At 67.2% G+C, this 54,976-nt stretch carries 62 protein-coding genes, 1 tRNA gene and 1 pseudogene (2 of these 64 running past the window's edge); 48 read left to right on the top strand and 16 right to left on the bottom strand.

The genetic code is table 11. The features are described from left to right. Positions 1-768 carry the 5' portion of a 3-hydroxyacyl-CoA dehydrogenase family protein gene (locus tag C461_RS11455; RefSeq protein WP_008001387.1) on the bottom strand. 90 nt of this gene lie to the left of the window's left edge, so 768 of the gene's 858 nt are visible here — the first part of the coding sequence; its start codon is at positions 766-768; the stop codon falls past the left edge of the window. Between the two features lie 319 nt (positions 769-1,087). Between C461_RS11455 and C461_RS11450 the strand changes: the two genes are divergently transcribed. The 3 genes from C461_RS11450 (at position 1,088) to C461_RS11440 (ending at position 4,726) form a co-directional block, all read left to right on the top strand. Then, positions 1,088-1,891, top strand: coding sequence for a class I fructose-bisphosphate aldolase (locus C461_RS11450; protein ID WP_008001385.1), 804 nt, complete (start codon positions 1,088-1,090; stop codon positions 1,889-1,891). Continuing rightward, complete coding sequence (locus tag C461_RS11445) at positions 1,891-2,790, top strand: class 1 fructose-bisphosphatase (RefSeq protein ID WP_008001383.1); 900 nt, start codon at positions 1,891-1,893, stop codon at positions 2,788-2,790. Before C461_RS11450 ends, C461_RS11445 begins: the two co-directional genes overlap by 1 nt. 121 nt (positions 2,791-2,911) lie before the next feature. Beyond that, positions 2,912-4,726: an acyl-CoA carboxylase subunit beta gene (locus C461_RS11440; protein WP_008001381.1), complete on the top strand. Its 1,815-nt coding sequence runs from the start codon at positions 2,912-2,914 to the stop codon at positions 4,724-4,726. A gap of 30 nt (positions 4,727-4,756) precedes the next feature. Here C461_RS11440 and C461_RS11435 read toward each other — a convergent pair whose 3' ends face one another. Beyond that, positions 4,757-5,305, bottom strand: coding sequence for a DedA family protein (locus C461_RS11435; RefSeq protein WP_008001379.1), 549 nt, complete (start codon positions 5,303-5,305; stop codon positions 4,757-4,759). Between the two features lie 160 nt (positions 5,306-5,465). Between C461_RS11435 and C461_RS11430 the strand changes: the two genes are divergently transcribed. Then, on the top strand, positions 5,466-5,993 hold the full coding sequence (locus C461_RS11430) for a redoxin domain-containing protein (protein WP_008001377.1): 528 nt from the start codon (positions 5,466-5,468) through the stop codon (positions 5,991-5,993). A 380-nt stretch (positions 5,994-6,373) separates the two neighbouring features. Here C461_RS11430 and C461_RS11425 read toward each other — a convergent pair. Further along, positions 6,374-6,444, bottom strand: a tRNA-Gly gene (locus tag C461_RS11425). 158 nt (positions 6,445-6,602) lie between these two features. On the opposite strand from C461_RS11425, the gene C461_RS11420 reads away from it, so the two are divergent. The 28 genes from C461_RS11420 to C461_RS11285 all read left to right on the top strand — a co-directional run bounded on the left by C461_RS11420 (position 6,603) and on the right by C461_RS11285 (position 24,393). After that, on the top strand, positions 6,603-7,898 hold the full coding sequence (locus C461_RS11420; protein ID WP_049906561.1) for a PQQ-dependent sugar dehydrogenase: 1,296 nt from the start codon (positions 6,603-6,605) through the stop codon (positions 7,896-7,898). A gap of 152 nt (positions 7,899-8,050) precedes the next feature. Beyond that, positions 8,051-8,917, top strand: a complete 867-nt coding sequence (locus C461_RS11415) for a putative RNA uridine N3 methyltransferase (RefSeq protein ID WP_008001374.1) — start codon at positions 8,051-8,053, stop codon at positions 8,915-8,917. Between the two features lie 4 nt (positions 8,918-8,921). After that, positions 8,922-9,938 (top strand): 50S ribosomal protein L3, encoded by a 1,017-nt coding sequence (locus C461_RS11410; RefSeq protein WP_008001372.1) that lies wholly within the window; start codon positions 8,922-8,924, stop codon positions 9,936-9,938. Positions 9,939-9,941: 3 nt separating this feature from the next. Further along, a complete protein-coding gene (gene rpl4p, locus C461_RS11405) occupies positions 9,942-10,688 on the top strand; it encodes a 50S ribosomal protein L4 (RefSeq protein ID WP_008001370.1) in 747 nt (248 codons plus the stop codon). After that, the gene (locus C461_RS11400) at positions 10,685-10,939 is read left to right on the top strand and encodes a 50S ribosomal protein L23 (protein ID WP_008001369.1); all 255 of its coding nucleotides are present in this window, start codon (positions 10,685-10,687) and stop codon (positions 10,937-10,939) included. The genes rpl4p and C461_RS11400 overlap by 4 nt, the downstream gene beginning before the upstream one ends. A 1-nt stretch (position 10,940) precedes the next feature. After that, positions 10,941-11,663, top strand: coding sequence for a 50S ribosomal protein L2 (locus C461_RS11395; RefSeq protein ID WP_008001367.1), 723 nt, complete (start codon positions 10,941-10,943; stop codon positions 11,661-11,663). After that, the gene (locus C461_RS11390) at positions 11,660-12,085 is read left to right on the top strand and encodes a 30S ribosomal protein S19 (protein WP_008001365.1); all 426 of its coding nucleotides are present in this window, start codon (positions 11,660-11,662) and stop codon (positions 12,083-12,085) included. Before C461_RS11395 ends, C461_RS11390 begins: the two co-directional genes overlap by 4 nt. 3 nt (positions 12,086-12,088) lie before the next feature. After that, on the top strand, positions 12,089-12,553 hold the full coding sequence (locus C461_RS11385; RefSeq protein ID WP_008001364.1) for a 50S ribosomal protein L22: 465 nt from the start codon (positions 12,089-12,091) through the stop codon (positions 12,551-12,553). Continuing rightward, positions 12,553-13,494 carry a 30S ribosomal protein S3 gene (locus tag C461_RS11380; RefSeq protein ID WP_008001363.1) on the top strand — a complete coding sequence of 314 codons (942 nt, stop codon included), beginning with the start codon at positions 12,553-12,555 and terminating at the stop codon, positions 13,492-13,494. The genes C461_RS11385 and C461_RS11380 overlap by 1 nt, the downstream gene beginning before the upstream one ends. A 2-nt stretch (positions 13,495-13,496) precedes the next feature. Beyond that, positions 13,497-13,709 carry a 50S ribosomal protein L29 gene (rpmC, locus tag C461_RS11375; protein WP_004047223.1) on the top strand — a complete coding sequence of 71 codons (213 nt, stop codon included), beginning with the start codon at positions 13,497-13,499 and terminating at the stop codon, positions 13,707-13,709. A gap of 2 nt (positions 13,710-13,711) precedes the next feature. After that, entirely contained in the window at positions 13,712-14,170 is a 459-nt protein-coding gene (locus C461_RS11370; RefSeq protein ID WP_008001362.1) for a ribonuclease P protein component 1, read from the top strand. Next, positions 14,161-14,505, top strand: a complete 345-nt coding sequence (locus C461_RS11365; protein ID WP_008001361.1) for a 30S ribosomal protein S17 — start codon at positions 14,161-14,163, stop codon at positions 14,503-14,505. Before C461_RS11370 ends, C461_RS11365 begins: the two co-directional genes overlap by 10 nt. Further along, positions 14,505-14,903, top strand: coding sequence for a 50S ribosomal protein L14 (locus C461_RS11360; protein WP_008001358.1), 399 nt, complete (start codon positions 14,505-14,507; stop codon positions 14,901-14,903). The genes C461_RS11365 and C461_RS11360 overlap by 1 nt, the downstream gene beginning before the upstream one ends. A 2-nt stretch (positions 14,904-14,905) precedes the next feature. After that, positions 14,906-15,262: a 50S ribosomal protein L24 gene (gene rplX, locus C461_RS11355; RefSeq protein WP_008001356.1), complete on the top strand. Its 357-nt coding sequence runs from the start codon at positions 14,906-14,908 to the stop codon at positions 15,260-15,262. Then, a complete protein-coding gene (locus C461_RS11350; protein WP_008001354.1) occupies positions 15,259-15,984 on the top strand; it encodes a 30S ribosomal protein S4e in 726 nt (241 codons plus the stop codon). Before rplX ends, C461_RS11350 begins: the two co-directional genes overlap by 4 nt. After that, positions 15,977-16,501, top strand: coding sequence for a 50S ribosomal protein L5 (locus tag C461_RS11345; protein WP_008001352.1), 525 nt, complete (start codon positions 15,977-15,979; stop codon positions 16,499-16,501). Before C461_RS11350 ends, C461_RS11345 begins: the two co-directional genes overlap by 8 nt. Then, positions 16,498-16,671: a 30S ribosomal protein S14 gene (locus C461_RS11340; RefSeq protein ID WP_004597423.1), complete on the top strand. Its 174-nt coding sequence runs from the start codon at positions 16,498-16,500 to the stop codon at positions 16,669-16,671. Before C461_RS11345 ends, C461_RS11340 begins: the two co-directional genes overlap by 4 nt. Before the next feature lie 2 nt (positions 16,672-16,673). Beyond that, positions 16,674-17,066, top strand: a complete 393-nt coding sequence (locus tag C461_RS11335; protein ID WP_008001348.1) for a 30S ribosomal protein S8 — start codon at positions 16,674-16,676, stop codon at positions 17,064-17,066. 2 nt (positions 17,067-17,068) lie between these two features. Beyond that, entirely contained in the window at positions 17,069-17,602 is a 534-nt protein-coding gene (locus tag C461_RS11330; RefSeq protein ID WP_008001346.1) for a 50S ribosomal protein L6, read from the top strand. 3 nt (positions 17,603-17,605) lie between these two features. Continuing rightward, the gene (locus C461_RS11325) at positions 17,606-18,319 is read left to right on the top strand and encodes a 50S ribosomal protein L32e (protein ID WP_008001345.1); all 714 of its coding nucleotides are present in this window, start codon (positions 17,606-17,608) and stop codon (positions 18,317-18,319) included. Further along, positions 18,312-18,773, top strand: a complete 462-nt coding sequence (locus tag C461_RS11320) for a 50S ribosomal protein L19e (RefSeq protein WP_008001343.1) — start codon at positions 18,312-18,314, stop codon at positions 18,771-18,773. Before C461_RS11325 ends, C461_RS11320 begins: the two co-directional genes overlap by 8 nt. Further along, positions 18,773-19,330 (top strand): 50S ribosomal protein L18, encoded by a 558-nt coding sequence (locus C461_RS11315; RefSeq protein WP_049906559.1) that lies wholly within the window; start codon positions 18,773-18,775, stop codon positions 19,328-19,330. Before C461_RS11320 ends, C461_RS11315 begins: the two co-directional genes overlap by 1 nt. After that, the gene (locus C461_RS11310) at positions 19,323-19,970 is read left to right on the top strand and encodes a 30S ribosomal protein S5 (protein ID WP_008001338.1); all 648 of its coding nucleotides are present in this window, start codon (positions 19,323-19,325) and stop codon (positions 19,968-19,970) included. The genes C461_RS11315 and C461_RS11310 overlap by 8 nt, the downstream gene beginning before the upstream one ends. Continuing rightward, positions 19,970-20,434: a 50S ribosomal protein L30 gene (locus C461_RS11305; protein ID WP_008001336.1), complete on the top strand. Its 465-nt coding sequence runs from the start codon at positions 19,970-19,972 to the stop codon at positions 20,432-20,434. The genes C461_RS11310 and C461_RS11305 overlap by 1 nt, the downstream gene beginning before the upstream one ends. Beyond that, the gene (locus tag C461_RS11300; RefSeq protein ID WP_008001333.1) at positions 20,431-20,928 is read left to right on the top strand and encodes an uL15m family ribosomal protein; all 498 of its coding nucleotides are present in this window, start codon (positions 20,431-20,433) and stop codon (positions 20,926-20,928) included. The genes C461_RS11305 and C461_RS11300 overlap by 4 nt, the downstream gene beginning before the upstream one ends. Before the next feature lie 2 nt (positions 20,929-20,930). Next, on the top strand, positions 20,931-22,406 hold the full coding sequence (gene secY / locus C461_RS11295; RefSeq protein ID WP_008001332.1) for a preprotein translocase subunit SecY: 1,476 nt from the start codon (positions 20,931-20,933) through the stop codon (positions 22,404-22,406). 474 nt (positions 22,407-22,880) lie between these two features. Continuing rightward, entirely contained in the window at positions 22,881-23,648 is a 768-nt protein-coding gene (locus tag C461_RS16210) for an Lrp/AsnC family transcriptional regulator (RefSeq protein WP_008001331.1), read from the top strand. A gap of 37 nt (positions 23,649-23,685) precedes the next feature. Then, on the top strand, positions 23,686-24,393 hold the full coding sequence (locus C461_RS11285; RefSeq protein WP_008001330.1) for a universal stress protein: 708 nt from the start codon (positions 23,686-23,688) through the stop codon (positions 24,391-24,393). A gap of 95 nt (positions 24,394-24,488) precedes the next feature. On the opposite strand, the gene C461_RS11280 is transcribed toward C461_RS11285, so the two are convergent. Beyond that, positions 24,489-25,871, bottom strand: a complete 1,383-nt coding sequence (locus C461_RS11280) for an APC family permease (protein WP_049906557.1) — start codon at positions 25,869-25,871, stop codon at positions 24,489-24,491. Between the two features lie 115 nt (positions 25,872-25,986). Between C461_RS11280 and C461_RS11275 the strand changes: the two genes are divergently transcribed. Next, positions 25,987-26,751, top strand: coding sequence for a hypothetical protein (locus C461_RS11275; RefSeq protein WP_008001328.1), 765 nt, complete (start codon positions 25,987-25,989; stop codon positions 26,749-26,751). A gap of 96 nt (positions 26,752-26,847) precedes the next feature. Here C461_RS11275 and C461_RS11270 read toward each other — a convergent pair whose 3' ends face one another. Then, complete coding sequence (locus C461_RS11270) at positions 26,848-27,690, bottom strand: hypothetical protein (RefSeq protein ID WP_080506282.1); 843 nt, start codon at positions 27,688-27,690, stop codon at positions 26,848-26,850. Positions 27,691-27,957: 267 nt separating this feature from the next. On the opposite strand from C461_RS11270, the gene C461_RS11265 reads away from it, so the two are divergent. The 3 genes from C461_RS11265 (at position 27,958) to C461_RS11255 (ending at position 31,630) form a co-directional block, all read left to right on the top strand. Next, positions 27,958-29,085, top strand: a complete 1,128-nt coding sequence (locus tag C461_RS11265) for a tRNA (guanine(26)-N(2))-dimethyltransferase (protein WP_008001325.1) — start codon at positions 27,958-27,960, stop codon at positions 29,083-29,085. Positions 29,086-29,143: 58 nt separating this feature from the next. Beyond that, positions 29,144-30,493 (top strand): YihY/virulence factor BrkB family protein, encoded by a 1,350-nt coding sequence (locus C461_RS11260; RefSeq protein WP_008001323.1) that lies wholly within the window; start codon positions 29,144-29,146, stop codon positions 30,491-30,493. 114 nt (positions 30,494-30,607) lie between these two features. Further along, complete coding sequence (locus tag C461_RS11255; protein WP_008001321.1) at positions 30,608-31,630, top strand: phosphatase PAP2 family protein; 1,023 nt, start codon at positions 30,608-30,610, stop codon at positions 31,628-31,630. 201 nt (positions 31,631-31,831) lie between these two features. On the opposite strand, the gene glnA is transcribed toward C461_RS11255, so the two are convergent. Then, positions 31,832-33,202 carry a type I glutamate--ammonia ligase gene (glnA, locus tag C461_RS11250; protein ID WP_008001319.1) on the bottom strand — a complete coding sequence of 457 codons (1,371 nt, stop codon included), beginning with the start codon at positions 33,200-33,202 and terminating at the stop codon, positions 31,832-31,834. Between the two features lie 126 nt (positions 33,203-33,328). On the opposite strand from glnA, the gene lrp reads away from it, so the two are divergent. Beyond that, on the top strand, positions 33,329-33,790 hold the full coding sequence (gene lrp / locus C461_RS11245) for an HTH-type transcriptional regulator Lrp (protein WP_008001317.1): 462 nt from the start codon (positions 33,329-33,331) through the stop codon (positions 33,788-33,790). 82 nt (positions 33,791-33,872) lie between these two features. On the opposite strand, the gene C461_RS11240 is transcribed toward lrp, so the two are convergent. Together C461_RS11240 and gap are read right to left on the bottom strand one after the other, a co-directional pair. Beyond that, entirely contained in the window at positions 33,873-35,096 is a 1,224-nt protein-coding gene (locus C461_RS11240) for a phosphoglycerate kinase (RefSeq protein WP_008001314.1), read from the bottom strand. 136 nt (positions 35,097-35,232) lie between these two features. Continuing rightward, a complete protein-coding gene (gene gap, locus C461_RS11235; protein WP_008001312.1) occupies positions 35,233-36,285 on the bottom strand; it encodes a type I glyceraldehyde-3-phosphate dehydrogenase in 1,053 nt (350 codons plus the stop codon). A 279-nt stretch (positions 36,286-36,564) separates the two neighbouring features. Here gap and C461_RS11230 point away from each other — a divergent pair, with 279 nt between their 5' ends. Next, complete coding sequence (locus C461_RS11230; RefSeq protein WP_008001311.1) at positions 36,565-36,942, top strand: Hsp20/alpha crystallin family protein; 378 nt, start codon at positions 36,565-36,567, stop codon at positions 36,940-36,942. A gap of 26 nt (positions 36,943-36,968) precedes the next feature. Here the strand turns inward: C461_RS11230 and C461_RS11225 are convergent, their stop codons facing one another. Together C461_RS11225 and eif1A are read right to left on the bottom strand one after the other, a co-directional pair. Continuing rightward, positions 36,969-37,994: an ATP-grasp domain-containing protein gene (locus C461_RS11225; RefSeq protein WP_008001310.1), complete on the bottom strand. Its 1,026-nt coding sequence runs from the start codon at positions 37,992-37,994 to the stop codon at positions 36,969-36,971. An 82-nt stretch (positions 37,995-38,076) separates the two neighbouring features. Next, positions 38,077-38,367: a translation initiation factor eIF-1A gene (gene eif1A, locus C461_RS11220; RefSeq protein WP_008001309.1), complete on the bottom strand. Its 291-nt coding sequence runs from the start codon at positions 38,365-38,367 to the stop codon at positions 38,077-38,079. Positions 38,368-38,509: 142 nt separating this feature from the next. On the opposite strand from eif1A, the gene C461_RS11215 reads away from it, so the two are divergent. Both C461_RS11215 and C461_RS11210 read left to right on the top strand, forming a co-directional pair. Next, positions 38,510-38,689: a DUF7470 family protein gene (locus tag C461_RS11215; RefSeq protein ID WP_008001308.1), complete on the top strand. Its 180-nt coding sequence runs from the start codon at positions 38,510-38,512 to the stop codon at positions 38,687-38,689. A 159-nt stretch (positions 38,690-38,848) separates the two neighbouring features. After that, positions 38,849-39,094 carry a hypothetical protein gene (locus tag C461_RS11210; protein WP_008001307.1) on the top strand — a complete coding sequence of 82 codons (246 nt, stop codon included), beginning with the start codon at positions 38,849-38,851 and terminating at the stop codon, positions 39,092-39,094. Positions 39,095-39,174: 80 nt separating this feature from the next. On the opposite strand, the gene C461_RS11205 is transcribed toward C461_RS11210, so the two are convergent. Next, positions 39,175-40,866 (bottom strand): cryptochrome/photolyase family protein, encoded by a 1,692-nt coding sequence (locus tag C461_RS11205; RefSeq protein WP_049906586.1) that lies wholly within the window; start codon positions 40,864-40,866, stop codon positions 39,175-39,177. Between the two features lie 82 nt (positions 40,867-40,948). On the opposite strand from C461_RS11205, the gene C461_RS11200 reads away from it, so the two are divergent. The 3 genes and pseudogenes from C461_RS11200 to C461_RS11190 all read left to right on the top strand — a co-directional run bounded on the left by C461_RS11200 (position 40,949) and on the right by C461_RS11190 (position 42,917). Next, positions 40,949-41,146 carry a hypothetical protein gene (locus C461_RS11200; protein ID WP_008001303.1) on the top strand — a complete coding sequence of 66 codons (198 nt, stop codon included), beginning with the start codon at positions 40,949-40,951 and terminating at the stop codon, positions 41,144-41,146. A gap of 139 nt (positions 41,147-41,285) precedes the next feature. Then, positions 41,286-42,333: pseudogene (locus tag C461_RS11195) on the top strand (aldo/keto reductase). Between the two features lie 119 nt (positions 42,334-42,452). Then, complete coding sequence (locus tag C461_RS11190) at positions 42,453-42,917, top strand: hypothetical protein (protein WP_008001299.1); 465 nt, start codon at positions 42,453-42,455, stop codon at positions 42,915-42,917. Between the two features lie 508 nt (positions 42,918-43,425). Here the strand turns inward: C461_RS11190 and C461_RS11185 are convergent. Then, positions 43,426-46,587 carry an adenosylcobalamin-dependent ribonucleoside-diphosphate reductase gene (locus C461_RS11185; protein ID WP_008001298.1) on the bottom strand — a complete coding sequence of 1,054 codons (3,162 nt, stop codon included), beginning with the start codon at positions 46,585-46,587 and terminating at the stop codon, positions 43,426-43,428. A gap of 439 nt (positions 46,588-47,026) precedes the next feature. Here C461_RS11185 and C461_RS11180 point away from each other — a divergent pair, with 439 nt between their 5' ends. Further along, a complete protein-coding gene (locus C461_RS11180; RefSeq protein WP_008001296.1) occupies positions 47,027-47,275 on the top strand; it encodes a hypothetical protein in 249 nt (82 codons plus the stop codon). Positions 47,276-47,331: 56 nt separating this feature from the next. Here the strand turns inward: C461_RS11180 and C461_RS11175 are convergent, their stop codons facing one another. After that, complete coding sequence (locus tag C461_RS11175) at positions 47,332-49,608, bottom strand: CDC48 family AAA ATPase (RefSeq protein WP_008001294.1); 2,277 nt, start codon at positions 49,606-49,608, stop codon at positions 47,332-47,334. Beyond that, a complete protein-coding gene (locus C461_RS11170) occupies positions 49,605-49,856 on the bottom strand; it encodes a DUF7127 family protein (RefSeq protein WP_008001292.1) in 252 nt (83 codons plus the stop codon). Before C461_RS11170 ends, C461_RS11175 begins: the two co-directional genes overlap by 4 nt. A gap of 159 nt (positions 49,857-50,015) precedes the next feature. Between C461_RS11170 and C461_RS11165 the strand changes: the two genes are divergently transcribed. The 4 genes from C461_RS11165 to C461_RS11150 all read left to right on the top strand — a co-directional run bounded on the left by C461_RS11165 (position 50,016) and on the right by C461_RS11150 (position 53,779). Further along, positions 50,016-50,792, top strand: coding sequence for an alpha/beta fold hydrolase (locus tag C461_RS11165; RefSeq protein ID WP_008001290.1), 777 nt, complete (start codon positions 50,016-50,018; stop codon positions 50,790-50,792). Positions 50,793-50,871: 79 nt separating this feature from the next. Further along, positions 50,872-51,603, top strand: a complete 732-nt coding sequence (locus C461_RS11160; RefSeq protein ID WP_008001288.1) for a DUF2391 family protein — start codon at positions 50,872-50,874, stop codon at positions 51,601-51,603. Positions 51,604-51,691: 88 nt separating this feature from the next. Further along, positions 51,692-52,102: an Hsp20/alpha crystallin family protein gene (locus tag C461_RS11155; protein ID WP_008001286.1), complete on the top strand. Its 411-nt coding sequence runs from the start codon at positions 51,692-51,694 to the stop codon at positions 52,100-52,102. Positions 52,103-52,105: 3 nt separating this feature from the next. Then, positions 52,106-53,779: an ABC1 kinase family protein gene (locus tag C461_RS11150; RefSeq protein WP_008001285.1), complete on the top strand. Its 1,674-nt coding sequence runs from the start codon at positions 52,106-52,108 to the stop codon at positions 53,777-53,779. Between the two features lie 74 nt (positions 53,780-53,853). Here C461_RS11150 and C461_RS11145 read toward each other — a convergent pair whose 3' ends face one another. Both C461_RS11145 and C461_RS11140 read right to left on the bottom strand, forming a co-directional pair. Then, positions 53,854-54,726 (bottom strand): FkbM family methyltransferase, encoded by an 873-nt coding sequence (locus C461_RS11145; RefSeq protein ID WP_239639118.1) that lies wholly within the window; start codon positions 54,724-54,726, stop codon positions 53,854-53,856. A gap of 37 nt (positions 54,727-54,763) precedes the next feature. After that, positions 54,764-54,976, bottom strand: the 3' end of a protein-coding gene (locus tag C461_RS11140; protein WP_008001283.1) for a site-2 protease family protein. It continues 939 nt past the right edge of the window; only the last 213 of its 1,152 coding nucleotides appear in the window; its start codon lies off the right edge, out of view; its stop codon occupies positions 54,764-54,766.

The following is a 54,976-nucleotide window of genomic DNA, read 5'->3' as shown; positions in this document are numbered from 1 at the left end:
ATCGCCGAGCTCGGCGTGCAGCGTCTCGCTGGCGTCCAACACCACGTCGAGCCCGATGTGGTCGGCGAGTTCGAGCGGGCCCATCGGGACGTTCGTCCCGAGCTTCATCCCGCGGTCGATGTCGGCTTTGTCGGCGACGCCCTCGTCGTACGCGCGGACGCCCTCGTTGATCCACGGCATCAGGATCCGGTTGGTGACGAACCCCGGCTTGTCGTCGGACTCCCACGTCTCTTTCCCCAGCTTCTCGGCGAAGTCGTGCGCGAAGTCGGCGACGGCGTCGGCGGTGTGCTCCCCGACGACGACCTCGACGCCCGCCATGATCGGCACCGGATTCATGAAGTGGAGCCCGATCACGTCGCTCGCGCGGTCGGTGGCGCTCGCGATGGTCGTAATCGACAGCGTCGAGGTGTTCGTCGCGAGCACCACGTCGTCGTCGGTCACCTCGTCGAGGTCGGCGAAGATGTCGCGTTTCACGTCCATGTTCTCCACCGCGGCCTCGACGACCACGTCAGCAGTCGCGAGGTCGTCGAGGTCGGTGGTCCCCTCGATCCGGTCGCGGATCGCCTCGGGCTCCTCGTCGAGCCGGTCCTTCGCCGCCAACCGATCGAGGCTCTCCGCGACGCTGTCGAGCCCCCGTTCGACGTACTCCGTCTCGATGTCCCGCATCACGACGTCGTAGCCCGCCGTCGCGGCGACCTGTGCGATCCCGTTGCCCATCGTTCCCGCCCCGACGACGCCGACGACGCTGATTTCGGATAGCTCGCGCATGTGAGTCGCTGCCGCGCCGCGCGTGGTAAGTATTGCGACTCCGACGGTGGAGCAGGCGGCGAAACGCGGCCGGACTGCGGTCGGACCGCGACCGAATCACAGCCGGACTGCGGTCGGACCGCCGTCGACTCGCAACCGAACCGCCTGCAACCCCGCGACGTTTCGGACCGCCAATAATTAACTATTTGAGTAGTAAGTATGTACGTCTGTAAATCGCTCGTAAACCCGGGACATACGCGCGGATCAGGTAGAATTCGTTTTGTTACGATCGGTTCACTGACCACAGCGTTTTTTATTGATGTAACGGGAGTATGAACTGATGATTCCTCATGCCGACGACTCGATCTCGCGGGACGGGAAAACGCTGATCCTCGCGTACGACCACGGGATCGAACACGGCCCGGTCGACTTCGAGCCGAATCCCGAGACGGCCGACCCGGAACGGCTGTTCGAGCTGGCGAGCCACGAGGCGGTCACCGCGCTGGCCGTCCAGAAGGGGATCGCCGAGGCGTACTACCCGGACTACGAGGACGAGGTCAACCTGCTGTTGAAGCTCAACGGGACCTCGAACCTCTGGATGGGCGAGCCGAACAGCGCGGTCAACTGCTCGGCCGAGTACGCGGCCGAACTGGGCGCTGACGCCATCGGATTCACCGTCTACGGCGGGTCGAACCACGAGGTCGAGATGGCCGAGGAGTTCCGCGAGGCACAGGAGGGCGCCCGCGAACACGACATGGGCGTCGTCATGTGGTCGTACCCGCGCGGGCAGGGACTGCGAAACGACGGCAGTCCGGATGTGATCTCCTACGGCGCGCGACTCGGACTGGAACTCGGCGCCGACGTCGTCAAGGTGAAGTACCCCGGTTCCCCCGAGGCGATGGGCCACGCCGTCGAGATGGCAGGTCCCGCGAAGGTCGTGATGTCCGGCGGGACGATGCGCGACGACAAGGAGTTCCTCCGGAACGTCGCGAACGCCATCGACGCCGGCGCGACCGGGCTCGCGGTCGGCCGGAACGTCTTCCAGCGCGACGACCCCGAGCGCATCCTCGACGCGCTCGAAGCCGTGGTCTTCCAGGAGGTCGACCCGGACGAGGCGCTCGCGATCGCCGAGAGCGACGACTGATGACCGATCCCGACCCTGTCGTCGAGGCGGTCTTCGACGCGGTCGCGGCGACGGCCCCCGAGATCCGCGCCGCGCTTCCCGGTCGTCGCGTCGAGAGCGGGACGGACAACCCCTCCGGCGAGAGCGTCATGGCCGGCGACTTGTACGCCGACGAGCTGCTCGGCGACGCCATCACCGCCGTCGACGGGGTCGGCTCCTTCGTCAGCGAGGAGCGCGAGGCCGCCGTCGACGCCGGCGGCGCGGTCGGTGACGGCGCGTACGCGGTCGCTATCGACCCCCTCGACGGCTCCTCGAACCTCCGGTCGAACAACGCGATGGGCACCGTAGTCGGCGTCTACGACGCGCCGCTGCCGGCGACCGGCCGCGATCTCGTCGCCGCCGGGTACGTCCTCTACGGGCCGATCACGACGATGGTGGTCGCCGACGAGTCGGGCGTGCGCGAGGAGGTAATCGAGCGGGAATCCATCGGTGACGACGACGGCGGCCGCGCAGTCTCCCGATCGGTCGTCGAGGCGGACCTCCGGCTCCCCGAGGACCCCCTGGTGTACGGGTTCGGCGGGCGGGTTCCGGACTGGCCGGACGACTTCACCGCCTACGCCCGCGAGATCGAAGACGAACTGAAGCTCCGGTACGGCGGCGCCATGGTAGGCGACGTGAACCAGGTGCTCACCTACGGCGGGATCTTCGCGTACCCCGCCCTCGTGGACGCGCCGGACGGGAAGCTCCGGCTCTCCTTCGAGGCGAACCCGATCGCGTACATCGTCGAGAAAGCAGGCGGGGCGGCCTCGAACGGCGAGATAGATATCCTCGACGTCGAGCCCGAGGGCGTCCACGACCGCGTCCCGCTCTACGTGGGTAACGGGGAACTGGTCGAGCGGTTGGAGACGGCGCTCGACTGATCGGCGCTCGACCGATCGGCGCTCGGCCCGGCGCGAGTCGACCCGGCGTCTCGATCCGACGTCGCGGGACGGACAAACCCGCATGGAAAACTGTTTAGGACTCTCCGCAAATCTTGCGCCTATGAAAGTCCACGTCGGCGCGGCGGCGACGCCCGAGGAGGCCGAAGCGATCGCGAAGTCGCTCGCGGAACACCTCGGCGTCGACGTCGACGTCCACGTCGGCGAGAGCGACGAGCCCGCGGCGAGCGCCGAGCCGCCAGCGGTGGAATACCCGCTCGACGACGACCTCGGCCCCACCGACCGCGAGCGCGCTCTCCAGGCCGAGATCGACGACATCCTGCAGGGCGGTCCGGAGAAGTACCGCGAGCGGCTTCCCGAGCAGGGGAAGCTGTTCGTCCGCGACCGGCTCGACCTCTGGTTCGGCGGCGAGGGCGGGACTCGCGGCGCGGGCGACGCGAGCGCGGCGGACGGCGATCCGACCGGAATACACTTCGAGGACGGGAAGTTCGCCGCGTTCGACGACTGGCACCCGAACGCGCCCGGGCGAACGAGTGAGGACGGTGACGCAGACGGCGAGGGCGATCGCCTTCCCGGCGACGGCCTCCTCACCGGCGCGGCCGCCTTCGAGGGGCGCGACGTCCACTTCATGGCCAACGACTTCACCGTGAAGGCGGGGTCGATGGCGGCGAAAGGCGTCGAGAAGTTCCTCCGGATGCAACAGCGCGCCCTGAAGACGGGCAAGCCCGTGCTCTACCTGATGGACTCCTCCGGCGGGCGGATCGACCAGCAGAGCGGCTTCTTCGCCAACCGCGAGGGGATCGGGAAGTACTACTACAACCACTCGATGCTCTCGGGCGCGGTCCCGCAGATCTGCGTGCTGTACGGCCCCTGCATCGCGGGCGCCGCCTACACGCCCGTCTTCGCCGACTTCACCGTGATGGTCGAGGGGATGTCCGCGATGGCGATCGCCTCGCCGCGGATGGTGAAGATGGTCACCGGCGAGGAGATCGAGATGGCGGATCTGGGCGGCCCGCGCGTCCACGCCGAGGAGTCCGGCTCGGCGGACCTCGTCGCCCGCGACGAGGAGCACGCCCGGGAGCTCGTCGCCGATCTGATCGGCTACCTGCCCGATCAAGCCGGAGAGAAACCACCGAAAGCCGAGACGAAGCCGCCCAAGTACCCGACGGCGGGGATCGACGAGCTGATCCCGGAGTCGCCGAACCGGCCCTACGACGTGCGCGACCTGCTCGACCGGATCGCGGACGCGGAGTCCGTCTTCGAGCTGAAGGAGGGGTACGGCCCGGAGATCGTCACGGCGTTCTGCCGGATCGACGGTCGCCCCGTCGGCGTCGTCGCCAATCAGCCGACGGAGCGGTCGGGGGCGATATTCCCGGACGCGGCCGAGAAGGCCGCCGAGTTCATCTGGACCTGCGACGCCTACGAGATCCCCCTCCTCTACCTCTGTGACACGCCCGGATTCATGGCCGGCTCGCAGGTCGAGAAGGACGCGATCTTAGAGAAGGGCAAGAAGATGATCTACGCCACCTCCTCGGCGACGGTCCCGAAACAGACCGTCGTCACCCGGAAGGCGTACGGCGCGGGCATCTACGCGATGGGCGGGCCCGCGTACGACCCCGAGAGCGTGATCGGGCTCCCCTCCGGTGAGATCGGTATCATGGGCCCCGAGGCCGCGATCAACGCCGTGTACGCCCGGAAGCTCGCCGCGATCGACGACCCCGAAGAGCGCGCCGAGACCGAGGCGCGGCTCCGCGAGGAGTACCGCGAGGACATCGACATCCACCGCATGGCGAGCGAGGTCGTCATCGACGAGATCGTCGCCCCGTCGGCGCTTCGCGAGGAACTGGCCGCCCGGTTCGCGTTCTACGAGGACGTCGAGAAGGACCTGCCGGACAAGAAACACGGGACGGTCATCTAAAATTCGGGCGAACGCGGAGGTGACCGGCCGCTACAGCGCCGCGACGTCCTCGGCACCGAGGAGTCCGAGGGCGCCCCCGAACCCGAGCGCCACCGCGACGCCGACCGCGAGCAGTGCGCCGACGTACGCTGTCGACCCGATTAGCGACGCGACGGCGAACCGCGGCGCGGAAACGGACGAGGCGTTTGCGGTCGGGACGGCGAGCCACCCGCGCGTGCCGGGAACCGCGTTCGAGGCCGCCACCGCCGGGAGGCCCCACCGGTCGAACCAGCGTCCCGCACCGTCGAGCCGCTTCTCGTCGACCGGAACGAGAGGGAGTGACGTGGGGTCCACGCCGAACCGGCGGACGGCCACGAAGACGGCCGACTGACCGACCGTCGCGCCGATCACAGCCGCGGCGAACACCGGCAGCACCGCGATCGCCTCGACGCCGACGGCGACGACCGACGCGACGAACAGCGTCCGCGCCGGGAGCACCTTCCCGACGAGGGCGCCCTCAAGCGCGAACACGGCGAAGACCGCGACGGCGCCGTAGGTATCCACGAGGGCGAGCGCGGTCGCGGCGTCGAGACCAAACACGCGTTCTCTCGGTCGGCCACACGTATATCTCTTACACCGTGAGCAGTGCTTTCAGATATCATCGCGGTATCTGATGCCGTTATTCGAAATCAGTCTCACGTCGGACTCGGGCCGTGTCGTCGGAGGTGGGTATTTACGCGTCACGCGCACAGCGTCATCCATGATCGATCTCGGCGTCAAAGCGCCCGACTTCATCGCCCCCGCGGTCTCCGAGGGACGCGGCGTCGAGCTGGAGCTGTTCCGACTCGTCGAGCAGCACGAGGCCGTCGTCCTCTCGTTTGCGCCCGCCGACTTCGTTCCCACCTGCACCGCGGTGTTCGCCGCGGTTCGCGACGCGGGCTGGCACGACCGCGAGGACCTCGCCGTCGTCGCGCTCACCGGCGATTCGCTGTTCGCGGGGTTCGCGTACGCAGACCGGTTCGAGTTTCCGTTCCCGATCGTCTCGGACTTCCACGGCGGGATCGCCGAGTCGTACGACCTCCTCGCCGAATCGTGGGAGGGCCACTCGCAGATCCCGCGGCGCGCGACCGTCGTGATCGACGGCGACTGGACCGTCCGGTTCGCGGAGGCGACGACCGACGCGCTCGACCGCCCGGCGCCCTCGCCGGTCCAGAACGCGACGGCGACGCTCCGTGAGATCGGACTCGACGTCGACCGTCCGCGCGTGAACTACGACGGCCCGTGGTGACCGACGGCTCGCCGTACGCGACGGCCCGTGATAAGCGGCGCTGGCACCACCATTTATAAATAGAATCCGGCGACTGTGGTGCGTGATTATACCCCAACCTCGCTGTCGGCGTCGCCCGCACCGTGCGTCGGCTGCAAGCGAGAGCGAAGCGCTCGTCCTGTACGTCGATGAGTGTCCGGCGGTGGCGCGCTCCGGTGAGCGCCCACAGGGCGCGAGCCCGAGCGCGAGGGAGTCGGCGCGGCGCTTATAAGCGTCGCGCCGACGAGGCTGGGGAGGCGTGAGGTGCGGTGCGGTCTCTGAACGGGCACTGAGTGACGCGCAACTGGTGGAGCGTCTGCTAACCAAAGCGAACGCTCTCTGAGGAAGATCGGTTCGAGAAATGCACCGGCCGAGATTTGAACTCGGGTTGCAACCATGGCAAGGTTGCGTGATACCACTACACTACCGGTGCGTGCTTCGCATCTGGACATAGCCCGAGTCGAAGATATAAGGGTTCCGAACGACGGCGGCCCGGGACCACTCGCACCGTCCTCGCCCCCTCCCCGTCGCGCCGTCCCCGCCGGAAGTGTCATCGGGCTCCCGGCCGTCGTACCGACTCGATCCAACGCCATGACGCCACCCATCGCACCCGGTACTGACAGACGCACCGTGCTCCGAGCGACGGGCGGCCTCGCGGCGGTCTCGCTCGGCGGCTGTCTCGGCGACAGCAGGGCGAACGACGACGCCGACTCCGGAGCCGACGACGACGGGGATTCCGGAGCCGACGACGACGGGGATTCCGACACGTCGCCAGACGACGGCGCCGACGTCGACTACGCGGTCGAACGCGTCGCGGACGGATTCGACCGACCGTGGGGACTCGCCTTCCTCCCCGACGACGGTCGACTCCTCGTGACGGAGCGTCCCGGTCGCCTCTCGCTCGTCGATCCCGAGGGCGGCTCTCGCTCGCCCGTCGAGGGGGTGCCCGACGTTCACGCCGCCGGGCAGGGCGGCCTGCTCGACGTCGCCGTGCACCCCGCCTTCCCGGACGACTCGCGCGTGTACCTCACGTACGCGGCGACGGACGGCTCGGACCGGTCGGCGACGCACGTCGGGAGCGGGCGGCTCTCACTCGCCGACCCCGAGGCGCCCGCGCTCGACGGGTTCGAGGCGATCCACGTCGCGGAGCCGTTCTTATCCTCCGACAACCACTACGGCTCCCGGGCGACGTTCGGCCCGGACGGCGCGCTGTTCGTCACGGCCGGCGACCGCCGCGACACCGATTTCGGTCCCGACCACGTTTCGCAGGACCGATCGGTCGAACCCGGGTCCACCCTTCGGCTCACGCCCGCGGGCGACGCGCACCCGGACAACCCCTTCGTCGACGAGGCGGGCGCCGCGGACGCGATATACAGCTACGGCCATCGAAATCCCCAGGCGATGGCCGTGCGCGGCGACACCGGTGCGATCTGGCAGTGCGAGCACGGCGAACGCGACGGCGACGAGATCAACGTCGTCGAGCACGGCGGGAACTACGGGTGGCCGATCGCCAGCGAGTCCTGTCGGTACGGGAGCGACGAGCGCGTCGCCCCGAGCCACCGCGAGCGCGGCGACGTGGTCGCCCCCGTCCACTACTGGCCCTGCGGCTCCGGGGGGTTCCCGCCGAGCGGGGCCGTCTTCTACGACGGCGACGCCTTTCCGGCCTGGCGGGGTGACCTGTTCGCCGGGACGCTCGCCGCGGAGTATCTCGGGCGGTTCACCGTCGACGGGGCGGGGCCGCAGGAGGCGAACGTGACCGAGCGCGACCCGCTCCTCGCCGACCGCGGGTGGCGAATCCGGGCACTCGCCGTCGATCCGGGGACGGGACACCTCTACGCCGCTGTCGACGATACCGATGCACCGGTGGTGCGGATCGTTCCGAGTTGAGGCGCCGTCGAACCGCCCGACCGTGTGAGTGGTTCACTCGACTGTCGGAGTAAAACCCCCGCGAAACCCCGTGTGAACGCCCCACAGCCCGAAAGCGGGACCGCTATCCTTTTACCCCGCCGTCCGGAATCGAGGGGTACAGTCTCGCCACGATGCGTACCGAAGATGGACTCACGATCTGTGTTCCGTCTTCGGTCGTCCGGGAGGCCGAGGACGCTCGCGAGGCGACTCGCAAACTCGGCTACGTTGCCCGTGCGGCAGCGGTATTCCGGGCGGATCGACTGGTCGTCTTCCCCGACAGGGAAGGCGAACGGCGACGGGGCGGTGAGTACGTCCGCACCGTACTGGGGTACGCCGCGACCCCGCCGGAGCTCCGAAAGGACCTCTGGGGGGAACGCGACGAACTCCGGTACGCCGGCGTGCTCCCGCCGCTCCGCGTGCCGTGGCGGACCGGCTCGACCCCTAGCGGGGAAGAGTCGAAAACACAGGGACTCGTGACCGAGGTCGGACCTGAAGGCCGCGTCCGGGTCAATTCCCCGCTGCGGGAACACCCGATCTCCCTGCTCGTGCCCTCCGGAATGGAGGTCGAGCAGGGGGAGCGCGTCACCATCAGGGTCTCTTCGAGAGAACCGGTCCGCGCCCGCATCACCGGGAAGCCCGAGGAGGGTTTCCAGGTCGTGGGTGCGGACCTGTCGGAAGCGCTCGCCGGCGACGGCTTGGCCGTCGCGACGTCGCGGCACGGAGAAGAGCTCTCCGTCTCGCGGCTCGGCGACCTCGTCTCGGACGCACGGAAGGCCGGTGGCTACGTCATCGCCTTCGGTGCGCCCGAACGAGGGCTTCCGGAGATGCTCGGGCTTTCGCCCGACGGCATTCGGGCGGCCGTCGCCGACGGCCGTCCGGTCGAACCCGATCCGGGGTTCGACCTCTGGCTGAACACGATCCCGGCACAGAGCAGCGAGGTCGTCCGAACGGAGGAGGCTCTGTTCGTGACTCTCGGCTCGCTCACACTCACGGAGTAAACACATGCCACAACCAAGCCGACCACGAAAAGGCTCGCTGGGCTACGGCCCACGCACCCGCGCCGACCGAGAGGTCCCGCGCATCCGCTCGTGGCCAGACGACGACGGAGCCCCCGCACTGCAGGGGTTCGCCGGCTACAAGGCCGGAATGACGCACGTCGTGATGGTCAACGACGAGGCCAACTCGCCGCGTGAAGGGATGGAAGAGTCCGTCCCCGTCACGGTCGTCGAGACCCCGCCGATGTACGCGGTGGCCCTGCGCGCCTACGAACAGACGCCGTACGGTATGAAGCCGGTCGAAGAGGTCTGGGCGACCGAGTTCCACGAGGAGCTCGACCGCGCGCTCGACCTCCCGGCGGAAGACACCTTCGAGGAAGACGCCGAGGAGCTTCGCGCGTTGCTCGACGACGATGTCGTCGACGACGTCCGCGTCATCACTCACACCGTCCCCTCGGAGCTCGCGAACGTGCCCAAAAAGAAGCCCGACGTGATGGAGACCCGAGTCGGCGGCGGCTCCTTCGAGGAGCGCGTCGACTTCGGGCTCGACCTCGTCGCGGAGGGCGGCGCCCACGAATTCGGCGACGTCTTCCGCGCGGGGCAGTACACCGACGTCTCGGGCATCACGAAGGGGAAGGGGACGCAGGGTCCCGTCAAGCGCTGGGGCGTCCAGAAGCGGAAGGGCAAACACGCCCGCCAGGGATGGCGGCGCCGGATCGGCAATCTCGGTCCGTGGAACCCCTCCCGCGTTCGCTCCACCGTGCCCCAGCAGGGGCAGACCGGCTACCACCAGCGCACCGAACTCAACAAGCGCCTCATCGACTTCGGCGAGGGCGACGACGCCAGCGTCGACGGCGGCTTCGTCAACTACGGCGAGGTCGACGGCGAGTACGCGCTCATCAAGGGTTCGCTGCCGGGTCCGGACAAGCGCCTGCTTCGGTTCCGCCCGGCCATCCGGCCGAACGACCAGCCGCGCCTCGACCCCGAGGTCCGGTACGTATCCACCGCATCCAACCAGGGATAATTCATGAACGCAACAGTACACGACCTGGACGGCGGGGACGCGGGCAGCGTCGAGCTGCCGGCGATCTTCGAGACCGCGTTCCGACCGGACCTCATCGGTCGGGCGGTCTCCGCCGCACAGGCTAACCGGAAACAGGCCTACGGTGCCGACGAGTTCGCCGGGCTGCGAACCCCCGCGGAGTCGTTCGGCTCCGGACGCGGGCTCGCACACATCCCGCGCTCCGAAAACGTCGCCCGACGCGTCCCGAGCGCGGTCTCGGGCCGTCGCGCGCACCCGCCGAAGGCCGAGAAGGACCAGACGAAGAAACTGAACGACAAGGAACGACAGCTCGCCGTCCGGTCGGCCATCGCGGCCACCGCCGACGCCGAACTCGTCGCCGAGCGCGGTCACGCGTTCGACGAGGACCTCGCTCTGCCGCTCGTCGTCTCCGACGAGTTCGAGGACCTCGAAAAGACCCAGGAGGCCCTGGGCGTCCTCGAGGCCGTCGGCGTCGCCGCCGACATCGAGCGCGCCGAGGAGGGTCGCTCCGTCCGCGCGGGCCAGGGGAAGGCCCGCGGGCGGAAGTACAGCCAGCCGAAGTCCGTGCTCGTCGTCACCAGCGAGGAGCCGTCCCGCGCCGCCCGAAATCTCTCGGGCGTCGACGTCGCGACCGCCGGCGAGGTCAACGCGGAAGACCTCGCGCCGGGGACGCACCCGGGTCGACTCACGCTGTGGACTGAAAGCGCTATCGCCGAGGTGGCCGACCGATGAACTCGATCATCGAGCACCCGCTCGTCACCGAGCAGGCGATGAACGAGATGGACTTCAAAAACAAGCTGCTGTTCATCGTCGACGTCGACGCGACGAAGCCCGAGATCCGCGACGAGGTTCAGGAGCGCTACGACGTCGTCGTCGACGACGTGAACACGCAGGTGACCTCGAAGGGCAAAAAGAAGGCGACGGTCACGCTCTCGGCCGACGACGACGCGACCGAGATTGCCTCGCGCATCGGGGTGTTCTGATATGGGACGACGAATTCAAGGACAGCGGCGTGGACGGGGCGGCCCGACGTTCCGGGCTCCCTCCCACCGCTACAAGGCCGAACTGTCGCACAAGAAGCTCGAAGACGTGGACACGATCTCCGGCGAAATCGTCGGGATCGAACACGACCCCGCCCGCTCGGCTCCGCTCGCGGAGATCGAGTTCGAGGACGACGACCGTCGGCTCGTGCTCGCGCCGGAAGGCGTGCGCGTGGGCGACACGATTCAGGTCGGCGTCTCCGCGGAGATCAAGCCCGGGAACACGCTCCCGCTGGCCGAGATCCCCGAGGGTGTTCCGGTCTGTAACGTCGAGAGTAACCGCGGGGACGGCGGGAAGTTCGCGCGCGCCTCCGGCGTGTCGGCGACGCTTCTCACCCACGACCGCGACGTCGCGGTCGTCCAACTTCCCAGCGGGGAAGTCAAGCGGCTCGACCCGCAGTGCCGCGCCACGATTGGCGTGGTCGCCGGCGGCGGTCGGACGGAGAAGCCGTTCGTCAAGGCCGGCAACAAGTACCACAAGATGAAGGCGCGCGGGACGAAGTACCCGCGCGTCCGCGGCGTCGCGATGAACGCCGTGGACCACCCCTTCGGTGGGGGCGGTCGCCAACACCCCGGCCAGCCGAAGTCGGTCTCGCGGGACGCCCCGCCGGGACGGAAGGTCGGTGACATCGCATCCAAGCGCACCGGACGAGGTGGCAACAAATGAGTTCCAACTACCGAACCGGCCGCGAAGGCAAGGAGTTCGCCTACCGCGGTCACTCGCTCGACGAGCTGCAGGAGATGGACGTTGACGAAGTCGCGGAACTGCTCCCCGCACGCCAGCGGCGAAGCATCGTTCGCGGACTGACCACCGAACAGCAGAAGCTGCTCGAGAAGACCCGGAGCCGCGACAAGGAGACGACGGCGGACGACCCGATCCGGACGCACCTGCGCGACATGCCGGTTCTGCCGGAGTTCGTCGGCGTCACGTTCTCCGTGTACAACGGACACAGCTTCGAGCGCGTGCAGGTCGAGCCCCAGATGATCGGTCACTACCTGGGCGAGTTCCACCTCACCCGAAGCACCGTCGAACACGGTCAGGCCGGCATCGGCGCGACCCGGTCCTCGAAGTTCGTGCCCCTCAAGTAATCCATGGGAATCAATTACAGCGTCGAGGCCGATCCGGAGACCACCGCCAAGGGGATGCTCCGCGACCGGCCCATCAGCGTGAAGGACAGCAAGGAGATCTCTCGGGAGATCAAAGGCGAGACCGTCGCCGACGCCGAGGAGTTCCTCCAGGCCGTCATCGACGAGGAGACGTCGGTGCCGATGCGCCAGCACAACGCCGGCGCGGGCCACCGCTCCGACATCGACGGCTGGGACGCCGGCCGCTACCCGGCGAAGGCCGCCAAGGACTTCCTCAAGCTCTTAGAGAACGTCAAGCACAACGCGGACGAACAGGGCTTCGACGGCGACGAGATGGTCATCAAACACGTCGCCCCCCACAAGGTCGGCGAACGACCGGGTCGGAACCCGCGTGCCGCGGGCGCCACCCAGTGGAACACCACGCTCGCCGACGTCGAGCTCATCATCGAGGACCCGGAGGCTGACGAATAATGGCTGACGAACACCAATTCATCGAGGACGGCCTGCGCCGTTCACAGATCAACGAGTTCTTCGCGGATGAGCTCGGCCGAGCCGGCTACGGCGGCATGGACGTCGCCAAAACGCCGATGGGCACGCAGATCGTCCTGAAGGCCGAAAAGCCCGGGATGGTCATCGGGAAGGGCGGGAAAAACATCCGGAAGATCACCTCGGAGCTCGAGGACCGCTTCGGAATGGACGACCCCCAGATCGACGTTCAGGAAGTCGACGAGCCCGACCTGAACGCGCAGATCGTCGCCGATCGACTCGCGAACGCGCTCGAACGCGGCTGGTACTTCCGGAAGGCCGGCCACACGACGATCGACCGGATCATGGACGCGGGCGCGCTCGGCGCCGAGATCGTCCTCTCCGGGAAGGTCACCGGTGCGCGGTCGCGCGTCGAGAAGTTCAACCGCGGCTACATCAAACACAACGGCGAGCCGGCCCAGGAAGTGGTCGACCACGGACAGGGCGTCGCCGTGATGAAACTCGGGACGATCGGCGTCACCGTGAAGATCATTCCGCCGGGAGCGAAGCTCCCCGACGACTTCGACATCCGCGAGGACGCCGAGGTCCCGGAGGTCGAACAGGCCACGGTCGGCGCGGACGCCGACGAGGGCGTCGAATCGCTCCTCGAAGAAGAGCCCGAAGAGGTTCCTGACGTCGGTGCTGACGACGACGTCGAGGTCCCGGACGAAGACCCCGCCGACGTCATCGACGAGGAGGTCGTCGAAGAGGTCGTCGAGGAGAGTCAGGACGCGGCTGCGGAGGCGACCGACGTCGCCGCCGAGGAGCCGGTCGACGAAGACGTCGACGCCGACGAGTTGGACGACCTCGACGAGGAGATCGAATCGGAGGCCGCTGACCTCGTTGCGGAGATGGAAGCGGCGGACGAAGACGAGGAGGACGAGTAACAATGGCTATCCTCTACACCGACGAGATCCGCGACATGACCGCCGCAGAGCGGCAGGTCGAACTCGAGGAACTCGAGACGGAACTGCTGAACTCGAAGGCGCAGCGGGCCGCCGGCGGCATGCCGGAGAGCCCCGGTCGCGTCAAGGAGATGAAAAAGACGATCGCCCGGATCAAGACGATCCAGGCGGAAGAAGGCGACTTCGACGACGAATAACGATGATAACCCCTGATCAGCTCGTCCGGCACGAACTCATCGGCCTCCCCGTTCGGGTGGCCGATGCCGACAGCGACGCCCACGTGGGCATCGCCGGTCGCGTGCTGTCAGAGACGTTCGGCACCCTCGTGGTCCGAACGCGATCGGGGGACAAACGCGTGCCCAAGTCGGGCGCGACGTTCGAGTTCGGGATCGTCGATGTTCCAACCGCGCGCACAGATGAAGCCGCCGGCGACGGCCAGTCGTCGGGGTCCACGTCCCAACTCGGGTCGGATACTACGGGGGTCCGCCCCCGTCAGTCTGGCCCGTCCGGGTCCACGAGCGCCGTCGACAGTGACGGTGCGGGTCCGGCGAGCCGACGAGGCGAGTGCAAAGACGTGGTCTACGTAACGGTGGATGGCACGCGGTTGCGGCATCGACCCGCCGAACGCACCGAACAAGGTGTCACACAATGGCGATAGGAATCGACGTACCCACGCCTCCGGAGCCAGACAACCCGGAGGATTACGACTACGAGAAGTGCCCGTTTTACGGGCAGCTCTCCGTCCGCGGCCAGACCCGTGAGGGAACGGTCGTGTCGACGGATATGGAAAAGACCGTCATCGTCGAGCGAGAATACGACGTGTTCGTACCGAAATACGACCGGTACATGAAGCGTCGCTCGCGCATCCCGGCTCACGTGCCGGGCGTGCTCGACTCGCTCGAAGTCGGTGACGAAGTGAAAATCGCGGAGACGCGACCGCTCTCGAAGACGAAGTCCCACGTCGTCGTCGAGAACCTGTCGGGTGATCAGTGATGGAGGCGCTCAAGGCCGACGTCACGCAGGGGCTCTCGAAGGGCTCGCTTATCACGTGCGCCGACAACACCGGCGCACGTGAGCTGAAGGTAATCTCGGTGGCCGGCTACTCCGGCACCAAGAACCGCCACCCGAAAGCAGGTATCGGCGACAAAGTGACCGTCTCGGTCACGAAAGGGACCCCGGAGATGCGGCGACAGGTGCTGGAGGCGGTCGTCGTCCGCCAGCGCAAGTCGATCCGCCGTCCGAACGGCACGCGCGTGAAGTTCGAGGACAACGCGGCCGTCATCATCGACGACCTCGAGGAGCCGCGGGGCACGGAGATCAAAGGCCCCGTCGCTCGCGAGGTTGCCGAACGATTCGGGAGCATCGCCTCGACCGCGACGATGATCGTCTAATCATGACGAAACAGCCACGCAAACAACGAAAACGGTCGGAGACCGCGCCGCTTCACGAGCGGCAGAACCAGGTTCGGGCTACGCTCACGGAAGACCTCCGCGAGGAGTACGACCAGCGGAACGTCCGCGTCAACGCCGGCGACACCGTCGAGGTGCTTCGCGGCGACGCGGCCGGCACGGAGGCCGAAGTCATTTCGGTCGACCTGTCCGCAGAGCGGATCACCGTCGAGGACGTCACCGTCGAGAAGGCGGACGGGGAGGAAGTTCCCCGCCCGATTCCGGCGAGCAACGTCCGGGTGACCGATCTCGACCTGGAAGACGACCGCCGAGAGGCGCGGCTCCAGGAGGATAACGAATGACGCGACATCAGAAGCGACTGGCAGTACCGAACTCCTGGCCGGTCGAGCGAAAGACGAACACGTTCACCGTCAAGGCCGGCGCCGGCCCGCACGGTGAGGCGGGCGTTCCGCTCGTCGTCCTGCTGCGGGACGTGCTCGGCTACGTCGACTCGACGAAGGAGGCGCGCTACGCGCTGAACAACGACTCGGTCCTCGTCAACGGGGACGCCATCTCGGACGAACAGCGTCCGATCGGGATGTTCGACATCGTGGCGTTCCCCGAGCGCGGCGAGTTCTTCCGCGTCTTCCCCGACGAGGGCGGTCGGCTCGCGCTGACCCCCGTCGACGAGGACGCCGCCGGAAGCCGTCTCGGCAAGATCACGAACAAGGCCGTCGTCCCCGGCGGAGACGTCCAGTTGACGCTCCACGACGGGACGAACGTCCGCGTCGACGCCGACACGCCGTACGACACCAAAGACTCGATCATCATCGACAACGAGTCGAAAGAGGTCGTCGCCCACTTCGAGTACGAAGAGGGCGCGCTCGTCACCGCCGTCGCCGGCCAGCACGCCGGCCGCATCGGCGAAGTTGACGACATCGACGTGACGCTCGGGTCCGGATCCAACACCGTGTCCGTCGCCGCCGACGGCGACGGCTACGAGACGGTCGAGGAGTACCTCGTCGTCATCGACGAGAACTTCACCGGCGACGACGCCGACGAGACGGGTGATTCGGATGAGTGAATCCGAGAGCGCCGCTCACGAGATGCGCGAACCGTACCTCGAGAAGGTCGTCGTCCACATGGGCGTCGGGCAGGGCGGTGAACCCCTCGCCGACGCCGAGGAGATCATCGAGGAGATCACGGGCCAGCAGTCGGTCCGGACCACCTCGAAGCGCACCATCGCCGAGTTCGGGATCCGCAAGGGCGACCCGATCGGTGTCAAGGTGACGCTGCGGGGCGAGGACGCACACGCGTTCCTCGAGACCGCACTGGAACTCGTCGATATCGCCGAGAGCCAGTTCGACGACACGGGTAACCTGAGCTTCGGGGTCGAAGACCACACCGACTTCCCGAGCCAGGAGTACAGCCCGAACATCGGTATCTACGGGCTCGACGTGACGACGACGATCGTCCGCCCCGGCTACCGCGTGTCGAAACGGGACAAGGGGACCGCCTCGATCCCGGCGAAACACCGGATGACCGCCGAGGACGCGGCTGCGTTCCTCGAAACGAACTTCGACGTTGAGGTAACGGCATGAGCGAAGCGAACAACGACACGGGCGAACACGCGGCGAAACGCACCGACTCCCGGCACACGTGCCGGCGGTGCGACCGCGAGCAGGGGCTTGTCGGCAAGTACGACATCAACCTCTGTCGACAGTGTTTCCGCGAAGTCGCCCGAGACATGGGATTTGAGAAGTACAGCTGATCATGACAGGAAACGATCCATTCACCAACGCACTCGCCGGCATGGACAACGCCGAGAGCGTTGGCCACCTGTCGTACACGGTTGAGCCCGCCTCCAACATCATCGGCTCCGTCCTCGAGGTCCTCTACGACCGCGGGTACGTCGACGGCTTCGAATACGTCGACGACGGGAAAGCCGGGAAGTTCGAGGTTGAACTGAAAGGCGCGATCAACGAATGTGGCGCCGTCAAGCCCCGCTACTCCGCGGGGGCCGACGAGTTCGAGAAGTGGGAGAAGCGATTCCTCCCCGCCCGTGACTACGGGACGCTCATCGTCACGACGAGCCACGGCGTCATGAGCCACTACGAGGCCCGCGAAGAGGGCATCGGCGGCCAAGTGATCGCATACGTCTACTAACAATGAACAGAGTCGAAATCGAAATTCCGGACGACGTCTCCGCCGAGACCGACCACCTCGAACTCACCGTCGAGGGTCCCAACGGAAGCGTTACGCGACGCCTCTGGTACCCCGACATCGAGGTCACGGTCGAAGACGGTGTCGTCGCTATCGCCTCCGAGAACGAGGACGCGAAGACGAACGCCACGGTTGGCACCTTCGAGAGCCACGTCGCCAACATGATCCACGGCGTCACCGACGGATGGGAGTACACGATGGAAGTGTACTACGCCCACTTCCCGATGCAGGTGTCCGTGGAGGGCGACGAGGTCGTCATCGAGAACTTCCTCGGCGAGCGCGCGCAGCGACGCACCCCGATCCGCGGGGACACGGACGTACAGGTCGACGGCGAGACGGTCACGCTTTCGGGCTCCGACAAGGAGGCCGTCGGGCAGACCGCCGCCGACATCGAACAGCTGACGAAGGTGACCGACAAGGACACGCGTGTCTTCCAGGACGGCGTGTACATCGTCGAGAAACCCACCGGAGGTGCCTAACACATGGCCGAAGAACTCGAAGACATCAGCGGTGTCGGTCCCTCGAAGGCGGACGCCCTTCGCGAGGCCGGCTACGAGACGGTCGAGGACGTGAAGGCCGCCTCCCAGTCGGAGCTCTCCGAGGTCGACGGCGTCGGGAACGCGCTCGCTGCGCGTATCAAAGCCGACGTCGGCGGTCTGGAGGTCGACGAGGAGGCGGACGCGGAGATCGAAGACGAGACGGACGAGGAGGAAGAGGCCGACGAGGCCGACGCCGACGAGGACGTCGAGACGGAGCTTCGCCCCCGTGGTCACGCCGATAAGACGCCGGAACTGGACGACGAAACCGCTCGCGCGCTCGCACAGAAGCACCGCGAGGGGAAGCCCCAGTTCAACCGGCAGGATTACCACAAGAAAAAGCGCATCCCGACGTCGTGGCGCAAGCCGCGCGGCGGGCTCTCCAAGCAGCGCCGGCGCATGAAGGCCAAGGGACCCGTCGTCGAGGCGGGCTTCCGTTCGCCGACGGCGTCGCGCGACCTGCACCCGAGCGGCTTCGAGGAAGTCCACGTGCACAACACGGACGACCTCGAGGGCGTCGACGGGGACACGCAGGCGGTGCGGATCGCCGGCTCCGTCGGCGGCCGCAAGCGCGAACTGATCGAAGACGAGGCGGAAGAGCGCGAGATTCGCGTGCTGAACCCGACCTACGTCGAAGTGGAGGTCGACAACGATGAGTGACCTGAAGGCACAAAAGCGGCTCGCAGCGGACGAGCTGGACGTCGGCAAGGGCCGCGTCTGGCTCGACCCCGAGGCACAGGAGGAGATCGAGGACGCGATCACCCGCGAGGACGTTCGCGAACTCATCGATCAGGGAACGATCCGCGCGAAGGACGCGAAGACGAACTCCCGCGGTCGAGCCCGCGAGCGCGCCGAAAAGCGCTCGTACGGTCACAAGTCCGGCGCCGGGACCCGGAAGGGGAAGTCCGGTGCACGGCAGAACACCAAAGACGACTGGAAGGCGCGGATCCGCGCGCAGCGCGCCCGCCTGAAGGAACTCCGCGACGAGGCTGACGTGCTCGACGCCACCGAGTACCGCACGCTGTACAACAAAGCGAGCGGTGGCGAGTTCGAGGACGTCGCCCGGCTGGAGGCGTACATCCAGACGCAGTACGGTTACGAGGTGACGAACTAATGGCGACAGGACCACGATACAAGGTGCCGATGCGGCGCCGCCGTGAGGTCCGAACGGATTACCATCAGAGGTTGCGCCTGCTGAAATCGGGCAAGCCTCGCCTGGTCGCCCGGGTGAGCAACGCTCACGTCAGGGCGCAGCTGGTAACTCCCGGACCCGACGGCGATGAGACCCACGCGGCTGCCTCCAGCGAGGACCTCGCGGAGTACGGCTGGGACGCCCCCACGGGCAACCTCCCCAGCGCGTACCTCACGGGGTACCTCGCGGGCGCCCGCGCCGTCGACGCCGGCCTCGACGAGGCCGTCCTCGACATCGGGCTCAACACGGCGACGCCCGGCAACAAGACGTTCGCAGTACAGGAAGGAGCGATCGACGCCGGCCTCGAAATCCCGCACAACGACGACGTGCTGGCCGACTGGTCGCGCACGCGTGGCGAGCACATCGCCGCGTACGCCGAGCAGCTCGACGAGCCGCTCTACAGCGGCGATTTCGACGCGGCCGACCTACCCGAGCACTTCGACGACGTGCTCACCACGATCCAGGAGGACCATGAGTAGACACAACGACGGCTGGGAACCGCGGACGCGACTCGGCCGCAAGGTACAGGACGGCGACATCTCGTCGATGGAACAGGCGCTCGACTCCGGCCTCCCGCTGAAGGAGGCGGAGATCGTCGACCAGCTCCTCCCGGGGCTCGAAGACGAAGTGCTGGACATCAACATGGTCCAGCGCATGACCGACTCCGGTCGCCGCGTGAAGTTCCGCTGTGTGGTCGCCGTGGGGAACCGCGACGGCTACCTCGGCTACGCGCAGGCCCGCGACGATCAGGTCGGCGGTGCGATCCAGAAGGCCATCGACGTCGCGAAGCTGAACATCATCAAGGTCGACCGCGGCTCGGGGTCGTGGGAGGACCAGCCCGGCGGCACGAACTCCCTGACTCGGACGGCAGAGGGGAAGGCCGGCTCCGTCACCGTCGAGATCAAGCCCGCCCCGCAGGGGCTCGGTCTCGCGGCCGCGGAGACGGTCCGCAACATCCTGGAGCTCGCCGGCGTCGAGGACGCTTGGACGAACTCCGACGGCAACACGCGGACGACGGTGAACCTCGCGAAAGCGACGTTCAACGCCCTGGAGAACGCGGCGCAGTCCCGCACCCCCCAGCACGCGCGTGAGGTCCACTACGACGAGGTGAGCAAGTGATGCAAGCGATCGTGCAGCTCCGCGGCGACGTGAACCTCGAATACGGCGTCGAGGACACGCTCGACATGCTGAACATCGGGCGCGTCAACCACGCGACGTTCGTCCCGGAGACGGACTCGTACCGCGGCATGATCACGAAGGTCAACGACGTCGTCGCGTTCGGGGAACCGAGCGTCGACGCCGTCGCGACCACTGTCGCGCGACGCGGCGAGCCCCTCGAAGGCTCCGCCGATATCGACGACGAGTGGATCGACGACAACACCGACTACGCCGACCTCGAGGCGCTGGCCGAGGCGCTCGTCGCGGAAGAGACGACCCTGCGCGAGCAGGGGCTCTCCCCGACGCTGCGACTCCACGCGCCCCGCGGCGGTCACGACGGTATCAAGCACCCGGTGATCGAGGGCGGTGAACTCGGTCGCCACACGACGGCGGAGATCGACAGTCTCCTGGAGGCAATGCGATGACGAGCAAGAAACGTCGACAGCGCGGATCCCGGACGCACGGCGGCGGTACGCACAAGAATCGGCGCGGCGCCGGCCACCGCGGCGGTCGCGGTGCCGCGGGTCGCGCGAAACACGAGTTCCACAACTACGGCCCGCTCGGTAAGTACGGGTTCAAACGCCCCGCGGACTCCAAGACTGAGGTCCTCGAGGTCAAGGTCCAGAAGCTCGACGAGGACGCGGCGCTGTACGCTGCCGACGACCTCGCGACGGAAGACGGCGACGCGTACGTTATCGACGCGCGCGACGTCGTGGACGACGGCTACGACGCCGACGTCGTGAAGGTGCTCGGTGGCGGACAGGTCCGTCGCGAGCTCCGCGTCACGGCCGATGCGTTCACTGCCGGTGCGGTCGAGCTCATCGAGGAGGCCGGCGGCGAGGCGACGCTCTCCGAGCGCGCCGAAGAAGCCGCTTCGGAAGCCGAAACCGACTCGGACGACGAAAATAACGAGGCGTAACGATGAGTTGGAAGGAGGTCGCCGAACCGGTGCTCACGCGGATGCCCGTCGTGGAACGACCCGCGGGTCACGTTCCGTTCCGACGGAAGCTCACGTGGACGGCCGGTATCCTGATCGTCTACTTCTTCTTGACCAATATCAACCCCTTCGGGTTGGCGACCGGCGGGTCGGACTTCTTCGGACAGTTCCGGTCGGTGCTTGCCGGCTCGTCCGGCTCGCTGTTGCAGGTCGGTATCGGACCGATCGTCACGGCGTCCATCGTCCTCCAGCTGTTGGGCGGTGCGAATCTGCTGGGGCTCGACACCGATGACCCGCGCGATCAGGTCCTGTACCAGGGCCTCCAGAAGCTGCTGGTGATCATCGTCACGGCGCTAACGGCCGCGCCGATGGTGTTCACCGGCGAGTTCCTGCCCGCGGATCCGGCTGTCGGACAGGCGCTCGGCATCGGAACGTTTGGCGTCGAGGCGCTGATCTTCGTACAGATCTTCATCGGTGGCGTCCTCCTTCTGTTCATGGACGAGATCGTGAGCAAGTGGGGCGTCGGCTCCGGTGTCGGTCTGTTCATCATCGCCGCGGTGAGCCAGCAGATCGTCGGCGGGTTCTTCAGCTTCTCGGCGCTCGGCGCGTCCGGCTTCTTCGCGAGCTGGTACGGGCTCATCTTTGGCGACGTTCCGGTGTCGCTGTCGCCGTTCACGGCCGAGGGGCTTCAGAACCTCCTGTTCGATCCGGGGAATATCCTCGCGCTGTTCACGACCGTGTTCATCTTCGGGATCGTCGTGTACGCGGAGTCCGTCCGCGTCGAGATCCCGCTGTCGCACGCTCGTGTGAAGGGTGCGCGCGGACGCTTCCCGGTAAAGCTCATCTACGCGTCCGTCCTGCCGATGATCCTCGTTCGCGCGCTGCAGGCGAACGTTCAGTTCCTCGGACAGATCCTCTCCTCGCAGTGGGCGGGGATGCCGGGATGGCTCGGGACGTACAGCGAACAGGGACAGCCCATCTCCGGGCTGTTCTACTACCTGAACCCGATCCAGTCGCGGACGGAGTGGATGTGGTTCCTCGGTGAGATCCCGGCGTCGGTTGAGCCGTGGATGATCGCGGTTCGGCTCGTCATCGACCTGACGTTCATGGTCGTTGGCGGGGCGATCTTCGCGATCTTCTGGGTCGAAACCACCGGGATGGGTCCCGAAGCGACCGCCAAACAGATTCAGGGATCCGGAATGCAGATCCCTGGCTTCCGCCGGAACCCGCAGGTCGTCGAGAAGGTCATGGAGCGGTACATCCCGCAGGTGACCGTCATCGGCGGTGCCCTCGTCGGGCTGCTCGCCGTCCTCGCGAACCTGCTCGGCACCATCGGACAGGTCTCCGGGACCGGACTGCTGCTCGCGGTCTCCATCACGTACAAGCTGTACGAGGAGATCGCCGAAGAGCAGCTGATGGAGATGCATCCGATGATGCGCCAGATGTTCGGCAACGAGTAGCGAACGGCTGCGATTCGGCGCCCGCGTTTTCGGTGCGGTCCGCGGCGGTCCGCACCATATTTATTCTTTCCTCGAGCGGAGCCGCTCGCGGATCGGCTCACGATCGAGTCGATCGAGGCCCCTCGAGATCGCTTCCTCGTTGACCGGGCCGATCGCACCCGTTTGAGCGCGCCGACACCGGCGCTTCCCATCCGGGGGCTGGTCGCCGCGGTGTTCGCGAGGGCGTCCGCCCGCCGGTCGGCGGTGTCCCTGTGGGTGATCTCGGACCGCATCGAGCGGCTCGCTACCTCGTCGAATTCCCCTGCGGCGGGGCGAGAAGCCGAGTCCGAGAACTCTGTGAGTAAGCCATATTACGATCCGGTGGGTAGTCTCACCTATGAAAATAAGCGGATCGTGCGCCCACACGACGGTTCGAATCCGAGCCGCCGGTCGCCGCCGAAGCTCCCGCGCCGGTCCACGGCCGCGGAGGTGGTCATGAGCCACCATCTCGACGAGATTGATCGACGGATTCTCCACGCGTTGACGTCTGATGCGCGAAACACGTCGGCCCCGATGATCGCCGAGGATTTGAACGTGTCTGCGGGGACGATCCGAAACCGCATCGAACGTCTCGAGGAGGCGGGTGTCATCCGCGGGTACACGGCGATTATCGATTTCGAGCAGGCTGATGGCCGGCTCACCTCCGTATTTATGTGCACCGTCCCGGCCGACGAGCGCGAACGCCTGGCGCTGGCGGCGCGGTCGATACCCGGCGTGATCAACGTCAGGGTGCTGATGGCGGGTCGACGGGACCTCCAGATCGTCGCGGTCGGTGAGGAAACGAGCGATCTCAGGGAGATCGCGAGGACGATATCTGGACTCGATATCCGTATCGAGGACGAAGAGCTCCTCCAGACGGAGCTTTACACCCCCTACTCGGGGTTCCTCTCCGACGACGCCCGGCAGTCGGTGGTCACCGACACCGTCACGCTAGCGGACGGAACCGCTGTGGTCGAGGTGTGCGTCACCGACGATGCTCCGATCGTCGGTCTCTCACCGTCGGAGGCCCGCGCCGACGGGCTCTTATCGAGCACGGCAATTGTGACGTCGATCGAGCGCGACGGGTCGATCATCCACCCGGTCGACGACACGACGATCCGACCGAACGACGTCGTGACTGTCCTCCCGAAAGAGTCGTCCGATGAGGATGTTCTCGGCGCGTTCCTCGTCGACGGGGACGAGCCGCAGTCGGCGACGTCGTAGCCTTCCGTTTATCATTCCGGGTGTCCAATCGTGAGCCATGGCAGACACGATCCTCGTTCCGCTGGAACTCCCTGACCCGGAGCCGTTGTCGCCGATATTGATCGAGGACCTCTCCTCGCTCACGGTCGTGGTGCTCGGCCACTACGACCTCCCCGAGCAGACGCCGGCCAGTTCGGCGCGTGAGCAGTTCGGTGAGACGGCACAGGCGACGCTCGACGAGGTTGCCGAGGCGTTTGCCGACGCCGGCGCCACTGTCCGGACACGGCTGGTGTTCGGGAAGGACCGAGCGGCCGCGATCCAACAGATCGCAACCGAGGAGGGGTGCGTCGCCGAACTCGATCCCGCTCCGACCGAGGGGATCAACAGAATACTCGTGCCGCTCCCGGATGTCGCCGAACTCGACCGACTCCCGAGGTTTATCCGGCTGCTGAGCGAGGACTCGACCCAGCGGATCACCCTGTTCCACGTCGTCGAGGGGGAGGAATCCCGCGAGCGCGGCGAGGCCGTCGTCGCTGAGACGCGGGAGCACCTGATCGAGGACGGATTCGGTCCCGATGCCGTCGACACGTTGGTCGTTGAAGGTGACGAGCACGACGAGGAGATTCTCCGAACTGCGGCCGACTACGACGCGGTCGTGATGTACGAGCCAGAACCGCGCCTCGGTGACCGCGTCTTCGGGACGCTTGCGGACCGGATCGCCGACGAGACCGGCGATCCGGTAATCGTCGTCAGCCGCGACTACTGACCGTCACTCGCGTTACCGTCTTCTGAAAGCCGTTTTTTTGAACCCCGCACTCCGTGTGCCGTTTTCCGAACGCCTTCCCGATCGGTGTGGTGTCGTCACTCCGGTTCCGTTGCGGCGATCCCGTCGTCTTCCTCGCCCCGGCGGGCCCGGAGGATCGTCCCGATTGCACCGGTTCGGTCCGTTCTGGGCCGCCCGTACGCGACGTACACAAGCGCGCTCCCGAGGATGATCCCGACTGCGCCGAGGATGGGTACCGTTCCCATCTGCGTGAGCAGGGCGATACCGGCAACGAAGCCGAACACCTGGACGAACGGATACCCGGGCGCTTTGAACTCCGGCTCGTACGAGGGCACGTCAGCCACGCGGAAGGCGACCAGCGCCATATTCTCGAACGAGAAGACGAGGATCTGGAACGCGCTCGCCAGCTTTGCCAACTCGATCACCGGCACGAACGCGATGAGCAGCAACAGCACGACGCCGGTGAGCAGCACGGCGTTCCGCGGGGTCTTGAACCGCGCGTCGATGGTCTGAAGCGATGACGGCAGGAGATCGTCGCGACTCATCGCGAGCGGGAACCGCGAGGAGGAGAGCACGCCGGCGTTGGCCATGCTCGTGAGCGCGACGACGGCGATCACCGAGATGAACAGCACTCCGGCCCCGCCGAGGAGTGCGCCCGCCCCGTCGGCCATCGGCGTGAGCGACGCCGTTCCGCCTGGTCCGCCCGTCTTCAACACCTCCGGGTCGCTCAGGCCGATGATCGCGCCGACCACCCCGATGTAAAGGAGCGTCATGATAGCCATCGATCCGAGCATCGCGCGCGGGAGGTTCTTTCCCGGGTCCTTCACCTCCTCCGCGACGCTCGCGATCTTCGTGACGCCCGCGTACGACACGAAGACGAATGCGGCGGCCGTGATAATTCCGCTGCCCCCGTGCGTCGTAAAGGGAGCGTACCGGCCGGCGTCGGCGACAAATCCCGCGTTGACGACGTACGCCAGCAGCCCCGCGACGACCAGCGTGACGATGACCGCCTGTATCTGGCCGCTCATCTTCGTCCCCGAGACGTTCAGGGCGACGACGAGGACCGCCAGCGCCAGCGCGACGTACACCACAGCGCCCTGCGAGATCGGGGCGAAGAGGAGGAGGTACGCGCCGAGGCCGACGAGCGCGAATGAGCTTTTAAACACGAGCGAAAACCACGCACCGATCCCGGCGATCGTCCCGAACAACGGTCCGAGCGCGCGGTCGATGTAGAGGTAGGTCCCGCCCGATTCCGGCATTGCCGTGGCCATTTCCGCTTTCGAAAGCGCGGCCGGCAACACGACGGCGGCGGCCACGAGATATGCGAGAATCACCGCCGGTCCCGCTTTTTTGTAGCCTAAGGCAGGAAGGACGAAGATTCCGCTCCCGATCATCGCCCCCATACTAATCATCATTGTCGGGTATAACCCGAGACTCCGATCCAGGTCGTGTCCGGCCATGTTCTCAACCCAATTTACTATCCTTGATCTGATATACTCTTCGGATTGCGGAATATATGGGCATCCAAACTACTTATTACTCATCGAAGTGTAGCCAAGACTGGTGAGTAAAGTAATGTCATCGATAACCGTTCGCAACCGCACCGATCTGAAACGATCGCTTCCTGTCGGTCTCATCGGTCTCGTGGGGCTGACACTCGCGGGATTGGCGTTCCAGTACCTGATCACGCATCCGGACCCCGCGCTCCGATGGGAGCTCGAGTTTCTCGTCGTCGCCGTTGTGTCGGCGACGATCGTAATCGGCGCGTGGCGGCTCTTCGAGAGCACGTACGACGGAAACGACCTCTGGGCGATCCTCAGCTGGAGCCTCGCCGGGATCGTCGGCGCGTCCCTTCTCGGTGCGGGACTCTACGCGCACCAGCTCGCTGAACAGGTTCGAGTCGCCGATCCGGCGTTTCTCCTCGAGTCGATGGCGCTGTTCGGCTTGGGCTTGGGGCTCGCCTTCGGGATCCACCAGCGGTCGCGACTCTCGGACGGGTTCGAGCGTGCGTTCGCTCAAGCGCCCGCAAACCCCGACGCGGTTCGAACGCTCCTCTCGTTGCTCGGAGGAGAGGGTGAAGTCCTCCGGCAACGGTGGGACGCCACGGCTGCCGTCGCCGCTACCTCAACGCGTGCCGTTCCGATCCCGGTTCTCGTGAATCGGCTCGCGGCCGACGAGACGAACGGGTTCCCCGACGACGAGCCGGTCGTGGAAGCGCTCTTGGAAGAGGACATCTTCCCGACGTTGGCGCGAAACGGCGTGTTCGACGTCGACGCCGCCGCGGGGGTCGTCGCGTACGCCGGTCCGCCGGCGGCGGTTGCGTATCTCACAGAATCGTGAACCGCTCTCTCCGGACGGCTCCGATATCACCCGTCCCGATCGGACAACGAGCAACGCAGGCCGAAGGCCACGCAGCGTAGTAGGAAGGTCGCGAACTTAGGTCCTCTTGGTCTCTTCTCCGTCTGAAGACTTGTTGCTCTCTTCGGCCTTCTCGTCGACCGTCTTCTCGACGGTCTCTTCGACGGTTTCTTCGACCTTCTCGCCGACGGTCTTCTCGACGGTTTCTTCGACTTTCTCGCCGACCGTCTCCTCGACTGTCTCTTCGACTTTCTCGCCGACCGTCTCCTCGACTGTCTCTTCGACCTTTTCGCCGACGGTTTTCTCGACGGTTTCTTCGACCTTTTCGCCGACGGTTTTCTCGACGGTTTCTTCGACCTTTTCGCCGACAGTTTTCTCGACGGTCTCTTCGACCTTTTCGCCGACGGTTTTCTCGACGGTCTCTTCGACCTTCTCGCCGACAGTCTCTTCGACTTTTCCAGTCACTTCCTCACTGACGGTGTTGGTGACGTCGTCGGCGACCTCGTTAACCTCCTTATTGACGGTTTCGCCGACGGTCTTTTCCACTTCCTTGCTGACCGTGTCGCCGACGGTCTTCTCGACGGTTTCGCCGACCGTTTTCTCGACGGTTTCGCCGACAGTCTTCTCGACCTCTTTGCTGACCGTGTCACCGACGGTTTTCTCGACCTCTTTATTGACGGTCTCGCCGACGCTCTTTTCGACCTCCTTACCGACCTGATCGGCCACCTCTCGGGTCATCCAGTCGGGGTCGAACCGTGCCATCTTCCAGACGACGTGGACGACGTAGGAGGCGAACACACCGATTCCGAACGCGATCCCGATGTCGTTCGGTTGGAGCGTCGCGATGAGCGCGATCGACGCCACGATCAACGTCCCGTACGCGATATCAGTGAGCGCGTCGACGCGAGCGGGACTCACCATCGCGAACGGACCTCCGGACGCGCGGAGCACTCGCCCTTCGTCGACGTCTGAGTCCGCTCGAAGCGCGTCTCTGCTGTCGCTTGACCGTCCCGACGGCTTGCGCCGCCACTCCGATTTCGTGTAGAACGGATCGCCATACGGTCTCTATCCACGCTGGCGGGCTAAAGTCCCCGATCCGAGCGCGAGCGATTCAAGGTGCGGAACGACCCGACGGCGAGCCGTCCCGCGGAGCGCGGCCCTTTTGTGCGAGTTGGGCGAATTCAACGTATGAATATCGAGGAGGGCGGACTCACCGTGTCCGTCCCGGAGGCCCGCGACGGGGCGAGCGAGGGCACCGGCGGTGGCGTCTTTTTCAATCCCACGCAGGAACTGAACCGCGACGTCACCGTCGCGGTGTTGCGCGCCTACCGCGACCGGGAGCCGCGCGCGGCCTCGTACCTCGACGCGATGGCGGCCTCCGGGATCCGGGGCGTCCGCGCCGCCGCCGAGGGGTACGACGTCACGTGTGCCGACATCGACTCCGACGCCGTCGAACTCGCCGCCGGGAACCTGGACGCGAACGGTCTCGACGGCGAGGCGGTCCACCGTAACGTCAACGCCCTGCTGTACGAGAACGTCTTCGACGTCGTCGACCTCGACCCGTACGGGACACCGATCCCCTTCGCGGACGCCGCGCTCGCGAACGCCCGGAATCTGGTCTGCGTCACTGCGACCGACACCGCCCCGCTCTGTGGCGCCCACCTCAACAGCGGCATCCGGAAGTACGGCGCCGTTCCGCGCAACACCGATTATCACCCGGAGATGGGACTCCGGACGCTCGTCTCCGCGCTGGTTCGGACGGCCGCGCGCTACGACAAGGCGGCCCGACCGATCGTCTCGCACGTCTCGCGGCACTACGCGCGGACCTACCTCGAGCTCGAATCCGGCGCGCAGGCGGCCGACGCCTGTATCGACGAACTCGGCTACGTCGACCACTGCGAGGACTGTCTCTGGCGTGAGCCGACTCGCGGGCTCATCGCCGATCCGGTCGACCGCTGTCCGGTCTGTGACGGCGAGCGCGTGCTCACCGCCGGGCCGCTCTGGCTCGGTCCCGTCGCCGACCCGGACTTCGCGCGCGCGGTCCGCGACCGCGTCACCGACGACATGGGGGAGGCGAAACGCGCCCGGAAGCTCCTCGGCACGGTCGCCCGCGAACTCGACCAGCCGACCCACTACGACCAGCACCGGCTGTACAAAGCGTGGGGCGAACCCGCCATCGGGATGGACGACTTCGTCGAGCGCCTGCGCGGGGCCGGCTACGAGGCGAGCCGCGCGCACTACCGCGGGACGGCGGTGAAAACCACCGCATCGATCCCGGAAATGCGTGAGGCCGTTCTCGGCGACGTAGACGACTGATCGTTTCGGTTCGCCGACACCCCTCCCGTTTTTGTCGCTATCGGCCGAACGGTCAGTCGTGTTCCGTCACTCGACCGCTGTATTCGAGACCGGCCGTCGCGTCGTCGATACGGCGATTGACCGACAGGTGACGTTTCTCGCCGCTGCGATCGCCTACTACGCCTTCGTCTCGCTCATCCCCGCACTGCTGTTGCTCGTCGTCGTCGCGAGCATCGTCTTCGGCGAGGAGATCGCGGTCGAGTTAGCCGTCGCGACCGGCGAGTTCCTCACGCCCGCAGGCCAAGAGACCGTCGCGGCGGCGGTCTCCTCGGCGGGCGGGCGGACCGGCGCGAGCGTCCTCGGGGTCGCGGTCCTCCTCTGGTCGACGCTGAAGGTCTTCCGCGGGCTCGATACGGCCTTCGTCGAGCTGTACGGATCGGTGAATACACCCGGTTTCCTCAAACAGCTCACCAACGTGGCGTCCGTCGTGCTCGCCGTCGGGATCGGTATCGGGACCATGGTCGCGGTGGGCGCGTTCCTCGCCGCGACGGACGCGGTCCCGCTCATCGGAGCGGCGAGCATCCTCGTGTTACCCGGGTTTTTGACCGTCGTGTTCCTTCCGATGTACTACCTGCTCCCGCACCTGCGGATCCCCGTCCGCGAGGCGATCCCCGGTGCGGTGTTCGCCGCGGTCGGATGGACGCTCCTGCAGGCGGGGTTTCAGGCGTATGCCGCGGGCGCGGCGCAGTACCAGGTGTACGGCGTCATCGGCGGGATCCTGCTTCTCGTCACGTGGCTGTACGTCGCCGCGATCGTCGTCGTGGTCGGCGGCGTCATCAACGTCGTATTGGCGGGCCGCGCGACGCCCCCCGCCGTATCCGGGTCGCCTATCGGCGGCAACGCCGCGAAGGCGGTCGCGGGCGCCGCTGCAGTCGCGTCGTCCGACGGCGACGCGGACCGGCAGTTACAACACGCCCGCGGCCGATCCACGGGTATGAACGGTGAGTCGGACGGCGCTGGCGACGCCGGCGACGACGAACGGCCACAGGGGGCACCGGATGTGGCGGCGTTACAAGAAGAGGTGCGCCGACTGCGCGCTGAGTTCGATGCGTTCGAAGACGATGTCGAACAGCGCACCGTCGATAAGCCCGCCGTCGAGTCGGAGCTGAAGCGGTACGTCCGCTCGCGGATGCGGCGCGGCCACGCCCGTGGGTGGGGACCGTATCTCGTCCTGCTGTACGGAACGGTGCTGATCCTCGGTGCGTTCTCCTTTCTCGACGGGCTCTACGCGATCGCCGCGATGCTAATATTGGGGCTGTCGACGCTGGGACTGTACACGCTGTTTATTATCGTCGGGATCGGGCTCAATTTGCTCGAAACGCCGGGGAAGGCCGTCGATTACGCCCGCAACCGCGGCGATGACGACTGATCCGATGTCGGTCGACCCGGTGCTGACCGAGCCACTGGCGAGCGCGTCGACGCCGACCGGCCGACCGATCGAAACGCCGGCGTCGACGACGCCGATCCACGGGGTGGCCGCACCGTGACCGGACTCGTCACGGCCGAGCGCGGGATCGGCGAGACCGCTCTCGTCGACGCGCTCCCCGAGTTCGTCGTCGTCGCCTTCGCGGCCGTCACCCACCTCGCCGACCCGTGGTTCCTGTTCGGCCTGCTGGCGATCGGGTACTGGTTCGCGAGCGACCTCGCCGCCGCCGCGCCGCGGCGCGCGGGTGCGACCGCCATCGCCGTCGTCACGTGCGCGTACGCGGTCGTCGCCCTCGGGAAAGCCTGGTTCGCGGTTCCGCGGCCGCCCGGCGCCGTCGGCCCCGCAGACGTTCCGACTTGGCTCCCGGGCCTGCTCTCGACGTGGTACGAGGCGCAGGTGCTCTCAGACGGATTCGGCTTCCCGAGCGGGCACGCCACCGGCGGCGCGGCGGCGTACCTCGCGCTGGCGCTGGTGTACGACCGCGTCTGGACGGCGCGTGGACGCCTCGCCGGCGCGGTCGCAGTCGCGGTCGCGGTCGCGGCCTCGCGGGTCATCATCGAGGTCCACTTCCTGGTCGACGTGCTCGCGGGCCTCCTCGTGGGCGGTGGCACGGTCGTCGGCGCGCTGTGGCTCGCCGGCGATCCGCGCTTCCGCGGCGGTGACAGCAGCGGTGTCGACGACGCGACCGACGGCCTCGACGCAGACGGCGGGGTCACCGCTCCGACCGCCGCCCTCGACCCGCTCCCGGCGTTCCTGCTGGCGGCCGTCGTCTCCGCTGGCGCCGCCGGCGTCGCCGTCGCGGGCGGCCACACCGGCGAGGTCGTCGAGGCGGGGATCGGTATCGCGACCGGACTCGGCGGTGCGATCGGGTGGCTCCTCGTCGACGGCGACGAACCGGCGGTCCCGGTCCGGATAGCGGTCCCCGCGCTCGCGGTCACCGGCGCGCTCTGGGTGGGCGCGTACGCGCTCTCCTCGTCGCTCGCGGTGACCGTGGTCGCGACGACCGCAGCGGTCGTCGCCGTCGTTGCGCTGCCGGCGCTGCCGGCGCTGCTCGGGCGGACGGCCGTCGACCGGGCCTGATCTGATCGATCCCGTCGGATCGACCGTGGACCGACGGTGCTCGCCTCTTAAATATCAGCTATCCGGCCGACCCCGTCTCTCGCGGCGCAACAGCACCCCACCGACGACGCCACCGCCGCGTGCGCTTATAAGCATCCCCCGCTCGCGCTGTGTCGAAACCACAAAAAGAGAGAATAGCTGCGGTCGAACTCGGGAGTCGCCTCAGAACGTCTCGAGGTAGCGGTCCTCCTCCCACTGCGAGACTTGGGTGAGGTAATCGCTGAACTCCTGCGATTTCGCCTCGGTGAACTTCTCGGAGGTGTGCGGCCCGAGCGCGTTCTGGAGCACTTCGTCGGTTTCGAGTTCCTCGACGGCCGCGCCGAGGTTCGGCGGGAGCGTCTCGATGCCGTACTCTTGGCGTTTCGCCTCGTCGAACTCGTAGATGTCCTCGCGGACTGGCTTGCCCGGGTCGGCGCCGTTCTTGATGCCGTCGAGACCGGAGGCGATGAGCGACGCCAGTCCGAGGTACGGGTTACACGACGGGTCCGGGCTACGGACCTCGAAGCGCGCGGAGACGCCTGCGGCGTCCGGCACACGGACCAGCGCCGACCGGTTCGTGTCGGACCACGCGACGTAGATGGGCGCCTCGTATCCGGGCACCAGGCGCTTGTAGGAGTTCACGGTGGGGTTGGTGACGGCCGTGAACGCGGGCGCGTGGTTCAGGATGCCGCCCATGAACTCGTAGGCGGTCTCGCTTAGGTTGAACTCGTCGTCGGCGTCGGCGAAGGCGTTGCCGTCCTCGTCGAAAAGCGAGATGTGGGTGTGCATCCCCGAGCCGTTGATCTCGGCGATCGGCTTGGGCATGAACGTCGCGTGCAGGTCGTGCTGGCTCGCGACCGCGCGGACGACGGCGCGGAACGTTGCGATGTTGTCCGCCGTCGTGAGCGCGTCGTCGTACTTGAAGTTGATTTCGTGTTGGCCCTCGGCGACCTCGTGGTGAGAGGCTTCGATCTCGAAGCCCATCTGCTCTAAGGTGAAGATGATCTCCTTGCGCACGTCGCTTGCGAGGTCCTTGGGCGCGAGATCGAAGTAGCCGCCGTTGTCGTGGGGGATCGTCGTCGCGTTCCCCTCGTCGTCGGTTTTAAACAGGAAGAACTCCGGCTCCGGACCGATGGAGACCGAGTAGCCCATCTCCTCAGCCTCGGCGAGGACGCTTTTAAGCACCTGACGCGGGCCGCCAGCGAACGGCTCGCCCTCCGTGGTGACGATGTCGCAGATGAGCCGCGCGGCCCCCGATCCGTCTGGACCGTCGCTGCGCCACGGGAGCACCGCGAACGTGTCTGGGTCGGGGACGAGCCGCATGTCGGACTCTTGGATGCGGACGAACCCCTCGATTGAGGAGCCGTCGAAGTAGATTCCATCGGTGAACGCCTTCTCGGCCTGGTGGGCCGGTACGGAGACGTTTTTCACAACACCGAGGATGTCGGTAAACTGGAGCCGCAGGAAATCGACGTTCTGCTCGTCGATCTCGTCGAGTACCGCCTGTTCTTCAGCCGTGAGGCCGCCGTCTGTTTTCGCGTGTTCGTCCGTCATGTTCTGGACGTCTCATTCGTTATCTGCCAGTATAAAGGCCTTATCGCTTGGTGCATGAACCGCCGCCCCCGCAAGAATGCTGGACATTCGTAAAATTATAAACCCCAGACAGCGTGGATAGGTGTGATGACGTACGAAAACCTCGACGCCCAACTCGTCAACTCACTTCTCAGCAACGGTCGCGCGAGCCTGCGCAGCCTCGGTGACGAACTCGACGTCTCCGTAACGACCGTCTCGAATCACCTCCGCGACTTGGAAGACGAAGGCGTGATCCGCGGATACACGCCCATCGTCGACTACGACAAACTCGGCTACGACGTGACGGCCGTCCTCCAGCTCAAAGTCGAGGGGAGCGCGTTGCCTGACGTCACCGAGAAGCTCCGGCAAGAGAAGCAGATGGTAAGCGTCTACGAGGTCACCGGCGACTACGACGTGATCGCCATCGGCAAGTTCACCGACACGGACGGCATGAACGCCCAGATCAAATCGATCCTCACCGACGCCGACATCCGCGAGTCGAACACCAGCGTCGTCCTCAACGCGGTCACCGAAAACGAGCAGTTCGAACTCGACCTCAACGAGGAGTAACCCCTTCGCCGACCGTCGAACGTCCCATCTACCCCCTCTCTCGTATTCGCTTTCCCGCGTATCCGTTCTCCCGCTTACTCCGTCACTCGGCCGCAGCGGCGTCCTCCAACAGCTCGACCGCCGGGAGCGACTCGCCCGTGAGCGCGCGGATGTACGCCCCGCCCGCGATCGAGACGTGCGAGAAGTCGGCCTCGTCTAACCCGTACATCTCGATCGCCCGCGAGGTGTCGCCGCCGCCGACCACGGAGAAGCAGTCGGTCTCGGCGATCGCTTCGAGCACGCCGACCGTGCCGTCCGCGAACCGCTCGTCCTCGAAGACCCCGAGCGCGCCCTTCACGAACACCGCGTCCGACTCGCGGATCGGCGGCCCGTAGGCCGCCACCGTCTCCGAGCCCACGTCGAGGTAGCCCTCGGTCTTTTCGTCGATGTCGGCGACGGCCACCTCCGCGCGCTCGCCGTCGTCCCCCTCGTAGGCGAGGTCGGTCGCGAGGTGGATCGCGTCGCCGCGCTCGTCGAGGACGGACTCGATCAGCTCGCGGTTCGCCGCCCACTGCTCGTCGAACAGGTCCATGTCTCCGACGTCGTGGCCGACGGGGTGGCCCGCCGCGCGCAGGAACAGCTCCCCGGCGACGCCGCCGAGCAGGAACCGGTCGACCTTCCCCGCTAAGGCGTCCATCACGCCGATCACGTCGGTCGCTTTCGTCCCGCCGACGACCATCGTCACCGGCCCGTCGAACTCGCGGGTCGCGATGGCGGTGTTGGCCTCGTACTCCGTCTCCATCACGCGGCCGGCGTACGCGGGCAAGACGAGCGGGAACCCGACCAGCGAGGCGTGTTTTCGGTGGGCGGCGGAGTACGCGTCGTTGACGTACGCGTCGACGTGCGGCGCCAGCGCCGTCACGAACTCGGTCTGGGACTTGTCCTCGGGCGACGCCTCCGGAAGCTCGTCGTCGCACATCCGCGTGTTCTCCAACAGGAGGATCTCGCCCGCGTCGAGCGCGTCGATGGCCGCCAGCGCCTCGTCGCCGTAGGTGTCTGCCACGAACGCCACGTCTCGGCCGACGTGCTCGGCGAGGATGGTCGCGTGGCCCGACAGCGACGTGAAGTCGTCGCGGCCGGGGCGACCCTGGTGGGCCATGAGCACGACGCGGTGGCCCGCCTCGGCGAGCTCTCGGACGGTCTCCGCGTGGCGCTCGAAGCGGCGGTTGTCCTGTGGCTCGCCGTCGTCGATGGGCGAGTTGAGATCGAGTCGAACGAGGACGCGCGAGTCGGCCGGCAGGTCGTCGATGGTGCGGAAGGTGGACATGAATGAACGGTGATCGGTGAGGTACTTATCGGTGGTTCTCCGGGGGAACGTTGCCGTCCGATGCGGCGTCGACGATGCGTCGACCGCTCGTCAACGGCGCGCCGCCGGGGTCCGATTCGGGAGCTTACGCGCCGCGTTACGACTCGTCGGTGACGTACGCGGCCATGTCGAGCATCCGGTTCGAGAAGCCGTACTCGTTGTCGTACCACGTGAGGATCTTCAGCAGCTTCCCGCCGGCGATGACGTTCGTGGACTGCAGGTCGACGTAGCTGGAGAACGGCAGCCCGACGATGTCGCTGGAGACGACCTCGTCGTCGGTGTAGCCGAGCACGCCCGCGAGCGGGCCGGAGTCGGCCGCGTCGCGGAACGCCTCGTTGACTTCCTCGGCGGTGACCGTCTCGTCGAGGCTCACGACGAACTCGGTGAGGGAGCCGTTCGGGATGGGGACGCGCATCGCCATGCCGTCGATTTTACCGTCGAGCTGCGGGAGGACCTTTTGTGCGGCCCCGGCTGCGCCCGTCGAGGTCGGAACGATGTTTTCGGCCGCCGCGCGGCCGCGGCGCGTCTTGGCCTTCGGACCGTCGATGAGCGCCTGCGAGCCGGTGTAGGCGTGGACCGTGGTGAGGGTGCCGGCGTCGATGCCGAACTCCGCGTCGAGCACCTTCGCGACCGGCGTGATGGAGTTCGTCGTACAGGAGGCGTTCGAGATAACGTCGTCGCCGTCGTACTCGTCGTGGTTGACGCCGTACACGAGCTGTTTGACGGGCTCCTCGCCCTTCGGGGGCGCCGAGATGACGACGGTGTCGGCGCCGCCTTCGAGGTGCGCGCTCGCGTCCTCGCGGGTCCGGAAGACGCCGGTACACTCCAGGGCGACGTCGACGTCGAGCTCGTCCCACGGGAGGTCCGCGGGGTCCTGCACGTTGTACAGCGGGACCGACGTGCCGCCGATCGTCAGCGCGTCGCCGTCGCGCTCGACGCCGTCGAGTCGGCCCATGACGGTGTCGTACTTCGCGAGGTACGCCATGTCGTCGAAGTCCATCACGTCGTTGATCCCGGCGAGCTCGATTCGGGGGTGTTCCATGGCCGCGCGGAACACGTTTCGACCGATGCGGCCGAAGCCGTTGAGACCGACCCGCACGATCTCGTCCTCACTCACGTCGTCGCCCGCGGCGAGATATGATTTACTCATGTTCGAAAAAAGCGAGCCCCAGATACTTAAATCCGACCGAGTCGCCCCGAGACCCTCATAAACGTTCGAATTTGTTACGGCTACCCTCGCCGATCGGACACCGAGGCCCACGCCGCGTCCGTCCCGTCCCGCGTCCGTACGACACCGCGCCCGTGCGGTGTCGTGTCCGCAGCGGCATCGCGTTCGTCGGTCCGCAGCGGCACCGCGTTCGCCGTCCGGGCGGCGGCCAATACGGCGATCGACAGAAGGCTTATCGGGATCACCGTCCTCCCCTGACGTATGGATAGAGACGACCGTGACGATCCGTTCGGGGACTTCTTCGAAGAGATCGAACGGATGATGAACGAGATGGCCAACGGCGGCCCCGGCACCGAAGACGCCGGGTTCGGCTCCGAGACGCACGTCGACGCGTACGCGACGGAAGACACCGTCCGACTCGTCGCCGACCTCCCGGCCGTCTCGAAAGAGCAGCTGTCCCTGCAGTGCGACGGCGAGGCGCTCACCATCTCCGCGGCGTCGGACCGGCGCGAGTACGACGAGACCGTCGAGCTTCCCGCCGCGGTCGACGAGCACTCAGCCGACGCGACGTTCAACAACGGCGTCCTCGAGGTCGCGTTCGACCGCGACGACGACTCCGCGTCGATCGACCTGGTCTGACCACGGGGCCCGCTCCCCGCTCGCGTTCACTTCTCGGCGGTCCGCTTCACGAGCGCCGCCAGCCGGTCGTAAAACTCCGGCTCGTACTTCGTCGCCGCGTCGATGGTCGGCCGCGCGTTCGTCTCGTTGACCACGAGCCGGTCGTCCGTCTCCAGCAGATCGACGCCGAGGTAGTCGATGTCCAGGGCGGCGGCGGTGCGCTCGGCCAACTCGCGGGCCCGGTCGGGAAGGTCGACGCCGACCGCTTCGGCGCCCCGGTGGACGTTGTGCTTCCAGCGGCCGGCGTCGCGGGCGTCGGCGGGGAGCCGCCGGCGGACCGCGCCGACGTAGGCGCCGTCGACGACCATCGCGCGGTAGTCGCGCGCGTCGGGGAGGAACTCCTGGATCAGAAACGACTTGTCGCCGGTCGCGCGGTAGTCGTGCACGAGGTTGAGGTAGTCGACCGTCCCCAGAAGCGAGTCGAGGTCGGACGCCGTCGCGACACCGACGCCGCGAGTCGCGGAGTTCGGCTTGACGACGACCGGGTACGAGAACCCCGACACGGCGTCGACGACGGCGGACTCGCTCACCGGATTCGACACCATGACGGTCCGCGGCGTCGGGATACCGGCCGCGTCGAGCCGAGCGAGCACCCCCGCCTTGTTCCGTGAGGTGAGGACCGCCTCGCGGCCGTTGACCCACGGTACCGAGAGCCGGGTATCGACGACCGCCCCTTCCATGAGTCGGGACGGGTAGACGAACCCGACGTCGAACCCGTCGAACTCGCCGGATTTGTCGAACTCGCCGGATTTGTCGAACTCGCCGGATTTGTCGAACTCGCCGGATTTGTCGAACTCGCCGCGGCCGTCGGAGACGTCGGACTCATCGACTGCGCCAACGCGCCGCTCGTCACCGCCGGACCGCCCGTCGCCGACGGTGCGGTCTCCACCCTCGGACACGCGAAGCGACCGCTCCTTCGCTTGAACGTGATCGACCGCGATCCCGCGATCGGCGAGCGGCTCGCGCACGCGCTCGAATGTCTCCGCGTCGGTCGTCATGGCGAGCCGAAGCATACCTCGGCTCAGTGCCGTTTCGACTTAACGATCTCGCGCCGGTCGCGGTGACCGCAGCAGTCGGCGCGGTTCGCGCGGCCGGTCACCGCAGGTGGCCTTCCTCGCGGAGCTGTTCGGCCTCGCTTTTCTCGTAGCGCCACGAGATGTCGGCTTTCTCGTCCTGCCAGTCCCACGGCTCGACGAGGACGATGTCGTCCTCGCGGATCCAGACGCGTTTCTGCATCCGTCCGGGGATCCGAGCGGTCCGCTCTTTCCCGTCCGCACAGCGGACTTTGACCCGGTTCGCGCCGAGCATCTCGACGACCTCCGCGAACACCTCGTCGTCGTCGGGCATCCGGAGGTCGTTTCGACCGTCGCCGTCTCCGTTGCTCATGCGTACGCGGTGATACGCGCTCCCGGAAATAAAAGGGCCGCTCTCTGCGGCGCCGATGCGGCCCGTTTACACGGCGCGTCACCCGCCCTCGAACTCGCACCGAAGCGGCCATTTTATCACCCGACACCGCCGATCCGGCTCCATGCGTGACACGCTCGGAACCGAAGGCATCGCCGGCGTCGCGGTCGTTCTCCTCGGGATCGGGGTGGTGGCCGTTCACGACCCGATCGTCGGGGGCGGAATGGCGCTGTTCCTCGCCGGCCTCGCACTGATCGCGAAGGGGGTCGCGGACTCCACGATGCGCGCGTTCGGCCTCAAGTAGGACTCTTTGGCGCTTGCCGGCCTCACCGACTCCGGCCCCCGGTCCACCCGGATCCTCGGCCGACGCCACCGCCTCGTCGCCCTCGAAACAGCCTCGTCGTTTCCCAACCGACCTCCTCGCTCCCGAAAGAGTCATATTCGGTGCCCGCTGCGACCCGGTATGGTCGATGTGCCTGCCGTTGCGGTCGAACTGATCGAACTGTTCGCCATCGTCGCCGGCGCCGGCGCGGCCTCGGCGATCGGGATCGTCCTCGAACGCTTCGGCTTCGAGGCCGCGGTCGGCGGCGACCTCGTCCTCGGACTGTGGGCGACGGGAATGGGACTGCTCGCGCTGTACGTCGGGATCGTCGCGCTCGGCTACGAGCAGGCGCTCCCGCGACTCCAGCGGCTCTCCGCCGGCGAGTAACGCGTCCCGCCTTCGTCCGTCGCCGCGCGGTCCACACGGGACCGCGCACTCCGCACGGATCGCGCAGTTCGCACAGGCCCCTACAACGCCCCGTCTCGAGCCTGTTCTCTGACGTCTTCCGCGCGTTCACGGATCGCCGTCCACTCCGCGTCGTCCTTGTCGTCGACGTGCGAGTACGCGAGTCCCATCCGTCCGGTTCCGCGGAGCGTCTCCTCGTGCTCTCGGAGGAAGTCCCAGTAGAGCGCGTTGAGCGGGCAGGCGCCCTCCCCGGTCGTCCGCGAGACGGCGTACGGACACGACGCGCAGTGATCGCTCATGCGGTTCACGTAGTTCCCCGAGGCGGCGTACGGCTTCGAGGAGAGCACGTCCGTCCCGAACGACCCCATCGCGACGACGTTCGGCGTCGTCACCCAGTGGTACGCGTCGACGAACCCGAGGTGGAACCACTCGTTCAGCTCCGCGGGGTCGGCGCCGTAGAGCAGCGCGAAGTTCGACAGCACCATCAGCCGTTCGATGTGGTGTGCGTAGCCGAACTCGCGGACGTGACCCACCGCCTCCGAGAGGCAGGTCATCTCGGTGTCGCCGTCCCAGTAAGCGGGCGGGAGCTCTCGCTGTTGGTCCAACCGGTTCGCGCCGGCCAGCCTCGGCATCGCCTCGCGGTAGACGTGTCGGACGAACTCCCGCCAGCCGAGCACCTGCCGGACGAACCCCTCGGCCGCGTTGAGCGGGACGGGTGCGAGAGCGTCGCCCGGCGCTCGCTCTCCGTCGGCGTCGCTCTCGCTGGCGTCGCTCCCGCCGAACGCGTCCAGCGTCGTCGCGTCGCCGCGACCGGGGTCGTACGCGCCCGGTTCGACCCCGCGGTCCGCGTACGCGGCCTCGACCGCCAGGACGGGTTCCCGCGGACCGAGGAGCCCGAGGTTGATCGCGGGCGAGAGCAGGGAGTGCGAGAGGAACGGCTCGCCGGTGACCATCGCGTCCTGGTACCGCCCGAACGACGGGAGCCGATCGCGGACGAAGTCGTCCAAGGCGTCGAGCGCCTCCGCGCGGGTGACCGGCCACGCGAACTCCTCGAGCCCGTCGTCGCCCCACGTGTCGAACCGGTCGCGAACCCACGCGTGGGTCTCGCGGGTGAGGTCGTCCGGCTCGTACCGCGGGGGCGACGGGGGGCTCCAGTCGACGGGCGGCGTCTCCCGGTTCCGATCGTCGAAGTTCCACTCGCCGCCGACCGGTTCGTCGCCGTCCATCAGCACGCCCGTCTCTCGGCGAACGTGCCGGTACCATCCCTCCTGTCGGTACCTGCGCGCGGCGGCTCCGTCCTCGCCGAGGAGGGGCTCGTCTCCCCGCGGCGGGTCCGCCCACTCCCGCCAGTCGTCGGGGGTCGTCCAGAACAGTTCGTTGTCGATCAGCGTGAGGCTCGCGCCGCGCTCGCCGGCGAGCGCGCGGAGGCGCTCTCCCGCACCGTGGCTCGCCGGGCGCATCACTCGGAGGTCGGGGTCGGCGGCTTCCGTCCCGCCTCGTCCGGCGAGAAACGCGTCGAGCCCGTCACCGAACGAGGCCGCTTCGAGGTACGTCACGTCGTGCCCTCGGTCGCGGAGGTCGTCGCGGAAGTGCCGCATCGCGGCGAACACGAGCGTCAGCTTGTGGGCGTGGTACGGCCTCCGGTCCGCGAACCCGTGCGCCTCGATCAACAGCACCTCGTCGACCTCGTCGAGGGCGTCGAGGGTCGGATTCAGCTGGTCGCCCAGCAGCCACAGCGTCGATCGGTCGCTCACGGCGGATCGCACGACGCCCACCGATATAGCTCCGGGGACCGACACCCGCGCCTTTTTGTCCGGCCTCGGTGAGGATGCTGACATGGACGAAATCCTCACGAACTGGCTCCTCGGGCTGATCGCCGCCCTCCTCGCCGTCCTCGTGCTCGACTCGACCGGACAGTCGTTCCTCAACCCGCTCGCGCCCGTCGCGAACGTGCTCGCGCTCGTGACGTTCCTCGCGTTCGTTATCCTCACGGGCACGTTCCTCGTGTACACGGCGTCGTTCCGCGACGCGTAAGACGCCAATTGCGCCGGGTGCACCGGCTGCACCGGGTGCGCCGACTTCGCCGAGGCGCTCCCCCTCCGGTCGTTCTCCGCCCGACCGGAGCGAGCGACCCCGCGGATACCTTTTTACTCCGACTCCGTCTCGTGGACCCATGGAGTACACGACCCTCGGCGACACCGGGATGACGGTGTCGAAGATCTGTCTCGGCTGCATGAGCTTCGGCGACTCGGACTGGCGCGAGTGGGTCCTCGACGAGGAGGAAGGGAAAGCGATCGTCGAGCGCGCGCTCGAACTCGGCGTGACGTTCTTCGACACCGCCAACATGTACTCGAACGGCGAGTCGGAGCGCGTCCTCGGGGAAGCGCTGGAGGGACACCGCGAGGAGGCGGTCGTCGCGACGAAGGGGTACTTCCAGATGGACGAGTCGAACCCGAACTCGGGCGGGCTTTCGCGGAAGGCGATCGAACAGGAGCTGGCGAACAGCCTCGATCGACTCGGGATGGACACGATCGACCTGTACCAGATCCACCGGTGGGANACAGGAGCTGGCGAACAGCCTCGATCGACTCGGGATGGACACGATCGACCTGTACCAGATCCACCGGTGGGATTACGACACGCCGATCGAGGAGACGCTGGCGACGCTCGACGACGCGGTCCGCCGCGGCGACGTTCGGTACGTCGGCGCCTCCTCGATGTGGACCCACCAGTTCGCCGACGCGCTTCACACGAGCGACCGCGAAGGGTACGAGCGGTTCGCCACGATGCAGAACCACTACAACCTCGCCTATCGCGAGGAAGAACGCGAGATGCTCCCCTTCTGTCAAACGGAGAGGATCGGCGTGATGCCGTGGAGCCCGCTCGCGCGCGGCTACCTCACCCGCCCCGACGAGGACATCGACGCGACGACCCGCGGCGAGACGGAAGAACACATGTACCGCCACCCGTACCGCGAGGGCGGCGGCACGGCCGTCAACGAGCGCGTCGCGGAACTCGCCGACGAGAAGGGCGTGAAGATGGCGCAGATCGCCTTGTCGTGGCTGTTCCACAAGGAGTGGGTCGACACGCCCATCGTCGGAACCACGAGCGTCGAACACCTCGAAGACGCCGTCGAGGCGCTCGATATCGACCTCTCCGCGTCCGACGTCGAGTGGCTGGAGGAGCCGTACGAGCCGGTCCGCGTCTCCGGCCACGAGTGAAGCGCCGGCACGGGGTCGACACGGCACGAGTGGTTCGGCGACGGCGACTCCGCGCTTATAAACGCACCGTCGCGGACGGCACAACAACCCTTTTCGGCGGGGCTGTCGAACCGTGGTCCATGGCAGACGACGACGCTACCGACGCCGAGAACGGCGAGGAACAGGGCGACGCCGACCGGGGCGCCGACGGCGCCGACGGCGAGGACGGCGAGGAGAAGTCCTTCCGCGAGCGCGTCGAAGAGATCCGCGAGCGCCGCGAGCAGGAGCGCGAGGAGGGCGACCGGCCCGACCCCGAGGAGATGATGGGCGGCGCGGGCGGCCCGCCGGGGATGGGCGGTGGCGGCGGCAACCCCTTCGCGCAGATGATGTCCGGCATGATGGGCGGTGGCGGCCCGGGCGGCGCGGGCGGTCCGCCGGGGATGGGCGGCGGTGCCGGCGGCCCCGGTGGTCGACCGGGCGAAGGCGGCCAGCGCGACGACGCCGGCAACGAGGAACTCGTCCGCGAGGTCCGACAGCTCCGCGACGAGGTCCGCGACGCGACTCGGCAGCTCCAGCGCATCGCGCAGGCGCTCGAAGACGACTAACGCGGACGCTCCTGACGCGGAGTATCGGTGCTTTTTGGGTGTGACCTCGATCCGTGAGCCGGTGGTCCGCGATGATCGAGAGCGGGAGTTGGTGTTGCACGCGAGTTGGGTGATTGCTTATAAGTGAGCGGTGGTGTTGCTGTCGGCTATTTATAAGCCGTTAATCGTGGCAGAAACGGTGCTAACGGCTCAACCGTACCGCACAGCACCGCGCCTCACGCCTCCCCAGCCTCGTCGGCTCGGCGTTTGTAAACGCCGAGCCGACTCCCTCGCGCTCGGGTTCGCACCGCTTCGCGGCGCTCACCGGAGCGCGCCGACCGCGGCTATCCATTTATAAACAATCGTCGCCGCCGTTCTCGGTTATCTATATACCGCGTCGCCGTCAGCGGTCTGCGATACTCACTCCCGCAGTCGATCGCACTACAGATCGCGTGATCGAAGCGTCGTGAAAATTCGCACAACAGTCGCGAAAAACCCGCAAAGCCGCAAAAAGCCGCCTGCTACGCCCTTAACACTCCGACCAGCCGCACGACTCGCACGTCTTGCAGCCTTCGGAGTAGTAGAGACTCATGCTCCCGCAGTCGGGACACTCGGGCGATTCGCCCGCCTTGATGAGTTCCTGCATCGCGTCGTCGGCACCGTCGGCGCCGTCGGCGTCGCCCGCGTTCGGTCCGTCGGGGGATGCAGCCACGTTCGCGGCCGGATCGTCGACCGCCGCGCCGCCGTCGGTCTGGCTCGCGGACTCGTTCGTGAGGTCGCGCTCGACGTCGTCGAGACTCTGCTGTTGGGGGATCCCCTTGTCGACGTCGTCGTCGAGGTAGCGCCGAAGCGCGGTGCCGATCGCGTCCGGGATCGACTGGATCTGCTCGCCTTTGTCCCAGGCGACCTTCGGGCTCCGGGTGCCCTGCAGCTCGTCGACGATCTCCTCGGGGTCGACGCCCGAACGGAGCGCCGTCGAGATCACCTTCGCGAGCGCCTCCGTGAAGGAGTTGGTGTAGCCGCCGGAGTGGCCGATATTCGCGAACAGCTCGAACGGGCGGCCGTTCTCGTCCTCGTTGATGGTGACGTACAGCTTGCCGTAGCCCGTCTCGACGCGCTGGGTGACGCCCGACAGCGAGTCGGGGCGGGGGCTGCGCTCGCTGTAGTCGATCCGCGGCTGCTCGCTGGCCTCCAGCAGGTCGGCGATCTCCGTGTCGATTGCTTGCTGGACGTCCTCGTTGTCGAGGAACGCCTCGATGCCGCCGAACACCTCGCCGATCTGCTCGACGATCGTCTCGGCCGCCTCGCTCTCGTCGGCGAACTCCGCGTTCTTCGCGCGCGTGGTGAGCACCTGCTTCGAGCGGGTGCCGTCGCGGTAGACGGTGACGCCCTTCCCGCCGTGGTCGTAGATGTAGCGGTACACCTCTTCCATCTCCTCGGCCGTGGCGTCGTTCGGGAAGTTGCACGTCTTCGAGATGGCGGAGTCGACGCCCTGCTGGCAGGCGCACTGGACCGCCGCGTGCTGTTTGCCCGAGAGGTCGCCGGTGACGACGAAGAGCTCGCCAATCGCGTCCGGCACGGTCTCCAAGCCGTCCACGCCGTCGAACTCGTTTGCGGCCATCTGGTCTTGGGCCTCCCGCTTGACGTCGTCGACGTCGATGTCGTTCTCCTCTAAGGTGCGCAGGAAGTAGTCGTCGAACTCGACGAGCATCTCGTCGCCCTGCACGTCGTCGGAGACGTTCTTGTAGTAGGCGACGTTGTAGATGGGCTCACAGCCGCCCGTCGTGTTGCCGATCATCGACGTCGTGCCCGTGGGCGCGATGGTCGTCGTGTTGTGGTTCCGGACGGGGAAGCCGTCCTCCCACTCGTCCGCGTCGAGCCCGGTGTAGTGTTCGAACCACTCGCGGTGCTCGGTGGGGTTCGCGTACTTCGAGTCCTCCCAGTCGTTGAACGGCCCGCGCTCCGTCGCGAGCTCGTGGGAGGTCTGCTTCGACGCGTGGTTGATGTGCGTCATCAGCTGGCGGGCGACCTCGTTGCCCGGCTCGGTGCCGTACTGGATCCCGAGCTGGATGTACAGCTGTGCGAGCCCCATGATCCCGAGGCCGATCTTCCGCATGTCGCGGACCTTCTGTTCGATCTTCTCGACCGGGAAGTCCGACATGGTGACGACGTTCTCGAGGAAGCGGGTGCCGTAGTCGATCCGCTCGTCGAACTCCTCGAAGTCGATCGCCTCCTCCAGGAAGGCGTCGATCGCCTCGGCTTGGGAGTCGTACTCGTCGGCGTGCGCTTCGGACCAGACACGCCAGTCCGGCGCGTCCTGCGCCGCGAGCGTCGAGAGATTGATGTGACCGAGGTTACAGGCCTCGTACTCTTCGAGCGGCTGCTCGCCGCAGGGATTCGTCGCGAGGATCCGGTGATCCGGGTGTTCCTCGACGTCGAACGAGTGCTCCTTGTTCACCCGTTCGAGGTAGATGACGCCCGGCTCGCCGTTCTCGTGGGCGCCCTCGATCATGTCGTCCCACAGCTCCTGTGCGGGGATCGAGAGGACCTCGCCGACCTCGACGTGCTCGCCGAGGCCGAACATGTCGTAGATCTCCTTCGTCTCCGGCGTCGCGACGTGCGGCTCCTCCGTGCGCGGGTTGGTGAAGGTGAACTCCTCGTCGTTGTACAGCGCCTCCATGAAGTCGTCGGTGACGCCGACGCTGATGTTGAAGTTCGAGAGGTGACCCTCGACGGCGTTTCGGAGGTGCTCTGGCACCTTTCCGTCCTCGTCGATGAGTTCGCGAGCCTCCTCTAAGGCGTCCGCGAAGGAGTTGTGCGTGAAGTCGTCGGGGTCGTTGAGCCGCAGCGAGTGGGCCAACGAGACGTCCTTGTTCTTCGAGTGGATGAACTGGATGACGTCGGGGTGCGAGACGCGCATGACGCCCATCTGGGCCCCGCGGCGCGCGCCGCCCTGCGCGATCGTCTCGCACATCTGGTCGAACGTCCGCATGAACGTGATCGGCCCGGAGGCGATCCCGCCGGTGGAGCCGACCGCGTCGCCGTAGGGGCGGAGCTTCCAGAACGCGTACCCCATGCCGCCGCCGGACTGGAACACCTCGGCCGCCTCCTTGGCGGTCTGGTGGATGTCGGTGATGTCGTCGCCGGGGGAGTCGACGAAGCAGGCCGAGAGCTGCTGGAGCTCGTCGCCCGCGTTCATCAGCGTCGGGGAGTTCGGCATAAAGGAGAGCTGCTCCATCCCGTCGCGGAACCGGTCCGCGGTCGCCTCGACGTGGTCGCGGACGCCCTCCGGAAGCTCGGGGACGACGGTGTCGTACGCGAACTTGTTGACATTGTGCGCGGTGAGCGCGGTCTCCGCGTCGTCGTCGGCCGTGACGCCCGCGCCGAACACCTCGGCGGCGAGCTCGTCGCGGCGCGGGTGGTCCGGCTTCAACTGGTCGGGCGTGACGGTGACCTCGACGCCCTGATTCTCGGCCTCGAAGACGGCCTCCGCGAGCGCGACGTTGCGCGCGACGCGGTCGAACAGCTCCTCGGGGTTCTCGATCGGCTCGCCGTCCGCGTTCTTTCGGAGGTATCGCGCGGGCAGAATGTTCTGGTAGGCGTTGGCGGTGAGCCGCTCCTCCATCGTCTCGCCCGTGGTTCGTTTGATCGGCAGTTCGAGTTCGTCGGCGGCGACGCCGTCGCTGCTCATTCGACGGCCACCCCGCTGGGTCGGTGTTGGATATGGATCATCTGTAGTGTTGGTGTACTGGCGAGGCGGGCCCTTGTACGTTCGGATATCGGGCCCCGGTAGGCGTCTCAGACAGCTACGTGTCTGGTTCGTTATATACTGTCTGTCCCGCGCATCTGACGCTATCGTCGGGTACGTCGACAACGAACGGGCTCCGAGCACATAAGCGTAGTCAGACCAGAGTGAAACTGATGTCTCGAACAAAAAACCGCGGGATGAGGCCACCGTCCCACCGGAACAAAAGGGGGGTTGACCGACGGTCCCCACATCGGTATTGGGTCGCGTTACCGCGACCATAACCCGCCGCTTCGGTGTCTGTTGTCGGACCTATCTGACGGCGCTTTCCGGGGAAGTGACACATTTCTTATTTATATCGAGGGCGAGCGTTCCCCACAAGCTTATGCCGGACCTCGTCGTGGGCCCTCACATGACTGCTTCGCTCGCGACCCTCGCTGCGCTCGCAACGTCACCGCCGCTCCAGGCCGGTGTTCTCGGGACGCAGACGGGACAACTGCTCGTCGGCCTCGTCGCCGTCGCGCTCGTGATCATCGTCGGGAAATTCGTCCTGAAACTGGCGTGGCGACTGGTCACGATCGCGATCGTTCTCGTCGCCGCGTTCTTCCTGCTGTCGACGCTGGGACTGATCTGACGCTGCGCTGCGGCGTTCGAAACTGCGATAAAATAACAGCGGCGAACCGAGCCGGCTTACTGGAACGCGGCGCTGGGTTCGCTGTCCCGGCGATCGACGTCCGACCGCTGGAACTGCTTTTCTATCTCCGCGTAGCGCTCGCGCGTCTCGGGGGTGACGCTGGGGTTCACCTCGTCGAGGGCCGCCTCGAAGTGGGCCATCGTCACGCGGACGTTGCCGACGGACTCACCGATTTCCTCGCGCGAGACGCTGCCGATGAACTCCCGGGAAGCGTTCATCGACGCCTCGCGGGCGACCGCCTCGATGTCGGCCCCGACGTACCCGTCCGTCTGCCGGGCGATGGCGTCGAGGTCGACGTCGTCGGCCAGCGGCTTGTTGCGGGTGTGGACCTCCAGGATCTTCCGGCGGGCCTCCTCGTCCGGCACGGGCACGTGCACGTGGCGGTCGAGTCGGCCGGGCCGGAGCAGCGCGGAGTCGATCAGGTCCGGGCGGTTCGTCGTCGCGATGACGACCACGTCCTCCAGCGACTCGAGCCCGTCGAGCTCCGTCAGCAGCTGGGAGACGACGCGCTCGCCGACGCCGGAGTCGCCGGAATTCTTGCCGCGCTCGGTCGCGATCGAGTCGATCTCGTCGAAGAACACGATCGTCGGCGCGTTCTCGCGGGCCTTGCTGAACACCTCGCGGACGCCCTTCTCGGACTCGCCCACGAACTTGTTGAGCAGTTCGGGCCCCTTGATCGAGATGAAGTTCGACTCCGCCTCGTTGGCGACGGCCTTCGCCAGCAGGGTCTTCCCCGTGCCCGGCGGGCCGTACATCAGGACGCCCTTGGCGGCCTGCATGTCGAGCTCCTCGAACACCTCGGGGTACTCCAGCGGCCACTGGATCGTCTCACGGAGCCGCTCTTTGGTGTCCTCGAGTCCGCCGACCTGGTCCCAAGTGACGTCGGGGACCTCGACGAACACCTCCCGGAGCGCGGAGGGCTCGATCCCCTTCATCGCCTCCTTGAAGTCGGTCTCCGTGACCTGGATGGAGTTCAGCACGTCGGCGTCGATCTCGTCGCTCTCCAAGTCGAGCTCGGGACGGATGCGCCGCAGCGCGTGCATCGCCGACTCCTTCGCGAGCGATTCGAGGTCGGCCCCGACGAAGCCGTGGGTGTTCTCGGCGTACTCGTCGAGATCGATCTCCTCGACCAGCGGCATGTTCCGCGTGTGAACCTGCAGGATCTCCTTGCGGCCGTCGCGGTCGGGGACGCCGACCTCGATCTCGCGGTCGAAGCGCCCGCCGCGCCGGAGCGCGGGGTCGATGGCGTCGACGCGGTTCGTCGCCCCGATGACGACGACCTCGCCGCGGTCCTCCAAGCCGTCCATCAGCGAGAGCAACTGGGCCACGACGCGGCGTTCCACGTCGCCGCCGGCCTCCTCGCGTTTGGGCGCGATCGAGTCGAGCTCGTCCATGAACACGATCGCGGGGGCGTTCTCGGTCGCCTCCTCGAACACGTCACGGAGCTGCTCTTCGGACTCGCCGTAGTACTTCGACATGATCTCCGGGCCGGAGATCGTGTGGAAGCTGGCGTCGATCTCGTTCGCGACCGCCTTCGCGATCAGCGTCTTGCCGGTGCCCGGCGGGCCGTGGAGCAGGACGCCCTGCGGCGGGTCGATCCCGAGCCGCTTGAACAGCTCCGGGTGCCGCATGGGCAACTCGATCATCTCGCGGACCTGCTCGAGTTCGCTGTCGAGCCCCCCGATGTCCTCGTAGGTGACGTCCGGGGCGTCCTCGCCGCCCTCGCCGCCGGCGCCGGAGCCGCTGACGATCTCCTCGGCGGGCTTCTCGGAGATGGTGATCTCCGTCGCGTCGGTGACGACGACCGTACCCGACGGGACGGTCTCGGCGATCTTCACCGGAACGGCCTGTCCCTGTCCGCCGCCGCCCATGAGACCGAACCCGAAGGGGACGCGGATCGTCTGTCCCTCGGTGAGCGGCTGACCGGCGAGCTTGTCGCGGAGGAACCGTCCCACGTCGCCGCGCACGCCGAGCCGCTGGGGGAGCGCGATGGTGACCCGGTCCGCCTGGTTCACCTCGACGGACTCGACGGTCACCTTGTCGTCGATGCCGACGCTCGCCTCTTGGCGGAGCTTCCCGTCGATCCGGATGACGCCCGTGCCGTCGTCCTCCGGGTAGCCGGGCCAGACGCGGGCGATCGCGGCGCCGCTCTGTCCCTCGACGCGGATGAAGTCGCCGCCCGACAGCTCGAGCTCCTCGGCCGCCACGCGGTCGATCGCCGCGAGGCGGCGCCCGGCGTCCTTCTGTTTTAACGGGCGAACGGTGAGGTTCATCGCTCACCCTCGATCGTGATCACGCCGTTTTCGATCCCGACGCGCTCGGCCGTTCCCGGGAGCTCGAACTCCGATTCGACCGGCTCGCCGTCGCCCTCGATAACGACGATCGCCGTGCTTCCGACGGTGTCGACGCTGGCGTTTTCGGCGTCGGCGCCCAGATCGGCGGCGACGACCCACCCGTCTTCGTACTCGTACCGGCGGAGTAACGCATCGTCGCCGGACGATCGGGTCTGTTTGAGATTCATGCTAACTACAAGTTAGGCGCCAAGCTATTTAAACATGTCGCAGAAAATCGCACCACGGGGGTAGATATTCTACGTAGCGGTAGTGTTGCGGTTCAGGGTGTGGTGACGCCTTGGGATTCGCCGACGGACGTTTATTACCGTCCTCCGACTGATCGACCCATGGAACGGATCGCCCACGACGGTCGCACCACCGCGTACCGGGTCGCCGATCGCGGCGGCGACGGACCGGCGGTGTGTTGTATCCACGGCAGCGGCGGCAGCAAAGGCGCGTGGAAGTCGCAGTCGCGCGAAAGCGATCGGTTCCCGGTCGTCGCGCTCGATCTGTCCGGACACGGCGACAGCGACGACACCGACGCGGCCGCCGGCCGCGAAGCGCTCGACGCGTACGCGGACGACGTCGTCGCCGTCGCCGAGGCGACCGGCGCGAGCGTCCTCTGTGGGAACTCCCTCGGCGGGGCGGTCGCGCTGTGGGTCGCGCTCGAGCGAGACCTCCCGCTCGACGGTCTCGTACTCGCGGGGACGGGCGCGAAGCTCGCGGTCACGGCCGAGCTGCTGGACGCGCTCGCGACCGACTTCGACCGCGCCGTCGACCTCCTCCACGAACCGGACCGACTGTTCCACGACGCGTCCCCGGAGTACGTGGACGCGTCGCGCGCGGAGATGCGCGAGTGCGGTCGCGCCGTCACCGAGCGGGACTTCCGCACCTGCCACGCCTTCGACGTCCGCGACCGGCTCTCCGAGATCGCGGTCCCGTCGCTCGCGATCGTCGGCGAACACGACGCGCTGACGCCCCCGGCGTACCACGACTTCTTCGCCGAGCGGATCGACGACTGCGAGCGGGCGGTGATCGAGGACGCCGCACACCTCGCGATGCTCGAACGGCCTGCGGCGTTCAACGCGGCGCTCGCGGCGTTCGTCCGTCGAATCTCGGCGTGAGGGCTCTGTCTCGGGGCCGAAAGCGCCGACCCGCCGGCCTGCGGTACCCTTTTGCCCCGATGGCGTCCACCTCTGCGTCATGACTGGTGAGGACCGGCCGGCGACCGAGGACGAGTCGGCGGACGACTCGGGGCGCCCGTCGAGCGACGACCAGTCGGTCGATGCGACGCCTCCCGTCCCCGAGTCCGAGGATCCGGACCTCGACGACCTCTTGGAGACGCTGGACGCCCTCCAGCACGCGGTCGACGACCCGGACGAGCGAGCGCAGGTCAGAGAGACGATCTCGCTCGTCGAACGGATGCCGGGCAGCTCGGTGTTTACGAGCCGGATCACGAAGTACACGTCCCGAGACATGGCCGAGGCGTTCGTCGGGGCCGTGCTCTTCGCGCTGCCGCTGCTCGTCGAGGGGGGCGTCTTCGAGATCGCCGCTTGGTTCGCCGCGACGACGGTCCGCGGCGTCCCCGTCCTGCTCTTCGCGCACGTGGCGTTCGTGCTGGTCATGACCGCCGGCCTGCTCTACTTCGCCGACTTCCGGGAGATCACGATCAGGCATCCGATACTGGGGATCATCCCCCGCCGATACGCCGGGATACTCACCGTTTCGCTGTTCACGTCGGTGTTTATGCTCCTGCTGTGGGGTCGGCTTCACGAGGGTTCCCCCACGACGGTCGAACAGGCCGGCCGCGTGGCCGTCGTCTGGTCGGCGGCCGCGTTCGGCGCGGGGCTGGGCGACATCCTTCCCGGCGAGTCGAAGGGGGCGGATCTCGGGCGGTTCGATCTCGACATCGGCGACCGCGGCCGCGACGACTGACCGGCTCGCCTCCTCGCGACTCCGATCGGCCGACGGCTGGTTCCCCCGTTTCCACACCTTTTTCGCTGCGGCGACCGTACCGTTGTACATGTCAGCGTTACGTGACGCGCTCCGGGATCTCCCGGACGCGGTGTTCGCGGATCTGCTCGAATCCGACGATGGGTACGTGCTCGTTGTCGACCTCCCCGGCGCGACCCCGGAGACGACCGAGGTGCTCGCCGAGGACGGGCGGATCGTCATCGAGGGGCGCCGCGAAAAGGGAATCCCCGACGGATTCCGCTACGTCCGCGAGGACCGTCCGCTGTTCCTCGACGCCGAACTCCCCCTCCCCGCCGACGCCGACGGCAGCGGCGCCGACGCCGAGATGGACCGCGGGGTCCTCGAAGTCACGATTCCCAAGCGGAGCGGCGACGCCACCCGTACCATCCCGATCGACGAGGGCGACATCGAGGACGCTGAGGACGCTGAGGGCGTCGAGGACGCCGAGGACGACGCCTAACGGGTGGTGACGCTGGTAAACATTCGCGCCTACTGGCGGTTCGTCGTGGTTCTGCGGCGCTTCTCGCCGCTGATCCTCGCCTACTGGCGAGACCGGAAGCGGTTCCTGCTGTTCGGTCGAAGCCGCGAGGTCGACGCGGAGACCCAACGGGAGCGCGCCGCGGTCCTCCTCGACATTCTGCTCACGCTCGGCCCGACGTTCATCAAGCTCGGTCAGATCCTCTCGACGCGGCCGGACATCCTCCCGCCGGCGTACATCGAGGTGCTGGAAGGGCTCCAAGACGACGTGCCTCCCGCCCCCTGGGCGGAGTCGAAAGTCGTTCTCGAAGACGAGCTCGGCCCGGTCGACGAGGTCTTCGACGACTTCGACCGCGAGCCGATAAGCGGCGCCAGCCTCGGTCAGGTGTACACGGCCCAGTACGAGGGCCAGTCGGTCGCCGTGAAGGTTCGCCGTCCGGGAATCGAATCGCTCGTCGAGGCCGACCTCCGCACCATCCGGTGGTCGATCCCGCTCATCAAGCGGTTCACGGGGGCCGGCCAGTCGTTCTCGCTGGAGAACCTCGCCGACGAGTTCGCGAAGACCATCCGCGAGGAGATGGACTACGGCCGCGAGCGGGAGATGCTCGAAGCGATCCGCGCCAACTTCGCGGACGACGACCGGATCCGCATCCCGACCGCGTACGAGGCGGTCTCCGGGCCGCGGGTGCTCACCATGCAGTACATCCCCGGGACGAAGATCAGCGACGTCGACGCCCTCGACGCCGCCGGACTCGATCGCAACGCCGTCGCCGAGACGCTCCAGGAGGTGTACCTCCAGATGATCATCGAGGACGGCGTCTTCCACGCGGACCCGCACCCGGGAAACCTCGCCGTCGACGACGACGGCGCCGTGATCTTCTACGACTTCGGGATGGCCGGCCGGGTCGACCCGTACATTCAGGAGAAGATCGTCGACTTCTACGTCGCGGTCGCACGACAGGACATCGACGGCATCCTCGACACCCTGATCGCGATGGGGACGCTCTCGCCCGAGGCCGACCGCGAGGTGATGGGTAACGTGATGGAACTCGCCATCGCCGACGCCAGCGGCGAGGACATCGAACAGTACCAGGTGAATCAGATCATCGAGCAGGTGGAGTCCACCATCTACGAGTTCCCGCTCCGACTCCCGCCGAATCTCGCCCTCGTGTTGCGCGTCGCGACCGTCGTCGAGGGGGTCTGCGTCACGCTCGATCCCGAGTTCGACTTCATCTCTACGGCCACGGAGTACCTGAAAGCGGAGGGCTACTACGAGGAGACCGCCCGTAACCTCGCCGAGGACGCCGGCCGACAGGCCCAGCGGACCGCCGAGGCGCTGTTTACGGTTCCGCCGCGGGCGAACGAGTTCCTGAAAACGGCGAACCGCGGGAACCTCCACGTCGACGTCACGATCGAGGACGACACGCACGTCCTCGACAAGCTCGCGATGCGGATCGCCTACTCGGTGCTGCTCGCGGTCGGCGTGCTCTCGGCGACGATCCTCTACTCGTTCGCCGACGAGTGGCGGCTCGCGGCGGTGGTCCTCGTGCTCGCCGCCCCGCTGGCCGTCGCGCTGTACCGCTCCTTCCGGGCGAAGCGCGGCCTCCGCACCACCCCGCAGTTCACCAGACAGGGCATGAAGAACCGCCGCGACGACTGACCGTTCGCGCGCGGTCCGATCGCCGTTCGCGTGCGGTCTCGTCGCCCCCGCGCACGCTCCATCCGCGCTGTGTGTCACCCCCGACAGATCCAGACGGCCCCGGCTTCTTCCACCGCGTAATTCCGATCCGCGAGCCACTCCCGGAGCCGAGCGACGGTTCCGTCGCCGTCGTCTGCCGTCTCGTCGTGCACCTCGATCACCAACAGTGGCCGGTACCGCGCAACCGTCGCCGTCGCTCCGCGGAGCACGGCCAGCTCGTGCCCTTCGACGTCGACTTTGATCGCATCGGGCGCCGGGACGGGAGCCGTCGCGTGCGAGCGCTCTGACTCGGTGAGTTCCCCGTCGGATCCCGCCTCGTCGATCGCTCCCACCTCGGCGCCGCCATCGTCGATTCCCTCGACGAGGTCGTCGAGCCGTCGGATCGGCACCGGTTCGACGGCGTCGACCGCGGCGCCCCACCGGGTCGCGCGGTCGCGATCGAACGCCGAGCACTTCGAGAACGTCGACCGGTAGAACGACAGCGTCGCGTTCGCGTCGCCGATCCCGGCGCGGCGGAGAGCGATACCTCCTCCCGAGTCGCCGCCCTGCGCGGTGTCGCCGCCCTGTTCGACGCCGGAACCGACGACAAACCCGTTCCGGCGGGCGTTCCGAGCCAGCCGGTCGGCGCTCTCCCCGTTCGGCTCGAAGGCGACCACCTCCCGCTCGGTACCGCGGGCGAGCGGGATGGCGTGTTCGCCGACGTGCGCCCCCACGTCCAACACCGTCGCGTCGGCGGGGAGGGCGTCGAGGGCCGCCAGTCCCGGGTCGTCGCCGTGAGGGTTCGTCGGCTCGTAGCTCCAGTACGTGCCGGCGACGGTCCGCTTCGGCGTGGCGATCCCGAGCGCGTACGTGAGGTCGGCGATCCGGTACAGCGTCCGGAACCCGACCCGTTCGAGGCGTTCTCGCACCCGCGTTCGCGTCCGCGTTCGTCCCCCGAACATCGCGTTACGGGGTGACGATCTCGATGGGCACGAGGAGGAAACACAGCGCGCCGAGCGCGAACGTCGCGACTCCGACCGCGAGCCGGGGCCAGCCGAGCCGTCGCTCGTCGTCGGGATTCGCCGGGCCGTTGAACGCGATCACGAGCGAGAACACCCCCCAGAACGTCCACAGCCCGACCGAGCCGTCGAGCCCGAGCCCGCGCCAAAAGTAGAGGTA

The organism is Halorubrum aidingense JCM 13560 (assembly GCF_000336995.1).
GTDB classification, from domain to species: Archaea; Halobacteriota; Halobacteria; order Halobacteriales; family Haloferacaceae; genus Halorubrum; species Halorubrum aidingense.
This window is presented reverse-complemented; position numbering and strand designations above follow the sequence as displayed.

Coding starts and splice junctions, on each gene's coding strand:
- C461_RS11160 (WP_008001288.1), top strand. CDS start 50,872: ATGACTGGTGAGGACCGGCCGGCGACCGAGGACGAGTCGGCGGACGAC.
- C461_RS11285 (WP_008001330.1), top strand. CDS start 23,686: ATGGCAGACACGATCCTCGTTCCGCTGGAACTCCCTGACCCGGAGCCG.
- C461_RS11370 (WP_008001362.1), top strand. CDS start 13,712: ATGATAACCCCTGATCAGCTCGTCCGGCACGAACTCATCGGCCTCCCC.
- C461_RS11395 (WP_008001367.1), top strand. CDS start 10,941: ATGGGACGACGAATTCAAGGACAGCGGCGTGGACGGGGCGGCCCGACG.
- C461_RS11315 (WP_049906559.1), top strand. CDS start 18,773: ATGGCGACAGGACCACGATACAAGGTGCCGATGCGGCGCCGCCGTGAG.
- C461_RS11400 (WP_008001369.1), top strand. CDS start 10,685: ATGAACTCGATCATCGAGCACCCGCTCGTCACCGAGCAGGCGATGAAC.
- glnA (WP_008001319.1), bottom strand. CDS start 33,202: ATGACGGACGAACACGCGAAAACAGACGGCGGCCTCACGGCTGAAGAA.
- C461_RS11420 (WP_049906561.1), top strand. CDS start 6,603: ATGACGCCACCCATCGCACCCGGTACTGACAGACGCACCGTGCTCCGA.
- C461_RS11225 (WP_008001310.1), bottom strand. CDS start 37,994: ATGCTTCGGCTCGCCATGACGACCGACGCGGAGACATTCGAGCGCGTG.
- C461_RS11300 (WP_008001333.1), top strand. CDS start 20,431: ATGACGAGCAAGAAACGTCGACAGCGCGGATCCCGGACGCACGGCGGC.
- C461_RS11280 (WP_049906557.1), bottom strand. CDS start 25,871: ATGGCCGGACACGACCTGGATCGGAGTCTCGGGTTATACCCGACAATG.
- C461_RS11215 (WP_008001308.1), top strand. CDS start 38,510: ATGCGTGACACGCTCGGAACCGAAGGCATCGCCGGCGTCGCGGTCGTT.
- C461_RS11185 (WP_008001298.1), bottom strand. CDS start 46,587: ATGAGCAGCGACGGCGTCGCCGCCGACGAACTCGAACTGCCGATCAAA.
- C461_RS11385 (WP_008001364.1), top strand. CDS start 12,089: ATGGGAATCAATTACAGCGTCGAGGCCGATCCGGAGACCACCGCCAAG.
- C461_RS11210 (WP_008001307.1), top strand. CDS start 38,849: ATGGTCGATGTGCCTGCCGTTGCGGTCGAACTGATCGAACTGTTCGCC.
- C461_RS11320 (WP_008001343.1), top strand. CDS start 18,312: ATGAGTGACCTGAAGGCACAAAAGCGGCTCGCAGCGGACGAGCTGGAC.
- C461_RS11445 (WP_008001383.1), top strand. CDS start 1,891: ATGACCGATCCCGACCCTGTCGTCGAGGCGGTCTTCGACGCGGTCGCG.
- C461_RS11330 (WP_008001346.1), top strand. CDS start 17,069: ATGAACAGAGTCGAAATCGAAATTCCGGACGACGTCTCCGCCGAGACC.
- C461_RS11180 (WP_008001296.1), top strand. CDS start 47,027: ATGCCGGACCTCGTCGTGGGCCCTCACATGACTGCTTCGCTCGCGACC.
- C461_RS11240 (WP_008001314.1), bottom strand. CDS start 35,096: ATGTCCACCTTCCGCACCATCGACGACCTGCCGGCCGACTCGCGCGTC.
- secY (WP_008001332.1), top strand. CDS start 20,931: ATGAGTTGGAAGGAGGTCGCCGAACCGGTGCTCACGCGGATGCCCGTC.
- C461_RS11440 (WP_008001381.1), top strand. CDS start 2,912: ATGAAAGTCCACGTCGGCGCGGCGGCGACGCCCGAGGAGGCCGAAGCG.
- rpmC (WP_004047223.1), top strand. CDS start 13,497: ATGGCTATCCTCTACACCGACGAGATCCGCGACATGACCGCCGCAGAG.
- C461_RS11360 (WP_008001358.1), top strand. CDS start 14,505: ATGGAGGCGCTCAAGGCCGACGTCACGCAGGGGCTCTCGAAGGGCTCG.
- C461_RS11270 (WP_080506282.1), bottom strand. CDS start 27,690: ATGGTGAGTCCCGCTCGCGTCGACGCGCTCACTGATATCGCGTACGGG.
- C461_RS11365 (WP_008001361.1), top strand. CDS start 14,161: ATGGCGATAGGAATCGACGTACCCACGCCTCCGGAGCCAGACAACCCG.
- C461_RS11165 (WP_008001290.1), top strand. CDS start 50,016: ATGGAACGGATCGCCCACGACGGTCGCACCACCGCGTACCGGGTCGCC.
- C461_RS11335 (WP_008001348.1), top strand. CDS start 16,674: ATGACAGGAAACGATCCATTCACCAACGCACTCGCCGGCATGGACAAC.
- rpl4p (WP_008001370.1), top strand. CDS start 9,942: ATGAACGCAACAGTACACGACCTGGACGGCGGGGACGCGGGCAGCGTC.
- C461_RS11310 (WP_008001338.1), top strand. CDS start 19,323: ATGAGTAGACACAACGACGGCTGGGAACCGCGGACGCGACTCGGCCGC.
- C461_RS11170 (WP_008001292.1), bottom strand. CDS start 49,856: ATGAATCTCAAACAGACCCGATCGTCCGGCGACGATGCGTTACTCCGC.
- C461_RS11275 (WP_008001328.1), top strand. CDS start 25,987: ATGTCATCGATAACCGTTCGCAACCGCACCGATCTGAAACGATCGCTT.
- eif1A (WP_008001309.1), bottom strand. CDS start 38,367: ATGAGCAACGGAGACGGCGACGGTCGAAACGACCTCCGGATGCCCGAC.
- C461_RS11415 (WP_008001374.1), top strand. CDS start 8,051: ATGCGTACCGAAGATGGACTCACGATCTGTGTTCCGTCTTCGGTCGTC.
- rplX (WP_008001356.1), top strand. CDS start 14,906: ATGACGAAACAGCCACGCAAACAACGAAAACGGTCGGAGACCGCGCCG.
- C461_RS11155 (WP_008001286.1), top strand. CDS start 51,692: ATGTCAGCGTTACGTGACGCGCTCCGGGATCTCCCGGACGCGGTGTTC.
- C461_RS11450 (WP_008001385.1), top strand. CDS start 1,088: ATGATTCCTCATGCCGACGACTCGATCTCGCGGGACGGGAAAACGCTG.
- C461_RS11200 (WP_008001303.1), top strand. CDS start 40,949: ATGGACGAAATCCTCACGAACTGGCTCCTCGGGCTGATCGCCGCCCTC.
- C461_RS11265 (WP_008001325.1), top strand. CDS start 27,958: ATGAATATCGAGGAGGGCGGACTCACCGTGTCCGTCCCGGAGGCCCGC.
- C461_RS11230 (WP_008001311.1), top strand. CDS start 36,565: ATGGATAGAGACGACCGTGACGATCCGTTCGGGGACTTCTTCGAAGAG.
- C461_RS11325 (WP_008001345.1), top strand. CDS start 17,606: ATGGCCGAAGAACTCGAAGACATCAGCGGTGTCGGTCCCTCGAAGGCG.
- C461_RS11175 (WP_008001294.1), bottom strand. CDS start 49,608: ATGAACCTCACCGTTCGCCCGTTAAAACAGAAGGACGCCGGGCGCCGC.
- C461_RS11430 (WP_008001377.1), top strand. CDS start 5,466: ATGATCGATCTCGGCGTCAAAGCGCCCGACTTCATCGCCCCCGCGGTC.
- C461_RS11380 (WP_008001363.1), top strand. CDS start 12,553: ATGGCTGACGAACACCAATTCATCGAGGACGGCCTGCGCCGTTCACAG.
- C461_RS11350 (WP_008001354.1), top strand. CDS start 15,259: ATGACGCGACATCAGAAGCGACTGGCAGTACCGAACTCCTGGCCGGTC.
- C461_RS11390 (WP_008001365.1), top strand. CDS start 11,660: ATGAGTTCCAACTACCGAACCGGCCGCGAAGGCAAGGAGTTCGCCTAC.
- gap (WP_008001312.1), bottom strand. CDS start 36,285: ATGAGTAAATCATATCTCGCCGCGGGCGACGACGTGAGTGAGGACGAG.
- lrp (WP_008001317.1), top strand. CDS start 33,329: ATGACGTACGAAAACCTCGACGCCCAACTCGTCAACTCACTTCTCAGC.
- C461_RS11340 (WP_004597423.1), top strand. CDS start 16,498: ATGAGCGAAGCGAACAACGACACGGGCGAACACGCGGCGAAACGCACC.
- C461_RS16210 (WP_008001331.1), top strand. CDS start 22,881: ATGAGCCACCATCTCGACGAGATTGATCGACGGATTCTCCACGCGTTG.
- C461_RS11410 (WP_008001372.1), top strand. CDS start 8,922: ATGCCACAACCAAGCCGACCACGAAAAGGCTCGCTGGGCTACGGCCCA.
- C461_RS11190 (WP_008001299.1), top strand. CDS start 42,453: ATGGCAGACGACGACGCTACCGACGCCGAGAACGGCGAGGAACAGGGC.
- C461_RS11305 (WP_008001336.1), top strand. CDS start 19,970: ATGCAAGCGATCGTGCAGCTCCGCGGCGACGTGAACCTCGAATACGGC.
- C461_RS11345 (WP_008001352.1), top strand. CDS start 15,977: ATGAGTGAATCCGAGAGCGCCGCTCACGAGATGCGCGAACCGTACCTC.